The sequence below is a fragment of the Thermogemmatispora tikiterensis genome, from assembly GCF_003268475.1.
Lineage (GTDB): Bacteria > Chloroflexota > Ktedonobacteria > Ktedonobacterales > Ktedonobacteraceae > Thermogemmatispora > Thermogemmatispora tikiterensis.
In genome coordinates this window covers 5653829-5711499 of record NZ_MCIF01000002.1, presented here as the reverse complement: position 1 = coordinate 5711499, position 57671 = coordinate 5653829, and the positions used below count along the sequence as shown (strand labels likewise).

Below are 57671 nucleotides of genomic sequence, written 5' to 3'. Positions count from 1 at the left end.
TCAGGTAGCGCACGCCATTTTCGCGCCCTTCCACTTCCGGGGGCACCTCGCCGGCCAGCAAGCGCGGCTCCTCCAGCGCTAACCCCTCACGGCGCCGCGCCTGGCTATCGTTGCGCAACAGCAGACCACGTGCCCCCGTCTCTTCGAGCAGAGGCTCCACCAGCAGAGGCAGAAGACGCTCCATGCCGAGCGTGTGCACCTGAGCCACCAGCACCTCAGCGTAACGATCAACAATCAGGCCAGGTAGACCATCACCCTCTGAATGGATCAGCCGATAGATGTTGGTAAGGGCTGGATCAAAGACGCGGCGCAGCTCCTGAGCCCGGCGAATGCGTCGGCGTAGCAACGCAGCATCGATCGGCTCCTCGCGGCGCGTCAGTAGACGGATCGCGATATCGGTGTGAGGATGATAATAGCCGCGTCCGAGGAACTGACCCGAGGCCGAGCGCACCTCAACCAGCCCGCCCGGCTCGACCTCGCGCGGCACCTGCTGCAAGGCTCCCGAGAAGACCCAGAGATGACCGTTGAGCAGCGGCTCCTCGCGTTGCGGCTTCAAACGTACCTGTGGATAGACGGTAGACATTGACAATGGCCAGCCCCCTGGATAGCGGCAGCTCTGCCTCGCCTCGCCTCGTCTCGCCTCGCCTCGTCTCATCTCAGCCCAGCCAGGCAGACCACCGGCCCTACTCGTCGGCCATTATAGCATACGGATCATCGGCGGCAAGAGGAGCGGTCCCTTCGTCCTGGAACCAGGCCAGCACCTCGCGCAGGCGCACCACCTCACCGACCACGATGACCGCCGGCGCTCGTATGCCCGTCTCAGCAGCGCGCTCCGCAATCTCGGCCAGTCTGCCCGTAACCGCGCGCTGCTGGGGCAGCGTCCCCCACTCGATCACCAGCGCCGGAGTGTCGGCGCTCAGTCCGCCAGCCTGTAGCTCAGCCACAATCTGGGGCAGTGTCCTCACACCCATCAAGATCACCAGCGTTCCCCTCACGCGCGCCAACGTGCGCCAATCCACCGCGCTCGCCTCAGTGCCACGCTCCTTGTGACCGGTCACAATGGTCACCAGCGAGGCCAGGCCCCGGTGCGTCACTGGCACACCGGCGTAAGCTGGCACGGCTAGCGCCGCGCTCACTCCCGGCACCACCTCAAAGGGAATACCAGCCTGCGCCAGCGCCTCGGCCTCCTCACCACCACGTCCGAAGACAAAGGGGTCACCTCCCTTGAGACGTACCACCAGACGCCCACGGCGGGCCTGCTCGATCAACAGGCGATTGATTTCCGCCTGGGGTAGCTGATGGCAGCCTGGTCGCTTCCCCGCAAAGATCAGCTCGGCCCCAGGGCGGACCTCGGTCAGTAGCCCGGGGGCAACGAGGCGATCATAAATCACCACATCGGCGGCGCGCAGGCAGCGCAAGCCCTTCACGGTAATCAAATCGGGCGCCCCGGGACCAGCACCCACCAGGTAGACCTTGCCACGCTCCAGCGGTGCCCCTGGCTGTTCAAGCTTCTCGCTCATTCATCCATCTCCCCCCTCTATGAGGCCAGCGAGCGCTCATCAACGGCGCCGGCGCCACCTTCCTCGAACGAGCGAGGTACCTCCACGCCATACTGGCGCAACAGCTCCGCTGTCAGAGCACGGGCCTCGGCCTCAGCGCCCTCCTCCAGGCGGGCCAGCACCGGCGAGCGGTAGAACTCCTGAAAAAAGGCATCGCGCCGCTCATAGGTGACCCCCTGGGTACGCAGCAAAGCCCGCGCCTCCGCCGCCAGACGCAAGAAGGCCCCATAGGCCCGGGAAAAGTGCTGCTCCAGTTCCTGACGGATCAGCTTCGCCAGGCCCGGGCTGACCCCTTCCGTCGAGACCGCCACTGTCAGGGGATCGCGGCGCAGAATCGAAGGCGTAATGAAATTGCAGCGCTCGGGCAAATCGACAATGTTGAGCAACTGCCCGCGCTGCTGGGCTTCGCTCCAGACGGCTTCAACCAGCTCCGGCTTGCGCGTCGTGGCGATCACCACAAACGCCCCCTCCAGGTCGCCGGGTTGATAGGGGCGACGCCGCGTCTCTAGCTGTCCCCCCAACTCCTGAGCCACCTGCTCCAGCTCCACGCACCACGCAGGAGCAATCACACAGACCTGCGCCCCACAGGCGGCGAAAGCCTGGACCTTCTCCGCCGCAATGCGATCGCCTCCGATCACCACCACACGTCGACCGCGCACATCGAGCATAATCGGATAATAGTTCGGCATCTCGGTCGCCGTTCCTCTCTCAGCTCTCTCTCGTTCGCTCACACGCTCAAAGTGACACTGTCCTCTCCGTTGCCCGGTCCCCCATCCTCCACGCCGCGCGGTTCTGCATCCATACACAGCGCGCCTGCCTCTCCAGGAAGAGCAGCAGGCGCGCACGCTCAATGCAAGCCACTCAACTGGCGTTCGTCGAGGGTCTGCGCCCGCTGACGCAGATACTCCACACCGACGCGATGGCAGTAGTCGCCGAAAGTCTCACCGGGAGTGCGCTCATCGCGCCAGAGCAGCAACAGCGGGCGAATGGTAGCGGGTACCTCTCGCAAAGGTACCGAGGCGGCGTAGAGCGTCGTCAGGCGCGTATTCTCCCAATCGCCGCCGACATAGATATTGTAGAGGTCCTTCGAGCGGCCCACAAAGCCGATGTCGCCCATATAGGGACGGGCACAGCCATTGGGGCAGCCGCTCATACGCAGACTGAGCCGCTCACCGGCCAGGCCCAGCTCCTCCATCTGGCGCCCGATCTCGTCCACCACGCTGGGCAGAACACGCTCCGCCTCAGCCACTGCCAGACCACAGGTCGGCAAGGCCGGGCAGGCCATCGCATAGCGTTTCACCCCCAGCTTCGTAGGGTCCGTCTCAATGCCATGTGCACGCAGCAAGGCTTCCAGCGGCTCGCGCTGATCCGCAGTCAGATCGGTCAGCAGGATATTCTGCTGTCCGGTTAAACGGATACCAGGACGGAAGGTCTCGATCGCCTTTCGCAGGCCCGTGCGCAACTGGCAGGAGTCCGTATCGCGTACGCGCCCATTCTCCACATAGACCCCCAAAAACCAGCGTCCATCACCCTGCTCGTGCCAGCCCAGATGATCATCAACGCCCTCCCACTGCAGCGGATGGGGATCAGCCACGGCATGGCCCAGGCGCCGCTCCAACTCAGCGCGGAACCACGCGATACCCCGCTCCTCGACCACATATTTCATGCGCGCATGCTTGCGGTTCTGGCGATCGCCATAGTCACGCTGGATCGTTACGATGGTCTCCACGACCGAGAGGGCCTCAGCCGCCGGCACAAAGCAGAGCGGCGTTCCCAGGCGCGGATAGGTATCGGCCTTGCCGTGGGTCATGCCCATGCCGCCGCCCACCAGCACCGTAAAGCCCGCCAGCTCGCCGCCATCGTCCAGCTCAGCAACCAGCCCAATATCCTGGGTATAGACATCGATGCAGTTATCACCAGGGAAAGCCACGCCGATCTTGAACTTGCGCGGCAAATAGGTCGGCCCGTAGATCGGCTCTACCTCCTCATCGTCCGGCGTCCCCACCGTCTGGACATGCTGCCCATCGACCCAGATCTCATGATAGGCCCGGCTGCGCGGCGCCAGATGACGAGCGATCTGCCGCGCTACTTCCTGAACTTGCGCCTGGGCCCGACTGCGCGCCGGCGCCGGACAGGCCATCACGTTGCGGTTCACATCACCGCAGGCCGCCAGCGTTGAGAGCAGCGCCTCATTGATAGCGCGGATCGTCGCGCGCAGATCGTGCTTCAAGACGCCATGCAGCTGAATGCCCTGGCGCGTCGTGAAGCGCAAGGTTCCATTGGCATAGCGGCCCGCCAGATCATCTTCGACCAGATATTGCTCGGCGGTCAATGCGCCCCCCGGAATACGCGAGCGGACCATGAATTGATAAGCCTTTTCCTCACCCGCAGCCTTACGCGCCTGACGCAGGTCACGGTTCTCTTGCTGGTAAATCCCATGAAATTTGATGAGCTGGACCTGCGCCTCGCTGAAATGCGAGCTGTCCTGAGCCAGCTCCTCGGCGATGGCCCCACGCAGATAGCGGCTCTCAGCCTTGATGCGCTCTACCTTACTGCCGCCGCCGACTCCCAGGCCCAGGAGGTTGTTGCCAGCGGAAGAAGGGGTCTGATGCTCTTGCTCGGTCGCCATACCTCAGTCCTCAACAAAGTTGACATAATGGATCAACTATAGCAACTATTAATTAACATACGATACAGAGCACTGTTTGTCAATAGGCGCACCAGAGCGACGGCGCAGGGGGCCAGAGAAGAGCGCGGCCCGAGGAGAGCTGGCGGCGGTGGCAGCGAAGCCAGGTGGGACTGGATCGGACGAGACCAGGCGGGCGTCTCCCCCGAGGGCCGGGCTGGGCCTGGCACGGCCCGGCACAAACAACAAGCGGGTCACCGAGGGAGGTCCCCAGTGACCCGCGTACAGAGGAAGCCCATCTCCAGTACGGCGTCCTGCCGCAGCGGCAAGGAGGCAGCCTTGTCCTCCTTGCCAGCTGCTTGGCTGAGTACTGATACTGACGATGCGATCGCAGAGCGAGCAGGCTGGCGACGGAGCGGCAGCGAGCGGCTAAGCGAGCGAGGGAGCCACGAAGCCAACCGCACCGGCTGGAGACCGCTGTAGCTCCCTCCTCTGGCCCTCTCTCTCTACCTCAGGTGTCGAGCGCCTGCCTGCCCTGCCTGTGCGCTCACTCATCGGTTTTCTTCTGCAACTGGATGGCGGCGATCACCGGCTGCGTGCAGCGATCGCGCTCAGCCAGACGCTGTTCTGCCTTATAAAGATTATAAGCGCTATTGATAAGAGCGATATGAGTAAAGGCCTGGGGATAATTGCCCAAAGCCATGCGAGTGTGCGAATCGATCTCTTCGGAGAAGAGGCCGAGATTCCCGCCGTAGGTCAGCAGGCGTTCGAAGAGCGAGCGCGCCTCACCGAGGCGGCCCTGCATCGCCAGATTATCGATCAGCCAGCATGTACAGATCGTAAACGTGCCCTCATGGCCGGGCAGGCCATCTTCGGACAGGTAGCGGTAGACAAAGCCATGCTCATCCGTGAGCTGCTCCATGATGCGATCGACGGTCGAGCGCATCCGGGGGTCGTCGGCGGGGATAAAGCCGATCAGCGGCAGGAGCAGATTGGAAGCATCGAGGGCCGTGCTCGCGTATGATTGGGTGAACGCACCGATCTCGGTATTATAGCCGTGGGCCAGCACATCCGCCCGAATCTGATCGCGCACGCGATACCAGCGCAGGAGATCAGCCTCCAGATGGAGCTGCTCAGCGGCGCGGATGCCGCGGTCCAGCGCGACCCAACACATGACCTTGGAATAGACATAGTGGCGAGGCTCGCCGCGCATCTCCCAGATGCCGCGGTCCGGCTCATGCCAGTGGGCGCAGACGTAGTCGACCAGGGAGCGCAGCATCTCCCACAGGGGGCCTTCCAGCTTCTCGCCGTAGCGTTCGAAGCCACCGCGGCGGCGGTAGAGATGGATGCAATCCAGGATCTCGCCGAAGACATCCATCTGCTTCTGATCGGCAGCGGCGTTGCCAATGCGCACCGGGCGCGAGCCACAATAGCCCTCCAGGTGTGGTAGCTCCTGCTCCGGCAGTTCACGCTCGCCACGGATACCGTACATCACCTGCAGATCCTCGCCATTGGAATACGACAGACGCCGCAGCCAGTAGGTAAAGGCGCGGGCTTCATCGGTAAAGCCCAGGACCAGCAGGGCATAGAGCGTAAAGGAAGCGTCGCGCAGCCAGGTAAAGCGATAATCCCAGTTGCGCACCCCCCCGATCTCCTCTGGCAGCGACGTCGTGGGCGCGGCCACCAGGGCGCCGGTAGGCGCATAGGTCATCATCTTCAGGACCAGGGCGCTGCGCCGAACCCATTCTGCATATGGGCCATCGTAGTTGATCCCCGAGATCCAGCGCCGCCAACAATGCAGCGTATGGGCCAGCTCCGCGGTAAAATCGCGCTGGAGCAGCTCCTGCTCCACCAGCTTCCGTGCCGCGCGCAGGCTGCGCCCCATGCCGATAGCAAAGATCAGCCGCTCGCCCTCACGCAGCGTGACCTGCACCACCAGAGCGGGATGGAGCTTCTCCGGCTCCTCCCCCTCGTCTGGTACGATCTCCAGGGAGAAGCCCGGCAGCCGATAGGCCCCGATGATCGCCAGCCCAATGTGCTGCTGGCCATCCGAGATCACCGCCCCCGTGGCGTTGGGCAGCAGCTCGATCTGGCTCGTCGTCGCCGCATAGTTGGGCGTCGCCTTCAGGGTCACCGTAATCGGCAGCTCTCCATGCGTGCATTCCACAATGCGCACCAGGCTATGGCACGAGCCGTCCTCATACGACCAGGTGTTGTTGTTCAAGCCGCGGTAGGGCCAGGCCTCCAGCGACTCCACCGGCATGAAGTCAGTGAGCACGATCTCGCCGCCAATGCTTGTAAAGCGCGTCTGTAGCACATTGCTATCGCGAAGATAGCGCTGAACTCCAGGAATCGTGTTATCGGTCGGGGCAATCTGGAAAAAGCCGCCACGCCTCGCATCCAGCAACCGACAGAAAATGGCCGGGCTGTCAAAATCGGGCAGGCAGGCCCAGTCTACCGAACCATCCGGCGCTATCAGCACAGCTGAATGACAGTCTCCGATGACTCCATACGATCCGATGGGCTGATAAGAGCGATTTTTGGTGTTCAACCCAACCATAGCACGAATCTTCCCTTTAGTGAGCTAAACTCTTGCTTTTAACAGCTCCTTTTGAAAGAACCGGGCTTGCCGAGTCTCCTGCGGGGCTCCCAGGTTCCTTCCTGTGTGGGGCTCTTCCCCATCGAAGCCGGCTCCTTCTCCGGCCCCTTTTGTGAAGAGGACGGAGCAGAACCCTTTCTGGTAACAAGATATCAGAACAACCCTAAAAATGGGGGAAGAGCCGGTTTCCCCTCCTCTGCCTTGGCCGAGGAGAGATCGCCAGGAGAAAAAAAGATTCCCTTTCCCCTTTCTTTCTAAAGACCGCTGACCCCGCTCCTTTCTGACAGCCCCACACCTTATCTGCTCCTGCTCTCTTCCTTCCCTCGCCATCTGAATCCCCTCGCTCCTTCCGGCCTTTCTTCTCCATCCCTCCGGCGGCGGTCCGTTCTCTCCAGGTAACAATGCTGGCGTCGCCCGGCCTGGCCTCCCTTCTCCATCCCTCGGCGGACCGCCGCCCCGGCAGCGCTGGGGGCTATACCTACATGTGGTGAGAACGGAAGAAAAGCGCTGAGGTAACGGCTACAAACGATTGTGCGCCGCCTTCCTTCGCTGCTCTCACTCCCGCCTGCCACTGTCTCCCACGCCGCCTACTCATTAGAAAGGAAAAACCGGCCATTTTATTTCTTCACTCTACCCCTGCTTGCGGCTGCCCTCCTCAACAGCTATCCCCCAAGCCAGCCGCCTCGTCTCTCGCCATCGTGCCAAAATAAAGAAAGGAGGGATGGATGGGTTCTCATCCATCCCGCCATTGCTGATCGGTACAGGCATCATTCTAATCGCATCTGAGCTTGCTGTCAAATGGCCTGGGCCACCTTTCCCCCGGTCCCACCTATCGCCCAGCCCGCCCCCCGTCTTCAAGAGGCGCTCAGGAGCTGATCACAACAGCAATCGGAGAGAGATAGGATTTCCGGGGGAGGGTATTCATTCAAGGGCGTTCGCCGCTCCCGTAGGCTCTCCTTGCTGCCTCATCTAAAGTCCCGCCCTGTCTCGCCTGCCGGGCTTGCTCACCCCTCCCGCAGCCAGCGCGCTACATCGGGTGCAAAATAGGTGATGATGATGTCAGCGCCAGCTCGACGAATGCCCGTCAAGACCTCCATGACGATGCGACGCTCTTCCAGCCATCCCTGCTGGGCCGCCGCCTTGATCATGGCATACTCGCCGCTGACATTGTAGGCCGCCAGCGGCAAATCGTAATGCTCACGCACACGCCGGATGACGTCAAGATAGGCCAGAGCCGGCTTGACCATAATGATATCCGCCCCCTCGGCGATATCCAGCTCGACCTCACGCAGAGCCTCGCGCGCGTTGGCCGGGTCCATTTGATAAGAGCGACGGTCACCAAATTGAGGGGCTGACTCGGCAGCCTCGCGGAAAGGACCGTAGAAGCCAGAGGCATACTTGGCTGAGTAGGCCATGATCGGCGTCTGCGCAAAGCCCCGCTCGTCGAGTAGACGTCGGATGGCGCCAACGCGCCCATCCATCATATCCGAAGGAGCCACGATATCGGCGCCGGCCTCGACATGCGAGAGGGCCATGCGCGCTAACAGCTCTAGCGAGGGATCGTTCTGCACCTCGCCGCCGGCAATAACACCGCAGTGGCCGTGACTGGTATACTCACAGAGACAAACGTCGGTTACCACCAGCAGCTCCGGTACCGCCGCCTTGATGCGCTGGATGGCCCGCTGGATAATCCCTTCGGGATGATAAGCCTGCGAGCCTTGCTCATCCTTGGTGGCCGGAATGCCAAAGAGCAAGACAGCTGGAATGCCCAGGGCCGCCACCCGCTCGGCCTCGCCCGCCACCTGCTCTAACGGCCACTGCACCACCCCTGGCATGGAAGCAATCGGACGCGGCTCACTGATGCCCTCGGCGATAAAGAGTGGGTAGATCAACTGCTCAACTGCGAGATGGGTCTCGCGTACCAGCCCGCGTAAGCGCTCCGTTCGGCGTGTGCGCCGCAGGCGTGTGACAGGAAACTGACTCATGCCATCGCGCTCCTTTCCTTCCTGCCTTTCTTGCTTTCGTCTTTCCCTTCTTCTTGCCCTCTCCTGCGTTCGCCCGCTGGGCCTCCCTTCCTCCAGGTCAGCGTCAGCATGCCCTACGGCCCTGAACGAGGGCGGCAGGGCCGTAGGGCATGCTGGAGCCGGGATCACCCCCCGGCCACGACTCGCAGCGCCTGGGCAATGGCGTGCAAGGTCTCCTCCAGTATGGCATCGCTGTGCGCCAGCGAGAGGAAACAGGTCTCAAACTGCGAAGGTGGGAAGTAGACGCCACGCTCCAAAAGGGCCCAGAAGAAGCGCGCATAACGCTCGGTGTCGGCTTTCCTGGCCATTGCATAGTTGAGCACCGGCTCTGCGCTGAAGAAGAGGCAGAAGAGCGAGGCAAAGCGCACCACCTGCAGCGGCAGCCCGGAGGTCTCCACCGCAGCGCGCAGGCCCTCTTCTAGCAGCGCCCCCTTGCGCTCCAGCTCCTCGTAGCAGCCGGGCTTTTGCAGCTCTTTGAGGGTCGCGATGCCCGCGGCCATAGCAAGGGGATTGCCGGAAAGAGTACCTGCCTGGTAGACCGGTCCCAGGGGAGCGACCAGCTCCATGATGGCCCGCTTGCCACCGTAGGCTCCCACCGGCAAACCGCCGCCAATGATTTTGCCAAAGCAGGTCAGATCGGGCAGAACCCCAGTGCGCGCCTGCATACCACCCAGAGCGACACGGAAACCCGTAATTACTTCATCGAAGATCAAGACAGCCCCGTACCGGGTGGTCAGACGCCGCAGAGTCTCCAGAAAGCCAGGCTGAGGCAGCACCAGCCCCATATTGGCCGCCACCGGCTCAACGATCACCGCCGCAATCTCCTCGGGATAGCGCTGAAAGGCATCCTCAACGGCTGCGCTGTCATTGTAGGGCAGGCTGATCGTGTGAGCCGTCGCCTCCGCCGGCACCCCGGCGCTGCCGGGCAGCCCCAGCGTGGCCACGCCTGAGCCGGCCTGCACCAGCAGCAGGTCGGCATGACCATGATAGCAGCCATCAAACTTAATGACCTTGGAACGCCCCGTATAGGCGCGGGCCAGGCGCAGCGCGCTCATGGTGGCTTCCGTGCCCGAGTTAACGAAGCGCACCAGCTCAACTGATGGAACGCTCTCCACTACCAGGCGAGCCAGCTCATTCTCGGCCTCGGTCGGAGCCCCAAAGCTAAAGCCGCGCCGCGCCGCCCGAGTCACCGCCTCGACTACCGCCGGATGGGCATGACCCAAGATCAGCGGTCCCCAGGAGCCAACGTAATCCAGATAGTGGTTGCCATCCACATCATAGAGATGGGCCCCCTCACCACGCTCGACAAAGATCGGCTCGCCTCCTACTGCGCGGAAGGCCCGAACTGGACTGTTGACCCCCCCGGGCATAAGGCTCTGAGCCTCGCGATAGAGAGCCCGCGACCATTCTCGTCCCGCCTTTTTGCCTGACTGTTGCCGCTCCGTTTGCATCGCCAGCTCCTTCTTAGATCCATACTCACCCGTACTCATCTTGCCCCTATATCGCTCCATTCACGCTGCCTGCAAGCCAGGGGGCCTCATCACCGCACCACCACACCACCGCTCCCAACGCGCTGCGCCCAGGCCCTCAGTCAGTCAGTCAGCTCCCTGCGCTCAGGCCCCAATGTCGTCAAGGATCTCCGGCAAGGAACGCGCAACGCAGGTGAACATGGGCGTGTCGCGCAAGGTATACTGGCTGGCCTCGCTCTCGCGCATCTCCTGCACGAGATCAAGAAAATCAGCCACGCTGTCGGATTCAAAGGCGACAACAAATTCCTGATCGTCCAACCCAAACGAGTAGGTGGTATGGATCTTGATGTTGGGATAGGCCACCCCCATGCGAATATGCTCGTCCATCATGCGCTTGCGCTCCTGCAGCGGCAGAGCATACCAGGGGCGCGTCTTCACAAAAGGATAGACGAAGAGATAGGGCTTGTCTTCGAGCGTAATGACCAGCCGCGGGTCATGGGCCGCCCCACGTGGGCCTTTACCCACATAAACCGAACGCTTGGTCATCGAGAGGAAGGAGCGCACTTCCGGCAAATAAGGTCCGATGGCGCTGCGGCGAATCTTGCTGCTCAACCCCTGCAGATGTCCAAGATCGTAGGTCGCCTGCCAGAGCATAAAATCGCAGTCGGAGCGCAAGCCATAGAGAGCATAGCTGCGAATCAGTGAGCATTGGGCATATTCGTCGTAAATGGCCAGCAGCTCCTCGCGGCCCGCGCGCCGCTGCTCGGCAGGCAGGCGCAGCCACTGGGGATCAAGCTTGTAAAAAACGAAGCGGACAAGCTGACGAGGCTGCTTCGGTTTGGCCCGAGCTGGTTCCTGCTCAGGCAGAGTTGTGACTGTCTGCTCAACGGTTTCCATCTGACCTGACATGGCCTTTCTCTCTTCTTAGCTTCTCTTTATCTACTCTAACACACCTTGTTCGGTGTTGCCATTCACTTCCTGTCGATTCGCTTCCTGACCCGCTTTCAAGACAGAGCCGGGAGGCGCCGCCCATTCTCTTCTCACCGGGCGGAGTCCTGAACTGCCTGTCCTGGCGAAGCCTGGGTCTGCTGACGATAGTAGGCCACGATGGCCGCAACCAGCCCCTCGATAGTAAAGGGCTGGGCTTCGATGGCAACCTGCAGGCCCAGCGCACGCGCCGTAGCGGCGGTAATAGGGCCAATGCAGGCGATCACCACTCCTCGACGGGCTAAGAGGTCCCCAGGCGAGGCCCCAGTTCCTTGCTTTCCCATCGCTTGCCCCAGCCAGTGCACAAAAGAGCGCACCGTCGATGAGCTGGTAAAGGTAGCCAGCGAGAGGCGCCCCGCTGCAATCAAGGCCAGCACCTGCTGTCCGCGCGGATCATCGCCAGCCGCCGGCAGCGTACGATAGGCTGGCACCTCCTCAACCAGCATGCCGGCCTGCTGCAGAGCCTCGGCCAGCACACGCCGGGCCTCGGCAGCACGCGCCAGCAGCACGCGCTGCCCCGCAGGGGCCAGCCCCTGACGCTGGCACTCCGCCAGCAGGGCAGCGGCTACCTGCTCAGCTACATACTCCTCGGGGACCAGGACCCCCCGCACGCCATACCCGGCCAGCGCCTCCGCTGTGGCTGGTCCAATAGCCGCCACTCGCTCCGCCCCCGTGCCCAGCAGGGAAGGCTCCAACCCCAGGGTTCGCAGGCGCTCAACACAGAAACGCACCCCGTTAACACTGGTAAAGACCAGCCAGTCATAGGGAGCGCGCCCATTCTCGCGACCAGCAGCCAGACGCTGCAAGGCTCGATCAAGCGGCGCCCAATCGTCTGGCGGCACCAGGCGAATCACAGGGAAACACAGCGTTTCCGCCCCAAGAGCCTGCAGACGGCTGCTGAGCGCCTCAGCCTGCTCCTGAGCGCGCGTGACCAGGATCGTCCGCCCGCGCAGCGGCTGCCCCTGATCCTCAACGGCCACCATCAGCGCACCTCCTCCTTGCTTGTTGTAGCCTGAGCCTCTCCCAGCTCAAACCGTGCTGGCAGCGCGGATCTCGGCGATAATCTCCTCGGCCCCCTGTGCCAGGGCCTGCTCGGCCAGCATCACTCCCAGCTGAGCCGCCAGGCGCGGAGCCTGCCCAGCATGCCAGGCCACGCTTCCCTGGACCCGCACCGCCCGGCGTCCGTCCAGACTGATTACCAGGGCCCGCAGATGCAGGCGTCCGTCAGCCAGCCAGGCATAGGCCGCGACTGGCAGATAGCAGCCGGCTCCCAAATGGCGCATAAAAGCGCGTTCAGCGCTTGTAGCCGCCTGCACCTCCACATCATTGAGCGGGGTCAGCAGCGGCAGCAGCTCCGAATCTGCCCGCAGCTCCAGAGCTAAGGCTCCCTGGCCAGGAGCCGGGAGCAGCGTCTCTACCGGCAAGCACTCCAGGCGGTCCGCCAGCCCCTCAGAGAGACCGAGACGGCGCAGGCCCGCCGCCGCCAGCACAATCAGGTCGTAGTCGCCCGCCTCCAGCTTGCGCAGGCGCGTATCTACATTGCCCCGCAAGGGCAGGATCTGCGCCTGCGGATAGAGCGCACGCAATTGAGCCGTGCGGCGCAGACTGCAGGTCCCTATGCGCACCCCAGGCTCGGCAGGTGAGCCCAGAAAGTCGCGGCGACGCACCAGCACATCCCGCACGTCCTCGCGCGGCCCTGGCACCAGCACCAGCAGGCCCTCCGGTGGCGCCGTTGGCAGATCTTTCAGGCTATGGACCGCCAGATCGACCACCCCCGCACGCAGGGCACGCTCGATCTCCGTCACAAAGATCCCATCACCGCCAATCCGCGCCAGCGGGGTCTCCGTCACACGGTCCCCGTGTGTATGAATCGGTTCAATGACGATCTCCAACTCGCGATACAGCTGCTGCAGCCTGGCGATCACTGTCTGCGTCTGAGCCAGGGCCAGCTTGCTGGCGCGTGTCCCGATCACTAGTCTGTTCATCCGTCGCCACTTCCAGATCAAAGAGATAGCGCAGCGCCTCGGCGTAGACATGGCCACGCCCGGCAGCGGCGGCCTCCTTGAGGCGCGTCACCGGCTTATGGAGCACCTTATTCATCAGGCGGGTGGTCAGCTCCTGGATGGCCGCCAGCTCGCGCTCCGAGAGCGAGGGCGAGAGTTGGCGCAAGGTACGCGCCAGCTCCTGCTGACGGAGGGACTCCACGCGCTCGCGCAGCTCGACGATCGTCGCAGTCACGCTCAGCGAGCTGAGCCAGCGCGCAAAAGCCTCGACCTCCTCAGCGACGATGCGCTCAACCTGGGCCACTTCCTGCAGACGCAAACGAATGCCCTCATCGACCACCAGGCGCAGATCATCAATATTGTAGAGGTGCACCTCGGGCAGCGCTCCCACCGCCGGATCAACATCGCGCGGCAAGGCAATATCAATGATAAGCAGCGGGCGCCCCTGCCGCCGCGGCAGAACCGCCCGCATCATTTCCTCAGTGACCACCGTATGGGGGGCCGTGGTTGAAGTAATAACGACATCCGCCTCCACCAGCACCTCCGGCAGCTCGCTAAAAGGGCGGAAGGAGGCGCGCTCCCCAAGCTGCTCTACCAGCTGCCGGGCATGCTCTGCGGTGCGATTAACAATGATGAGGCGGCGCGCTCCGTTGTCACACAAATTACGTGCCGCCAGCTCGCTCATCTGACCCGAGCCGACGAGCAAGACCGAGGCCTCGTTGAGACGCGGGAAGAGCTGGCGCGCTAATTGGACCGCCGCATGGCTGATCGAGACCGCCCGTCGACTGATGCCTGTTTCGCGACGTGCCCGCTTGCCTGTGACCAGCGCCGCGCGGAAGAGGGCCGAGAGCACCGGCCCGGCAAAGCTCCCTCCCTGGGCTAACTCCAGGGCATCGGCCACCTGCCCCTGGATCTGCGGCTCCCCCGGGATCAGTGAATGTAAGCCGCAGGCCACGCCGAACAGGTGCCGCGCCGCCTCCAGGTCGGTATACGTGTAGCAGTGCTGCTCCAGCGACGCCCGCTCCACACCACGCTGTTCGCAGAGCACTCCGAGCAAAGCCTCGCGCCCACTGTGCTCCTCCTCCGAGCAGACCGCGTAGAGTTCGAAACGGTTGCAGGTCGATAGCAGCACCGCCTCCTGTGCCACCTGGCGCACCGCCCGTAAGAGCGCCGCCACCTGACGCGGCGCACAGGCTAGCTGCTCACGCAACTGAATCGGCGCCGAAGTGTGATCAACGCCTACCAGGACAATCTGCATGCTCTCCTCAACAGCTCACAGAAGAAATCTCTAAAATCTCAAATCATTGGCGGTCTATGGAGATTTTAGCGATTCTCTCTGAAGAGTCAAGGCCGAATCCCCGGATATCTCATCAGGTAATCACCGTATTTTGTCTCAGGTGGAATTTGCTAAAAAAAGAGAGCGACCGCGTGGGCCGCTCCGCACGCCGCAGAGATCGCCAGCCCACCAGCCGCCATGCTGCCCTCGCCCGGGCCACGCTCTTCCGCTGCTGTACTAATATAGTACCACTCGGGGGCCCTGGCCGCCAGTGAGCAAGAAGCCGCACACTGGCCAGGCACCGAGTGGCCCCGCGCAGAATAGAAGCTATGCCCCTTCTCCATAGACCTCACCACACTCGCTCACAGCTGCCTCTCAAAATCAGTACCTGAGCGGGATCAGGATCAGTCGAAGAAAAGAAACCAGGCGGGCAACTGAGACCTCCAACGCCAAAAATTCTGGGCCTCTCAGGTGCCTGCCTGGCAAAAAGTAGAAGTAAGGAGAGAAACGACGTACGCTTTAGGGTATTCTCTGGCTGGAAGACAACCTGGGACAGCGGCGAAGCGGCCAGAGCCTCCTAGGCAGCCAGCACCTTTTCCAGGTTCTTGAAGAAGGTGCTGAGAGAATTCTTGGCCACACCCTGCCCCACAGGATTGTTCGCAACAGCGATCGGGCCACTCATCTCAGCATTGGCATCGTAGGAGAGCAGGGCGCCATCCGGCTCATCGGCTAACGTGATCTGGGCAGTGGCATCGATGGAGCCACCGCGCCCCTGACGCTGCAGCTGCAGTACGAGCAGATTGGGCGCCTGACGCTGGACAATGTTAAGCAGGGCCGTGTAGGTCCCCTTCAGCCCCGGGACTGGCAGCGACAGCGTCACCTTCAGATGGTTCTCGTCCGCGTATTCGACAGCCTCGCAACCAGGAATACACTGCTTCAGCACCGCCGGATTCAAAATAGCTTCAAAGACACGTTGGCTAGGTGCATGAAACTTATACGTACCGTTGAACTTCATCCAGATCCATCCTTTTGCATCAGCGAAATAACTGGTATGTACGGCGTTCCTCAGTCAGCCAGTCTGCTTGAGAAGCAGCTCCTGACCACTGGGCAACGTCGGGCTTTATTCTAGCCACTCGCCAGAGCACTTTCAAGCCCGCAAGATTGAGGATACCTTATATTCCTATGCATTGAGGCCTCCCCAGCCCTCTGGCCTAAATGTGCTATCTTCCCCTTGCCTCCGTCTCTCTTTATGTTATACTGCCTGAAAACGTGCTATCGAGTATCAGCGTATGTAGAGAGGCCAGATCTCTCCAGCGCCGCAATGTGTACGTGTTCGTCTGGAAGGGAAGCATCATGGTTCGGAGAGAAGAAGACATTAATATCGAGCAACAACAGCAACAAGAAGAGCTTCACTGGCGCAGGCGGGCCGAGCGAGGCCGCAAGCGGTTGTCGGCCTCCGTCGAGGATGTACTCGCTGAGCGTACGAGCAACGAACCCCTGGAGGAAGAGGAATCCGGAGAAGAAGAGCTGGTCCGCGCCCGCCAGGCTGATGCCCGGCCAGCCGGGCAGATTCCGCCGCGCCTGAGCCTGCAGTCGCGCGAGCTGGCGACTCCATCAGCAGCGGGGGGCGCTGCGACAGAGCGGGAGTCGCTCCGGCCCGCGGCTGCTCCGGCCACTGAGGGTAGCGCAGCCCGCGAGTCGGACAGGGAAGAAGAGGAGAAGCTGGTGGCGAATCGTGTACTGGCTGCTTTCGCGCGGCGCGTCACCGCCTCTCTTGCCGCTTTGGGCAAGGTGCGGCAGCCGGGCCAGCGCTCACCGGCGCCGGTCACGGCTGTGCTGCCAGCTTTGCCAGCTGAAAGCGAGGCAGGGGCATCGTCGACCAGCGCAAACGCCATTGTGACCACGCCGTCGGTCCCTGGACCCGCGCCCGAGCCCCCCACGGAGAAGCCGCTTATGGTCTCTTCTTCCAACGTGGCTATCCCGCCGGTCGGCAGCGGTCACGAGAGTGGGGTCAGGGAAGCCACTGGTGCAAGAGTGCCGGCGGCCTTGCCTCAGTCGCGAGAGACGACGCGCCCCTCTTCTCAACGCCTGGCCGGACGGACAACGCGTGTGCGCCTGGAGGCAGCTCCCAAGCTCGCCAGCCCCCCCTCTGCACTGGCTGGCCCGGGCCTGACAGCGCCTTCCCAGACTACACGTCCGCTCCCCACGCTAGGTAGCGGCTATCCTTCTCCTGCCGGCGCTGCTCCGCGCCCGAGTCCATCTGCTCTACCATCGCCGTCGGAGCGCTCTCTGCCGCCATCGCCATCTGGTCCCGCAGCGCGCCCAGGCCGCCAAGAGTGGCCAGCTCCTGCTGTGGCAAGCATACCCCTTCCCCCTTTCCGCTGGCAAATTGGGAAAAGCTGCTTTACACGTGGACAGGGCGAAATTGCTGTGAACTGCCCCGCGGTCAGCGAGACCAGTGTCGTGTTGGTGACCTTAACAGGGGACCCGGGGCCAGTGGTGGTGCAATACGTATCGCTCCAGCCAGGACGGGGGTTCACGGTTCACCTGAGCGCTCCCACCCAGCGCGAGACGCCTTTTCACTACGTCGTGCTCGAAAGCACACCGCTCAGTAGCGACGCCGAGCGCTCGCAGCCAGGCAATGGTTAGCGCTAGCACAGCACAGCACAGGACACAGCTCCCCGCTCCACGCCAGCGAAGCCGCTTCCGCTCTGACCGGCCCGGCCTGTCCTGGCTAGCACTCGCCACGCGCCTCCGCCTCCAGGCGCCGGAAGAACTCGCACATGAAGGCGTAGCGCTGCCGGGCCAACTGGCGTCCTGTGTCCGTGCAGAGCCGTTCAGGCAGATCTGTAAAGAGAAGGCGAAATTCGATTGAGGGGGAATAATCCGGGCGATCGCGTAGCTCGCGCACACGCAGCGGGGTAAGAGGCAATACCAGGTCCTCCGGTAGGGGGGCATAGACCCGTTGTCCGCGCCGACCAGTGATCATATATAAGCGTCCGATCCCAATGGCGCCCAGCGCATCCAGTTTATCGGCATCGTAGAGCACCTGGCCCTCCAGAGAGCGCGGTCGCCGGCCCGCGGTCAGGCGATGATCGGCGATGGCTTCCTGCACTGCCGGGATCGCCTCCTGGGGAAAGATCGTACCGCGCAGCAGCTCGGCGGCCATCTGGGCCCCAATCAGCGCGTGGTCGCCGCCCTGCCGACGCTCCCGCTCCTGGCCGATATCGTGCAGAGCCACCGCCGCCCAAATAACCGACAGCTCGCCTCCCTCACGCCGCTGAATCGTCTCGGCCAGGGTCATCACCCGCAGAATATGATCCATATCGTGCGCCACATCGCTGCCTCCCTCACGCAGCATGGTGGCACGCGCCAGCTCCAGCAACCAACCTCGCAGTTCAGCAGGCTCCGCCTGCTCTTCTTTTGCCTCTGACACCTGCTCACTCCTGCTCTACGCTTCAGTTCTGCAGGGCTGGGAGCGTCAAGATAAAGCGACTCCCCTCGCCAGGTACGCCACTGCTCTCTACGCGGATCGAACCGCCGTGCATGCGCAGGATCTCAGCGACAAAGTAGAGACCCAGGCCCAGGCCTCGCGCCTGGCCGGTACCAGTGTTGGGGGCGCGATAGAAGCGTTCAAAGAGATGTTCCCTGGCCTCTGGCGGGATGCCAATGCCGCGATCCTCTACCTCTACCTGGATCAGATTGCCGTCCGTTTGCGGACAGCGGCAGAGCGAGAGGAGCACTGGCCCACCCTGCGGGCTGTATTTTATCGCATTCTGAATGAGGTTGACAAGCACCTGGAGCAGGCGCTCGCGATCGCCGCTGACCAGATACGGGCGTCCGCTTTCATCAACGCGACAGATCAGATCATGGAGGGCTGTGGCCGTGCGATGCTGGGCTACTACCTGCTGGGCCAGCTCCTCCAGGTCAACCCGCTCGCGGGCAATGACAAGCTGCCCACGGTTGAGCTGGGTGGCCTCCAGGAAGGTGTTGACGATATTGGTCAGCAGGCGCGTCTGCTCTTCGATCATCCCCAATTGTTCGAGCAAGCGCTCGCGCTGGCGCGGGCCGCTGCCGCGGTTGAGGGTGCGCCTGGCATATTGGGCATTGGTCAGGATGACGGTGAGCGGTGAGCGGAACTCATGGGCAGTAATGGCCAGGAACTCATCTTTGAGGGCGTTGGCCTCGCGCATAGCGGCCTCGCTGGCGCGGGCGGCGATGGCTTCGTGCTGCCAGTGAGCCTGCTCGATGGCCAGCCCGGCTAGCTGCGCGACCCCCTCGATAACCGCCATCTCCCAGATTGTAAACTCGTACTGCGGCTCGCTCTCTTCATCAGCGCTCTCGCTTTCTCCAAACGGGAAGGTCGAGGGACGCATCAGGAGCATGACGCCGAGCAAGCGCCCGCTGTGGGTGATGGGCGCCACTAAGGTCAGCCAGCGGCTGGCGTTTGGGGGCAGAGCCGGCAACTGGCTGCCCCGACTATGGCCGTGGCCACGGCTAAGGCGGCGCAGGTGCAGAAACTGGCCGGGCGTGAGAATGAAGGCATGGCCTGCACTCAACTGGAGAAAATAATCTTCGTAGTCCAGCAAGGCTGTGAGCAACCAGTCAAGCTGCTGAGCTTCGACCTGGCCGAGGTCTCGGCGCTCACTCGCCCCTGGCAGGCTGGCCAGCAGACCATTATCGTACAGCTCCCGCTCCAGGTGGAGACGCTCACCAGGCCGGCCCTGTTCCGGGTCATAGAGCGCCACCAGCCCGCGCTGACAATCCAGGGCCTGCAGCGCCATGCTCAGCACGCTGCGCAGGATGGCCGTCACCTCGGTCAGCCCGGAGAGCGCTTCCGCCATGCGCAGCATGGTCTCCAGGGCTTGATGAATGTGCTGCTCGATCCGCGTCTGGGAGGTGATGTCGCGGAAGGCGCTGACGACCCCAAGCTGCTGGCCGGTCGGGGCCAGGAGAGGTGCGACGTTGATTTCAAGGATGCGTTCCCGCCCATCGGCGCGGCGCGTGATGAAACGCTCACCTCGCACCTGCTCGCCACGCAGGGCGCGGGCCAGGGGGAAATCTTCGCTGCGCAGCGGCTGCCCCTGCAACGTGTAGACGGGCTGACGACGCAGCAGCTCCTCCAGGGTGACCTCCCCCTCCAGACGCCCCCCGACGAACTCGCGCGCGGTGGCATTGGCCATCAAGAGCCGCCCTTGCATGTCGAGCACCGAGATGCCCTCGGTCATGGCATGAAAGACAGCGTTGAGCGTATTGGCCCTCTCGGTCGCCAGTAAGGCGGCGCGGCGCGCCTGCTCCAGCAACTGGGTCTTCTGGACCGCCAGAGCACACTGGGCAGCGATGTCCTGGGCAAAGGTATAGTGGTCCTTGGAGGGCCGAAAGTGGGGATCACTGAAGCTGACGAAGGCCAGGCCCACACAGCGCTGACCAGATTGGCTCTGCTCGTCCGTGGACAAGGGTGAGCGTACCCCCACCATCAGCGGCGTAATCAGCGTATGCCCTAGATTCTGCGTCTGAAACCAATGCAGCTCACTGATGCCCAGACGATCAAGCGAGACAAAGAGCGGCACGCCGCTCGTGGCCGCCTGGCGGCAGAAAGGTAGCTCGTCCAGCGAGGCGGCTATACGCCCCCGCGACGGCATAAAGGCTTTGAGCGGCTGCCCAACGATGCTTCTCTCACTTCCCCCTGTTGAGACCTCCTTTTGAGGCCGTCCCTGCGCTTCCGCCTGCCCCTCATCCGTCTCTTCGGTGGTGCAGGGCAGATAGAGCCGCCCTTCCTCCAGGAGAAGAATTTTGCCTGTGTCAGCCCCTAAGACCTGCCGCAGCTGCTGGGTGGCGATCTCCAGGATCGTCGGCAGATCTTCGTCGGAGTTGACGGCCATCGCTACCTGATAGATAGCCTGAGATCGCTCAATCAGCTGCTCAGCCCGCCGGCGCTCGCTCTCAGCCCGCTGGTAGAGGCGCGCGTTATCGATCGCCACCGCCGCCTGTTGGCCGATGGCTCGCGCAAGCTGCTGTTGCTCCGCCGAGAAGCTCCCATGTTCCCCCGGGTTGTCCAGCGACATCACGCCAACCGGTCGATCTTCACGGACAAGAGCGACCAGCAGGATGGAACGCACGAGGAATAGCTCGGCCAAAGCCCGCAGCGAGCGCTCATCACGCAGATCGTATACATACAGCATCGCACGCCCGCTGAGCAGGCGGCTCATAAGCGGGTTCGTTGTGGGAATGGTACTGCGATACCAGAGCTGATCTGCGATGCGCTGACGTTTGGCGTCAACAAGCTCGCGCGCCAGGTGGTAGACAACGGGGCGCAACAGCTGGCGCTCCTCGTCATGAAGCCAGACAGCGCAGCGCCCAACCTGGCAAACCTCGGTTGTCCGCTGCACCAGCACCTGCAGCACGCGGTCCAGATCCAAAGAGGAGGCCAGCAGGCCAGCCAGCTCGCGGAGAATCTCGCTCTCACGTAAAGCGCTTAGCAAGCGCTGGTGTTCACTGCTCTGGCTAGAGGCAGGCTGTTCCTGCGACGGCATGCATACGACCTCGCATTATTTCCAGACTGACTGACAGAACCTGGTCGTCTGTTGTCACGCTGAGAACGACCGCTCTGCTTCCTCGCAGACAGGGGCTGCAGGCTGGGAAGACGAGCAAGCAGAGGGGAAAGGCAGTTTCGCGGCGACCAGCCTTCGTGGAGCCGCGCGACGGACAGGCGCACGGGTACGAGCGCTGGCTGGGCCCCGGCACAGAGCGGCATCCGTCCACCTACTGCAGACCCTGACCTCAGCATCCTGCCACTGGTGGCACAAGCACTAGCCTCGCCAGCCTCCACAGGCTCAGGTACAAGCCAGCCGCTGGCTCACTTCTCTACCTTGCTCGGCTCGCCACCTGTGCCGGCAGGTAAGCGTCTGAGAAGGCGAGACGATGGTGGCCAGGGTCCAACAGCCCAAGCCAGGCCCTGACTCCGGCGGCCTGCCGGCTTCACGTTCATGGTGCTCGTCTGCTAGTATCTTATGCTCTTATTGTCCCATCACTAAGAATATCTGTCAAGGGGCTGAAGAGCACGGGCGAAAACTCCTGTCCCTCTCGGGAACCGCTTCCTGCCCGCGTTGACGCTTGCTTCCTCTGTTGGCTTTGGCCCACTGTGCCCCACTCTTGCCAGTGGCCCAGAGACGGACGGCCCGCAGAGGATGCACGAGGGCCTAGCGGCATGCTATAATTTCAGGCAAAGGCCAAACTGAGCCGTGGGTGGTGGAGCAGAAAGAGGGTCAAGCGAGGACAAATACGGAGTACGCCTGTCCATGCGCCGCTCTTTGGCGGAGTGGGACGTGGGAGTAGACTGACTATGAGCCTGAGCATTGGCATCGACTACGGTCGCAGAAGCTGGAAGCTCTGTTTGCTGGATGAGGCCCAGCCGCCGGAATACCACTGTTTCGCGTCGCCCGCCGAGCTGCTGGCCAGCCTGACTCGCCTCTGTGCCCTCTTCCCTGAACCGGTGATTACGCTGGCGGCGGGCAATGGTCTGCCCCTTGAGCGGCTCGATCGCCTGGTGTCTGAGCAGGTCAACGCTTTGACGGCAGGCTACGATGAGCCGCTCTTTCCCCCAAGCACGCCAGCAGCCAGCACCGTGAGCGAGGCTCTGCCGCCAGCGCAGGAGGGTCCCCCGCTGGTATTGACGAGCTTCGTGGAGACGCTGCGCAGCCTGAATCTCCATAGCTATGTGCTCCCCAGCCTGGCCCACCTGCCCACGGTACCAGCTTATCGCCTGCTGCTGGAGCGCCTGCCCAGTAGCCCAGCAGCGGTTTGTCACGTGGTCACGCTACTTTATCGCCTGCGCCAGCGTGAGGCCAGCTGGCCGGAGATGCGCTTTCTGGTGCTGGAGGCACACAGCGCTTCCTGGAAGATACTGGTGGTTGAGGATGGCTATCTGACTAATGGTGTCCACGGGACACCACAGGATCTTACCTTGCCTCTGCTGCCTCTGGCCACGGCGCCGACAGAGGGCCTCTTCGAGCAGGCATATTGGGAGGGACTGCTGCGCGATCTGGCCGGCTTGCTGGCCATCCATCACCTGGATGAGGTGGTGATCAGTGGCCGGCGCAGTGAGACGCTGGCCACCCGCCTTGGTGAGGTCTATCAGCTCTACTATTTCCCCTATGCTCCCCACGAACCCCACGGCTTCGAGGCCGCTCTGGGCGCCGCTTTGATCGCCTCCGGCCTCCAACATCCCCGCAGCCTGGCTGCAGAGGTTGTGCAGCATCTGCAACTTTGGAGATCCGTCCCTGTTTTTTAGTAGTTCAGTAAAAAATCGACGGTATCGTTTGATCCTTCCGCGCGGCATTCGTCATATTAGAGGCAGCCAGGAAGAACCACGGCCTGCCGTTCGCCCAGGTGCGGGACCTTGGGGTGGTCAATCTGCACAACTTCTGCCGAAAGGGTGGCACGCTGCTATGACTGACCAGTCAACGCCGCAGAAAATCCTCTGGATAGTGGAATACACGCTTGGCGATAGCCAGTATCACCATTTGGAACCCATCTACGCTTCTTCGCGCGCTGAGGCAGAAGAGCAGTGCCGACAACTGCTGACACGCTTCGGCCAAAAGGTGAACCTGATCGATCTCCGTCCCTATCCACACGGCTTCGTGGTCAAGCATGGACGAATGCCGGGCAACCTGACGGCGGGCCAGGAACAGGAAACGGAAGAGGAGCCACCTCATCCCCCTCCCTGAGACGCTCTATCGACGGTAAAAATGAGCAATCAACAAACAAGCTTTGTCTAGCGGATTGAAGCCAAGCAAGGAATGAGAGGCCAGGCCCAGGCATAGCTCAGTCATGGTTCTCCCCCGTGCTCTCGGCGTCTGCTTTGCCCCTTCTGGGGATCAACGCCTGACCTGCCTGGCGCTGTTGCTTCACGCGCTGCGGGAAGGCTCGCCGGGCTGGCCCAGGCTGTGGTGCCCCAGGCTGCGGTGCCTCCCTCTCGTGCTTTCCAACTCGTTTGGATGGACCGCCAGCCCTCTCCCCCCATAGCACCGTCTGATCTCCTCTTGACAGCACCAGGCCTCTGGCCTAGCATACGGTCAGCAGGCTGATCTGTCCGGCGCTTGCAGCTCTCATGCAGTGGCTCGACAGCCTGATCCGGCGCCTACGCTGCGGACCATCTGCCTGTGTTCGCCTGGTCTGAGCCGTCAGCCAGAGCCAGTGGCGAGCAGGTAGCGGGTGGATCACGAGCATAGGCGGGTATGGAATAGGTGTCTCTGGCAGTGGAATGCAACGACTTTGATGTGCTGGTAATCGGTAATCCGTGCGTAGATCTCATCTTCAGCGGCCTTCCTCACTGGCCGGCGCCCGGAAAGGAGATCTACGCGACACGCTTCGCGATCGGTGCAGGAGCGGTCTTTAACACGGCAGCGGCGTTGAGCCGTCTTGGCCTGCGGGTGGCCCTGCTCGGCGAGCTGGGAAACGACTGTTTGAGTCGCTACCTGCTCGAAGAGATCAGACGAGCCGGCATCTGCAGCGATCTGGTGCGGCAGCGCGAGCAGCGCATTGCCGCCTTGAGCGTGGCGCTGGTCCACGGCGACGAGCGTGGCTTCGTTTCCTACGTTGAGCGCCCTGCCCCTTCCAGCTCGGCGGCTGCCTCTCTCTCTCCAAGCGCCGCCTCAGCCGGGTCTGCCAGTCGAGAGGAGGCCCCAGCACTGGCAACGGAGCTGCTGCCCCCGCTCTCGCTCCCCGAGCTGCGCGCACTGCTTCAGCGCTATCGCTGGCGGGCCGTCTTTCTCCATCTGCATCCAGCCCTGGGGCCTGCCCTGGAGCTGTTTGCCGAGCAGCGGATCGAGGTTTTCCTTGACACCGGCTGGCATCCCAGGCTGCTAGGCGACCAGCGAGTGCCGGAGGTGCTTCGACGGTGCACGGTCTTTCTCCCCAATCGTCTGGAGGCGGAGGCTTTGACTGGGGCGCGCGATCCCGAGACCGCCGCCCGCCAGCTGGCTCAACTGGCCCCGCTGGTGGTGATCAAGTTAGGGGCCGAGGGCGCACTCGCTTGCCGGGGAGAGCAGCTATGGCACTGCCCGGCCTGGCCAGTAAGCGAGGTGATTGATCCGACCGGGGCAGGGGATGCCTTTGATGCCGGCTTTATCTATGCTCTGCTCCACGGTTACTCGCTGCCCGAGGCCCTGCGCTGCGGCACCATCTGCGGCAGTCTGGCAACGACCGCCTTAACAGGAAGCGCCGCCGTCCCCGACGCCGCAGAGCTGGAACGCCTGCGACAGCGCACTCCATGAGCAACGCCTGACCCGGCCTCGGCGGCTTCGGAAGAGATGCAGCGCTGGCCGAAAAGAGCGGGAGGCCCGTGGAAATCGTCTAACAGTAGCCAGGCTCATTGGAGTCCTTCGTTCGGAGGTCAGGGGCAGAGGCTACAGAGATCTGAGGCGATCGATCGGGCATGACAGAAGGCCCTGGGCGTAGTAGTTGATCCCTCGTGGGAATCAGGCAGCGATGGAGGGGCGTGGCCCGTGCCGAAGCTGTCCCGCTGGTCCTTGCGCCAGCGCAGGGAGGAACCAGGCCATGAGAAGAGACGTCCTCTGCCGGGCCCGCCACCGACGTTCCAAACATTCCTTCCTCTACCGGCCACACTATCTGCGCTCATCTCCAGGCTCGCTCGCACCCACCAGGCCTGCTCTTGAGGAGAAGGGCAAGGGCGAGTGGCAAGGTCAGTCAGTCAGTCAGTCAGTCAGGCTGGCGAACAAGAGATGAGAAGCCCGATAGATGGCCCTGGGGTCTCTTGCTCAGCGCTCTGCCGCTGGCGCTGGCGCCGAGGCAGGGGCCGAGAGAGGGGCCGGGGCACTGGCACGGCCTCGCATGGCGAGGCGGGCATAGTAGCTGTGATTAGCCAGGGTCCACAGAGCCTGGAAAAAGGCCGGATCACGTTGCTCCAGCTGCCAGAGAATCGTTTGCTGAAGCTCGGGGCTGGCTTTGCAGAAGTTGCCGTCGGCGGCGAGATTGAGGTCGCGCAACACAGCGCGCAAACGGGGCAGACTCAGAGAGAGCGATGGGTAACGGAATGCCTCAGCACGGAGGTAACGCAGGAACTCATCAATCAAATGGAGACTGGAGGGCGGGGGAAAGTCACCATCTGCCGGAATGAGGAGATCAAGGATGGTGATCAAGGTCGCGCGCTCTTCGGCGCTTAGCTCTACGACAGGTCCCTGCCGCCGGGGGAGCATAGCAGAGAGAATCAGCTCACTCATGACAGCTCCTTAGACTAAACTCAACAACCCCTGGAGGAACAACCTCTATATCCACTATAACCACGCCAGAAATGGCACCCCTGGTTCCCTCGCGTGTCGTGCTCGATCGATGGCCTGGGCCGAGCCGAGCGAGCGGCATGCCTGGCGGCATCCTTCCACGCTTGCTCTGACGTGGTCCCCGCCGGGAATGCCATGACGCAATCCCCGGACAGGCACAAGAAGGGGAGAGTCCTTTCTCTGCCAGAGAGAATGGTACCATAAACCGCTCCCTTGTTTCAACCAGCAAAGCGATGGCCATTTTCTCCTATCTCATGAAGAAGGTAGGGCCTTGGGTTTACCATTTTGACAGGATAAGCCTGAGCACGATATCCTCTGGAGACAGAGCAAGACAGACAAGAGCAGAAGCGTAGCCAGACCAGGCGTACATAAGACAAGCGGCCAGTCCCGCCCAAGGGGTGGGCAGGACCACCAGGGTGTTTAGCCTCGTTCTGCCTACCTGGCAGTCGAGTGAGCCAGCAAGCAGGGCACAAGCGCAGCACCTGAAGAGGGTGGTATTGCTAGTGACTGCTCCGTCTACCTGCGGCATGAGAGAAAAGAGATGTCTGTTCAGGCATAGGCAGGCAAGCCAGAGAGAAGCGAGCGAAGGACAGGGTGCCAGCTCCGTCCGCTTGTCTTGTGTATGCAATGCAGTCCATTCCCAAGCGCACACGAAGGAACAACTGTGCGTCTGTCAACAGACCTTAGTTGGAAGGAAGACCTATGCGCTGTCCTCAATGCCACTTTGAAGGGGAACCGCTGAATGGGGGGTGTCCACGCTGTGGTTATGGCCGCCTGCCCGACAGAGGGAGCCGCCCGCTATCGTTAGGTCAGGAAAGCCGCGAGCTGGTCACCACGGTGTCGAGGCCGCTCAGTCTGGTTGCCACGCGCCCGGTGCTACGCGGCGATGTTCTACGCGAGGGGCGCTATCGTATTGTCGAGGAGCTGCCCCTCCCGCGTAGCCAGTATGATCAGGGAAAGGCATGGCTGGCCAGGGATGCGCAGTCGGTGAGCCGACTGGTGCTGATTCGCGAGGTGATCCCCACCGCCGAGAAGGCTGCCCGGCTGGAGCAAGAGTTACGCATGACCGCGCAGCGTCTGGCTGAGCTGGGCCAGCACCGCGGCTTCCCTCACCTGATTGACATGTTCAGCGAGCGCGGCTGCTACTACATTGTGCTTCAGCATCCTGATGGACAGAGCCTGGCCCAGCTCGTCGAGCAGCAGGAGGAGCCATTGCCCGAACGTCTGGTTGCTGAGTACGGGCGACAGCTTTGCGAGTTGGTCCAGGTGCTGGCCTCGCAGGAACCGCCTTTGGTCCACGGAGCTATCAGCCCGGAGACGGTGATCATCAGCCCGGATGGCCATCAGGTCTCTTTGATTCTGATGCCACTCTTTCCTCCCCGTCTCCCCCCAGAGATGCAGGGCAAAGCCATCGCCGGCTTTTTCGCCCCCGAGCAGTTCCACGGTGTGACCGATACCCGCACCGATCTCTATGGGGTTGCGGCCACACTCTACTATGCCCTGACGACCTACGATCCGCGCCAGCACATGGCCTTTTTCTATCCGCCAATCCGCCGGCTGAACCCCCGGGTGTCAGCTCGCATGGAGGCTGTTCTGGCGCGTGGCCTGCGCGTGGCCGCTGCTCAGCGCTATCTGCGCCCGGCCCAGATGCTGCAGGAACTGGCAGCCATTGCAGCCGCTTCGCCACAACGAGGAGGCCAGGAGGCTCTACTCTCGCCTTCGACCGAGGCGCTACCACCAGGCCGCGCTCGGCCCCGACGTCGCTCTGGTACGCGTCGCTCTACCTTAACCTTCGCCGCGGTCATGCTCCTGGTCTTTGCTTTATTGGTGGGAGGCATTATCGTGGCCGCCCAGCGGGCTCCGCAGTCAGCAGGGGTCCCCAATCCCGCGGCGACCGCTACCTCCCTGGCTCAGCAGACCGCCACGGCTCAGCAGGCTCGCCAGGCCGCCGCTGCCTGGCAGCAGGAGCTGAACCATGAACAGCAGAGCTGGCAGACACGCGGCATCGCTGTCAGCGACGGACGCTTCGTGCTGGACTCCTACGCCGGGCGCAAGGATGTCGAACAAAAACAGGCCGCCGCTCGCGCCCTGCAGACGGGTGATCTAGATACGGCGGCCAGCGCCCTCAGCTCCGCCATCGCGCTCGATCCGACCGACGCGGAGGCGCTGATCTACAGCCAGAATCTGCTGATCGAGCAGAATGGCCAGCCGTTCGTGACTATCGTGGTGGGCCTGAGCTTCAACCCCAACGATCCACAATCCCTGGCGGCCACACGCTCTATGCTCCAGGGCATCTATGTGGCTCAATACGAGATCAATGAGTTCGCCTGGCTGCCTCATAATTATCAGCTGCGTATCCTGATCGCTGGCTCACCTCCCGATAAGGCCAGTGTGACCGAAGTGGCACGCGATATCGTCAATCGCGTGACGCAGGCGGATAACCTGGATCATATCATCGGGGTGGTCGGCTGGCCCTCCAGCAGCCAGACTCAGGCCGTGCGCGATCTGATCGCTTCGGCCCATCTGCCGCTGGTCTCCCAATTGGCGCCCGACGTGAATCTGGTGGGCAATCCGTATTTCTTCCGCATCAGTCCTCCCTACAATGTCCAGGGCGACGCCCTCGCCGAGTTTGCGCTGCAGCAGTTGCACGCCAACGCGATCCTGGTGATGCGCTCGCCAACAGATGCAGCCAGTACGGCGCTGGCTAATGCTTTCGAGGCTCGGGTCCAGGTACTGAATGGTCATGTGATCGATAGCGCGCGAGACACCTTCGTCACTCAGACGACGCCGGTGGAGGGCTATAGCACGGCAATCGCCGATGCGCTGGCCCACCAGGCCGACGTGATCTTCCTGGCCGGCACCGACGTCGATGCGGTACGTCTGGCCCATGAGATCGGTCTCCTGTCACGCGCCCAGCCCGCTAATACAGCGCTGGCCAACTTGAAGGTCCTGGCCGGTCCGGCGGTCGCTACTCGCTTGCTCCTGGGCGAAGGGGACAGCGAGGACGCCTTGCTGGCACGCTCTTTCCCCGAAGATATGCAGCGGATTTATGTACTGGCCTATGCCGATCCAAGCGAGTGGAATACTGTGCCCTCCCTGGAGCAGCCGACGCTCTTTACTGACTGGGCTGGAATCTTCCAGAACCAGAAGGAGAGCGCCAATAACGCACCGCCCCCCGATCAGAACGCGATCATGACCTACGACGCGGTGCGTGTGATTGCTCGTGCGGCCTCCTATGTCAAGGATTCGCTCACTGGCGCCAATGTGCGCGCCATGCTCGATGCCCTTGGGAACGGTCCCCTGCCAGCCTTCGATGGCGCCAGCGGGCGCATCAGTTTCGATTCGCTAGGGAACCCAAGTGATAAGGCCCTGGTGATGCTACAGGTCCGCCAGGATGAAACCACTGGCGCCTCTACCTTCGCTATGATCCGCCTCTTCGGGGCCTTACATTGAGCAACACCTATCCAGAACGCAGATAGCACAGGCCATTCCGCCTGGTTCTTACCAGAGGCTCCATGCCGATCGGCAGAGTACGGTCCGCATGGAGCCTCTGACTTGTATTGCCGGGTTGCCGGGCGATTGTCTGCACCATTGTGGCCTGTGCGGTATACTGAAAGAGCATGCTCCTGCCCAGCCTCTGCTGGTAGCAGAGAGAACAGGAAAGAAGGAGAGCACAGAGTACGATGGTAATTGACCTGCGCAGCGATACCGTGACTCAGCCGACGCCGGCCATGCGGGAGGCGATGTATCATGCTGAGGTAGGCGATGATGTCTACGGCGAAGATCCAACGGTGAACCGCTTGCAGGAGCTGGCGGCGCAGCGCCTTGGTAAGGAGGCGGCGCTCTTTGTGACCAGCGGGACGATGGGCAATACCACGGCCATGTTGACGCACGTGCCACGCGGCGCGGCGGCCATTGTTGGCGATCAGGCCCATATCTATCGCTACGAGGGCGGGGGAGCGGCCCGCCTGGGCGGTATCCAGCTCTGGGTCGTGCCGAACCAGCCAGATGGAGGCTTCGACCAGGAACAGCTGGCGGCGGCCATTACCGACGAGAGCGATGAGCATACGCCCCCGACAGCTCTGCTGTGCCTGGAGAATACGCATAACCGCTGCGGTGGTCGCGCGCTCTCGCTGGAGCAGATGACGGCCCTCTGTGGTCTGGCCCATGCTCGCGGGCTGAAAGTGCACGTCGATGGAGCACGGATCTTTAACGCAGCGGTGGCCCTCGGTGTGCCTGTCAGTCAGCTTGTGGCTGAGGCTGACTCGGTAATGTTTTGTCCCTCGAAGGGGCTGAGTGCCCCTGTCGGTTCGCTGCTGGTAGGCAGTCGCGACTTTATTGAGCGTGCGCGCTGGGTGCGCAAAGTTCTTGGCGGGGGACTGCGTCAGGCCGGAATACTGGCGGCTGCTGGCATTGTGGCCCTGGAGCAGATGGTGGAGCGTCTGGCGGAGGATCACGCCCACGCCCGTCTTCTGGCCGAGGGTCTGGCTGATTTGCCCCAGGTCAAGCTGGACGCCCAGCGCGTCCAGACCAATATTGTAATTTTCCGCCTGCAGGATGGCGAGCGCGTTCTACCCGAGGAGCGCTGCGCCGAGTTTCTGGTTCGCCTGAAAGACGAAGGTGTGCTCCTGAGCAGCATGGGTAATGGCCTGTTGCGCGCCGTGAGCCACTATGGCATCGAGCGCCCTCACATTGAGATGGCCCTGCTGGCCATCAAGCGCACTCTCGAGGCAATGCTGCCACGGACGCGCGTGGGGCGCCTCTCTTAAGGAATGGCAGCCTCAGCTTGCGGAAGAAGATAGGGGCATTGGAGCAGGGGTTTGTTGCCGCGTCTATCACAGAGGAGGGCATCCTCTCCCTTTACGTCCCCCTCGCCTGGGGCAAGGGAGAGCTAGTGAAGCGAGGAACAGGGTCATGATGGGCAATTCTCCAGACTGGCGTCAGCAGATGAAAGCCGCTCGCCGGCAGGCTCGCCTGCAAGCCCGGCTCTATCGACAACAGATGCGTCAGCAGGCGCGCGCCTATCGCTGGCAGCAGCGCCTCTATGCCGGTCCTTTGGCCGGTCTGGGCACAGTAGTAATGCTCATAACTTTTGCCGGAGTCGCCTATGCGCTCTTTAGCGGTCGCTGGGGCCTGCTCTTTCCCCTTTTCTTCGCCGGTTTAGCTGTGAGCTGTCTTTTCCAGTCTCTGGCCCGGGGACGGTTGATCGCTGGCCTGAACGGCTTTGTCTGGCTGTTAGCTATTGCATTGCTGATGGTAAACGGCTCCTGGAGCTGGCTCCTGCTGGCCTTGCTCTTCTCCATCATCATCAGCAGCCTGGGATCGAGTCTCACGGGCCTGTTTGGGGTGCAAGGGCCTACGCCTACGCCAGTCTCGCCACCCTTGGTCAATCCACCAGCAACAGCGCCAGAGGCGCCCACGAGCGGAGTCGACGAGCCACCCTACACGCCTTACCATCAGGGTTACCCGGCGCAGACGCAGGCCGCCAGGGGTATGTCGTCCGATATCTCCACGCCCGCCCCAGAGGAAAAGGCCTCCGCTGCCAGGCGCTACACCCAGCCGCTGGTCTCTTACCCCGAAGAAAGCCCCCCAAGTCCCGAGGTCCTGCCACCGCAGTCGCGCTGAGCAGCAGGCCGCAGCGCAGGCCCGCCCCCGCGTGACCTTGCAGCTCCCTCGCGGACGCGGTAGAATCCGCACAGGAGCCTTGTTCTGCCCCGTAGAGAGGCAGAACAAGGCCAGAGAGCGCACAGCTTGAAGAGAGCAGAGCGAAAGCGAGAGGAGCTGCGAGCAATGACAGTGACAGCGATTGCGAACGCCGTGGCCGTCGTCACAGGGGCAGCCAGCGGCATCGGCCTGGCAACGGCCCGCGTCCTCCACGAGCGAGGCGCACATGTCGTGCTTGCCGATATTAACCAGGGCGGCTTGATGGAGGCCGCGCAGCGCTTACAGCAGGAGAGCAGCGGCCCGAGGCAGGAGCGGGGCAAGGTCCTGACTGTTGTCACCGACGTCACCGTTGAAGCCCAGGTCGAGGAGCTGATGCGCCAGGCGGTGGCCCTTGACGGCGGTCATCTCGACCTGGTGGTAACCAGCGCTGGCATCGGACGCGGTGGGCCGATCGACAGCTTCACCGCCCGCGACATGGAGGCGCTGCTGGCCATCAACTTCATGGGCACCTTCCACTGTGTCAAGGCAGCTTTACCTGCCATGCGCCGCCAGGGCCGAGGCCACTTCATCTTCCTCTCGTCGGTCGCAGGCAAGCTGCCAGTGCCCGCCCTCAGTGGCTACTGCGCGAGCAAGTGGGCCGTGCGCGGCTTCGCCGCCGCGCTGCGGGCGGAACTCTATGGCAGCGGCATCGGCATCACAACAGTCTATCCCTCTTGGGTAGACACCCCCATGGTGCAACAGGCCGAGGCCGACTCGCAGCTCCTCAACATTCAGGCCCTGCTCACACCCGAGCAGGTTGCCGACGAAATGATCCAGGCGGCCCTGCACGACCAGCACGATCTGACGCTGGCGCCGGATCGCGACACGGCTCTGATTCTGCAAGTCATGGAGCAAGATCCTGAGAAGGCCGAGGAGCTGATGGGACGCGCCTTTCAGCAGCGCCTGGCGCAGCTCCAGAGGACCCATCAGGAGCAGGAGCCAGCATAATAGGCAGGCATAGCTCTAGAACATCACGAGGGTGAGAGAGGAGGGAGCCAGAGGCAGGGCCCAGCCAGGAACAAACGAGGAGAACACACATGAGAGAGGCCAGACAAGTGGAGCCAGGACGAGCAGAGGCTGGCCTTTACGGCTACTACGGCCCCGAGAGTGTGACCTGGAAAGTTACACGCGAGGCCGCCATTCTGCTGGGAGGTGCGCGCGCGGTTCTGCTGCAGATCGCCCACCCGCTGGTGGCCGAGGGCGTCTATACCCACAGCAGCTATCTTACTGATCCGGCGGCACGTACCCTACATACGTTCATGCTCGGCCAGATTCTGACTTTCGGGGATAGACCCGAAGCCCATGAGGCGGCCCGCACCATTAACCGGCTCCACGCCGGTGTCTTCGGCCATTTGCCCCAGGACGCCGGCGCCTATCGCCGTGGCACTTTCTACCGCGCCCGTGACCAGGAGCTGCTCCTCTGGGTGCACGCCACCCTGGTAGACACGGCGCTGCTACTCTATACCAGCCTGATCGGACCGCTGACAGCCGACGAGCAGGAGCGTTACTATCAGGAGAGTAAGGCCCAGGCGCGCTTGCTTGGACTGCAGCCCAGATCTATGCCAGCGACGCTGGCTGAGCTGCAGCGCTACGTCGAGGAGATGGTCCAGAGCGATCAGCTGGCGGCTACACCCCAGGCACGCCGTCTGGCCCATACTGTGCTGTTTCCGCCCCTACCGACCGTCTTTCGTCCTGTGCTGCACTTCCATTTCTTGATCACCTGCGGTCTGCTGCCGGAACGGGTGCGTAGCCTCTACGGCTATCCCTGGGGACCCCGGCATCAGCAAGCGTTTGACCTGGTCATGCAGGGGCTGCGCAGCACACTCCCGCATCTGCCGCTCAGGCTGCGCACCCTGCCGGTGACGCAACACATCATCGAACGCCGCCTCTCATCGGCCCGCTTGCGAGCCTACGCCCGTTCGATACGCGAGGCACGCGCCTCAGCCTCAGCCTGAGATCCCAGGCGGACAGGGGCGCAAGCGTGCCTGAGTAGGGGAGATGGGAGGATTGACCAACCAGCCAGAGTCGGCGCTGAAGAGATGCGGCGGTCGGCGCTCCTGAATGGGGAGAGATAGGAGGTAGGAGGGCTGGCACCGAGTCGCCAGGTCTGATGGCAGGCAACAACGCAAGCAGCAAGCGGCGACCTGTCCAGGCCGGGAAGGAGCCAGCTTCCTGGCCGGTCAGATCCCGCTGGCTGCCAGCCGGGCGCGGGGATCAACAGAGGGAGCCAGAAGCGCAGGCGACCACCAGCCACCGGGCCAACCAAGAGGCACCTGCGCGGCAGACCTCTATTCCATGCTAGTGTGAGACAGCTCCACTTGCAAAGAACGCCAGCAGCAGCAGCCAGCTTATCACAAAAGCAACCAGCAGGCGAACCGTCCAGCCTGAGAGCAGGCGCCCTGGATGGCGGCGCGCTGAGGCGCTCTCGTGCACAGGTGAGCTTCCTCCGCTCATGGAGAACCTCCTTTCACAAAGACGGCGCTCACTCTTCTGCAGCGAGATATGCATGTCTGCCATTGTCTAGATGCACTACATTTACTACTATGGCTCAGAGCGCCGCCTTTGTTAAGAGGGACAGGACTTCTGGATTGCTCTTGTCCTACCTGCCGCTGGGACGACACTGCGGGCATTCACAAAGCTGGCGCAGCTTTTCAAAGGTAAAGATGCCCGTTCGATGGCCATCCTCCCAGATAGGAGTCAGACCATAGCGTCCCACCGGCTCCAGATTGACCAGCGTTGTCTCTTCTCTATTCAACTGCTGCCGGCGCTGTAACATGCCCGGCGACCCGCCTTCGCCAGCACAGAAGGCACAGGGGCAGGCCCGGCGCAGCTTCTCCCAGGAGTGGACGCTCTCATGCCCGTCACTCCAGCTCAAGATCAGGCGCCGCTGCTGGTCATCCAACAGAAAGGACGTGGGGAAAACATCGCGCTCTTCTTGCATCGATCCGCTCCTTGCAGCATGCGCGTTGGCGAGGAGGCCAGCCACGGGCCACGGCGGCGGTTCTCTCCGCTCACTGCCACGCGCTCCTCTTTTTTTATGCTCCATCCAGCCCAAATTATATCCTACTGCCAATCTTCCAGCGCTGGCCAGTTCACTGGAGTAGAGGACCCGGGTCGCCAATCAGCTGATAGGCCGCCCAGAAATAGGGATGGGCATAGCAAGCATGTGCCGAAGAGCGCGTCCGGGCCAGAAAGGCGCGCTGAGCCTCGGCCAGGGCCACGACCTTGGAGCGACCGGCCAGTAACCCTTCGTAGAAGAGCGTCATCAGTCCGGCACTACTGGCGTCATCTACCTTCCACAGCGTTGGCAGCAGCGAAGCAGCTCCCGCATAGAGAAAGCCCCGCCCCAGGCCCATGACCTCATCCACCCCACCCAGAGCCACCCGCCCCGTCTCACAGGCACTCAAGGTCACCAGCGAGCAAGAGGCCAGGTCGAGATTAAAGACCTCAATGGTGCTCAGTTGGCGATCAGCGAGCTGGATAAAGGAGAAATTGGGAGCATCAAGACGGAAGAGGCCGTGGGCCGCAATATGCAACAGCGGCGCCAGCGGACCTTCCTCTAGCAAGCGCGTACTGGTGGCTTCCGCATCAAGATAGCAGGGAGCACCCAACAAGCGGGCCACGGCCCGCGCCTCGCTCACCGCCCACGGCAGGCGCCCGCGATCGGAGAGGCCCAGCACCAGTGCCTGGCGCAGCGCCTGACGGGTTGTCCGCCGGCGCCGACCGCGACGTCGGCAGACCTCCAGCAGGCCCAGAGAGGGCAGATACGCAACTGCCAGACGCTCCACCAGAAACTGCACCCCGTCGAAGAGGCAGTGGAATGGTAGATAGTGCAGCAGGCCATAGGGGACCACCAGCAGCTGCTCGCAGGAGTAGAGGACGGGCAGTACTGGATCTAGCAGGAGGTGATAGAGCCTCTGCAACAGACCCAGGCAGTTCTCTTGTAGCTCCGCCAGCTCACGGGTCGCCTGCCCAGTCGGGGCCGCCGCCGCCTGGCCTGCCAGATCGAGATTCAGGCGCCAGAGGGCATAGAGGCGCTCCAGCTCAGGCACAGCTCCCCGCAGACGGCGCCAGCGCAGGTGACCCGCTGCCAGCGAAAAGACATACAGGTCCTCTCCAGCCAGATAGTACTCCAGCACCACTGTCCGCGGCTCCAGCGAGCCTTGCAGGTTCGCCAGGCGCTCCAGCCAGCCTGTTTCCACTTTTTTCGCGGCCCGCGAGGGATAGGTGCCGTCTATAGCTGGCAGGCCCAGCTGCTCCAGCAAGCGCTCAATCTGTCGCTCGCGCCGTCGCATCTCCTGACGGGCACAGGCTGGATCAAGCGCAGGCAGGCGCCTGAAGGCCGTATCGCTCAGCTCAACCGCCTGCTCCGTGCCATAGACGAGCGAGCTGAACCAGGCTTGTTCCTCACGCAGGCGCGCCAGCTCTTCCAGCAGCGCCTCAACTTCTGGCTGCCCCGCCCGCTCGACATGGACCCGAATCTCAACAGTATTGCGCAGATAGTCGCCGAGCACCCGCGACTTGGCCTGCTCAACATACCCCAAAGCCTGAGCCCCATCTCCACGGAGCAAGGCCAGGCGTACCGCCCTTTCATAGAGCGTTCGCTTATCTTCGAGAAAGCTGGCGCGCGCATCAAAGACAAGGCGGGCCTGAATCTCCTCGATCCCCTGGACCGCCCGTGCATAGGCCCGAGCAGCCTCCTCCAACTCCCCACGGGCCTCTGCGAGCTGCCCGCGTAAATCCTCACAGCGATAGACCAGCTCCAGCAGGCCCTGCTCCTGCGCCATCTTCAGTGCCTGAGCACAGAGCGAATCGGCCAGCGCCTCGTCGCCGCGGCTCATAGCAATTTGAGCCTGCAACAAGAGGGCGCGCGCTAACTGGGGGAGGGCTGCCTGCCTGGAGAAAGCTGTAGCCGCCAGACGCACCGCCGCCAGGCTCTCCTCAAGTTGTCCACTGGCAAACAAGAGTTCTGCCTGCAACAGCGCCAGCGAGGCCGCCGGTACCTCCAGGCCGCCAGCCTCCAGAAGCGTGCGCGCCTCCGCCAACAGCGTTTCGGCGCGGCGCAGCTCCTTCATCGCCAGGGCTGCCTGTGCCTGCCACATCAAGGCCAGCGCCAGGTAGTGGCGCCCGCGACCACCAGGAACCGTGCGGAAAAAAGCCGCCGCCTCCTCCGCCAGCTCAGCCGCCTCACGAGCGCGATTCAAACGCAGCAGGCAATAACAGGTCTCGCAGGCCACTTCAGCGGCGGCCAGCGCCAGAGCGTGCCGCTGAAAAGTTGTCCGACTGCGTTCAAAGAGGGCGAGGGCACGGCTAAAATGACCCTGAGCTGCATAGATCTGGGCCATATTCAACTCCTGACGTGCGACCGCTAGTTCCTGACCGCGATAGGAGGCGAAGATGGCCCGCGCCCGCTCGTGCAGCGCCAGCGCCTCACGGAGGCGTCCCAGGGCGGCCAGGGTGACAGCCTTATTGGCCCAGGCGCGGGCCAGAGGCAGTTCAATCCCCTCGCCGTGGCGGCGATAAGCCTCGGTAGCCCGTTCAAAAAGAGTGAGGGCCTGGTCGTAGTGACCAAGCTCATAGTGGACGATGGCCGCATTGGCCTCCATCTGACCCACGCGCAGCCAATTGCCCTGCCGAAGGAAGATCGCGCGTGCCGCCGCAGCGTCCTGCAACGCCTCCTGGAAACGGCCCAGCTGGAGACAAACCGCAATCCGTCCGCTGCGCGTGCGAGCCCAGCCGAGGTGGTCATCGCAGGCCAGAAACGCGGCCCCAGCCGCATCGAAGTCCCGCAACGCCTCCTCATCGCGCTCCAGGCGCCGCAGAGCCTCGGCCCGGGTCAGCAAGCCAAGCCCACAATAGTCGCGCCTGCCTGTCCATTCGCCGATCAATAGCAAGTGAGCAGCCAGGCGCAAAGAAAGCTGCGGCTCATCGTGCCAGCGCCGATCGGCCTCTCGCTTCAGCCACATGACCAGGCGAGCCAGGGCCGACGGGTCCAGCAAGGGCAGCTGCTCCCTCAGCAAGCGCTGGCCCTCACTCTCGTCTGCATTCACAAGCAGCTCAGCCAGCAGTTCCCAGTGTGCCCCAGTGTTGCCCCTGTATGCCATACAGAACGTTCCATTCCTGGACCAGGCCGATCCCAATCACCAAGACCCACAATGATACAGACAACGCCAAAGAAGAAGCCAAAAAGAAACCCAGAAAGGATGGAGAGAAAAAACCTGACAGCGAGCCATTGTTGCCCCCTTCTTTCTCTCCCTCAGCCAGATTCCAAACGTTTGGATGGCCAAAAAATCACGCAATGCCAGCCGGGGGAGGCAGAGAGAGAGGTCGCTGAGCAAAGGCCGGTAGAAGCGAGCGGCGCAGAGAGAGCGTGAATGCGCTACTCTGGGAGAGCGAGCTGCAGCGACTCAATGACCACAGTGCCTTCAGGGAACTGCAATTCGAGGGTATAGGTTTCCGGGGCCAGAGCGGAGAAGAGGAAATTGCCCAGCTCATCGATGCGACCAGAGCGCACGGTCCCCGAGGCGGCAGTCAGGCGCACCGGCGTTCCCTGAAGGGCCTCCAGAGCTGTTCCCTTGCGCGTCACAAAGCCGATCAACTCCAGGCCATCCTGACGCGAGGAACCATGTTCTACATGGAGTGAAATGCTAAAATCCTCGGCGCTATAGCGACGTGGCCAGAGCGCCTCAGCCTGTTCTGATGGGGTCAGATCACGCTGGTAGGCCAGGCGTGGCTGGGGAGCGAGCAACGTGGCCACAATCCGGCGGGCGCTGGCAGCCATCTGCTCGCCCAGCGACGGACGGCCCGTCCGGGCCGACGCCAGGGGATGGGTCTGGGAAGGAGGGCCATCATCCAGGGGCCACGAAGAGGGCCAGGGCAGCATCTCGCCCATTTCGGCCTCTGCCGGAGCCTCTTCCTCCTGCTCAAGGGCCAGCGAGGCCGCCAGCTCCAACTCAGCAAGGTCCAACTCAGAGAGTGGGGAAGCTTCCGCCAGTCGCGTCTCCGAGGCGAGAAAGTGGGAGAGGACCGCCAACTCCGCCGCACAATGCTGGCAAGTGGCCAGATGGAAACGCACCGCCACAGCGACCTCCTTGTTGAGCAGACCGAGATAATACTCACCAAGCACCTGAGCCGGGGGGCAGTCCCAACGATAGAGGGATTGGAGCAAAGTTAACTCAAGGCGGCGATAGCTCTCCACCCGGGTTGCACAGGCGGGGCAAGTAGCCAGGTGCTCCAGCACAGCTGGTCGCACCTCCTCGCCGGCCAGATAGGCAAGCATCTCTTCGTCGCTGATAGCGCCCCGTTGACGACATTCCATGAGCGTTTCCTCTGACTGAACTGGATAAGAATGGCTGGCAGCGGCGTCATCTACAGCCTTACTCACCCACAGCTCCAGACCTCCACCCAGGCCCTCAGCTCACCGGACCAGCGAGACCGCAGCAGCTATCTGCCTTCTTTCTTCTTCCTTCTTGCGTCTGATTTGAGCAACCAGCGCAGACCCGACCAGCTTCAGGAGTCGGGTCGAGAGGTAAGCCGTCTGCCTACCTGTCTGCTTTCCTGACCTCACCACCAATAAACGGCCACTCCTGGGATTTTAACGCCTTTGACAGCCGCCTGCAAGAGCCAGGCGGGGAAGCATCTCACTACGTGAACATCTCTGCGCCCCCCGCCAGCCTTCACAGGCTGTGAATGAAACCCGCCTCTGACCGGCCAGAGGGGAGCGAAAGGGATCTGAGCGATAAGTGCTCACTCTAGCAGCCCTTCATGAGCGCCTGCAAACGGCGATTGCGTCGCAGGCGATCGAGCATATTGCGCTTCAGGCGATAGACATCGTTCACCGACGGGAAGAGATGCTGAAAGCGCAGGCAGATCTCTGAGGGCTTCAATCCCTGAACATAGGCCAGATAGATCAGCATGCGTTCCTCTTCGCTATGCAGCTCTTCCAGGATCGCCTGCCAGAGATCCTGAGCCGAGAGCTGAGCCACCACCTCCTCGGCGGGATCGGCGACCGCCGGCTCATGCTCCAGAGCCTCTAGCGTCTGCTCAAGCTGCTGAAGCTGCTGCACACGCCTCTCATCGGTTACCACGCTGTGCACGCACATCTTCAGATACTTCAAGAGCGCAGCCAGGGAATCGAACTGCTGGACCCGGCCCGGAGTGAGCGCCTGGGCAAACTTCGCGAAGACCAGGTTCACTACCGACTGGCCCCCATCATGTTCCAACACCGGGGAGGCCGCCGGATGCTGATGTACCCAACTCAAGACCAGGGGGGCATACTGCTGATAGAGGCAAGCCCAGGCCTCCTCATCGCGCAGCAGCAAAGCCCGCCGGAACAGCTCCAGACAGTAGCGCTCGTCCGCACGATCCTGCTTCAGAAAGCGGCTCGTCTCCTCGGCACAGGCCCGCGCCAGAGCGGAAACCGACCACTGCGCCAAGGGTAACAGGCGCTCATCCATCTCTGGCCGGGCCGTGGCGCCGCTTGCGACCTCCGGCTGCGGCCCGGTCTCGCCATGAGAAGATGAGCCGCGAGACTCCATAAGCAGACGCTCCTCTCTGGGTACAGGCCATAGTGAGCGCTTGCCAGCCTCAGCCAGCTACGGGACCTGACCGGCTGCGAGCAAACGCTCTTGCAGTATAGCATCAGCCGCGACGGCTGGCAAGCCCGAGGTGTCCACTCCTGCCCGCCTGTCCTGGCCTGGCGCAGGCAGGTACCTCTCCACACTTCCTGGCGGCCCGCTCCACCTGGAACCGGACGCTACTCCGCCCCCCTACGTTCCTTCTGCTTCCCTACAGCGATCCAGCATACTTAAGATCGACCAGGCCTCTCCCGAAATACCAACCATGCAGATTTTATCACAGCAGGCACCTGGAACAGAAACAGCCCCTGACGTGCTAAGAAAGATATCCCAGAAGATACGCTAGGGATGGTACATTTACCCCGTCTATGCTATCATAGATTGACGGTTGCTGCCGACATTCGTCTCAATGGGGAGCGGAGAGCGGACATCATCGGGCAGAGCGAGGCACCCATGCCACAGCAACGACAGACAGTCACTAATCGGCTCGCCGACGTGATCGAGGTCGTTCAGTTAGGACGCAAGACGGGCCTGCTGACGGTCGAGCGTGGGGAAGGTACAGCATTGGAAGAGGGTGCCATCACTTTTGTGAATGGACAGCCTGTGCAGGCACGGCTCGGGCCACATAGCGGCGCAGAAGCCCTCAGACGCTTGAAGCTCTGGGGTCCTTGCCGTTTTGCTTTCGTACCTTTCAGCCCTCCCTCATCCCCACTACCGCCTTTGCTCGATGGGCACGCTACTCCCGGCTCACTGCCGGCTCTCCCGCAGCGCCAGGGAACCGATCCGCGCTTGCGCCGGACGCCCGCACCCTCTCCCTCGGGCCCACTTGGCTCGCTCTCCTTTCCAGGGTCGGGCACAGGCCCAGATACGGGCCCACGGATCACCCCACCGCTGCCTCCGCGCCAGACTGGGCCTGGACCGGACAGGAGGGTGCCCCTGCCCGGCAGCGGGACTTTCTCCCGCACCCCAAGCCGTGTGCCGCTCTACGACGACGCTTTGCAGCGCCTGGAACAGCTCGGCTTCTCTCGCGCCCATCGCCGGCTCTATCTGCTGATCGATGGTACCCGCACACCAGCCGAGCTGGCCCGCCTGATGGGCCGCAGTGAGGAAGAAGTCCTGCGCCTGCTCTCCGATCTAGAGCACGCCGGCTTCGTGGCCCCTTCTTCGTAGTAATTCATTCAAGGATGACTACCTATTAATAAAAAATAGGTTTTTATCAGGCAATAGAGAGGATGTGGCGCTCGTCGAGCGCTAACCCTGGCCGCCCTCTGGCCCAGCCTGGCAGCTACCCAATACCCTGCCAGTAGCCAGGCCGGAGGTCTTGTGTAATACTCGCCCCCGCCAGGACCGGCGGTCGAGTCCGCAGCAGGCCAGGCCACTTCATCCAGTAGGACGGTGCCAGCATTAGTATGTCAGTGCCAGTAGACCGGGGCGCCGCTGGCCGCCCCCTGGATACCAAAGGACGGGTTTTCTCCCATGCGTGATCAAGCGATATCTTCATATCGCCGGCGGGGTCTCTCCCTGACCGCGCGCGTCTCTTTGCTCCTGGTTTTTGTCGCTATCGTTCCGCTGCTCATCACTATCGTCGTCAGCCAGTTCATCTCTCTCCCAGCGCTGACTACCCAGGCCCGCACCTCTCTGGATACCGACTCCAGCGAGCGCGTGCAGTTGATCAGTAACTACCTGAATGAACGCCTGCTTGACGCCGAGACCCTCGTCCAGGTCCCCTCAGTGATCCAGTTCCTACTCGCTCCCCCTGCTGAGCGCGAAGATCCAAACTTCAGCGTTCACTCACTTTACGCTCTACAGGCAGGAATAAACCGCGATAATCGCTATTCACTCTGGTGCCTCTTTAATGCTCAGGGGCACCTGGTACAGTACTGGCCGACGAACGTCCACCCCCAGAACCGGGGCCAGTCTCTCGTACCCCTCCCCTACCTGCGGCGCGTCGACGCCAACCAGCTCTTTATCTCCGGCGTCTACTACGACAGCGCCCACAATAAGGCTTCGGTCGATATTTATGCTCCCATCACCTATCAAAAACATGTGATCGGCTTCCTGCGTGCCTCGCTGAATATCGATTTCATCTGGGACACGGTCAACAGCGAGACCGGCGCCAATGGGCCGGGCAGCTATGCCTTCCTGCTTGACGAGCGTGGGGTGCGTATCGCCGACCCCAATCCCGCACGTCGCTTCAAGGCGGTGGCCCCTCTCTCGATTCAGGAAATGCAGGATGTTAAGACCGAGGGCCTCTATGGCCTGCAGGGCAATCAGGATAGCCTGCCACTGCTGGCCGACAACACGCTCGCTGACTCGCTGCATAGCAGCCAGACATCTTCGTCCTTCCAGGCCACCCCGGCCAGCGAGAATGAGCCGTACGAGATCTTGCGGCACAAGATGACAGTCGTTCCCTGGACTTACTACGTGCTCAGCCCGGTCAGCACAGTGACGGCGGTGGTGAATAACCAGATGGTGAGCACCATTGTCATCGCAGCAGCCATGCTCTTGCTGGCCTCCTTTGTCGGCCTCTGGCTCGGTCAGCGCATCACGCAGCCGATACTGCGTTCGGTTGACCACCTGCGCCGCAGCAGCGAGTCGCTGCAGACGCTGGCGGCCAAGCAGCAGAGCTCGTCTAGCGAACAGCAGTGGGTGATCGATTCCGCCCAGGTGGGTCTGCAGTCGGTACAGTATTATACCGATGCCAGTAATGTGGCCGCTCGCCAGCTGACCTCAATGGTGACGGAGCTGCTCCAGCGCTGGCCCCAGCTTGACGCACGCACGGCCCAGCGAGCTTTGCAGGAGATGGCCAATACGGCGCGCTACATCGAACAGGCCATCCAGTACCAGGAGACAAGTAATCAGAAACTGGCGACGGCCATTAAGGTGACCACCCAGGTGAGCGAGCAGCTCGCGGCAGGCGCGACTTCGGCGACGAACGCCGCCGAACAGCTGGAGCAGGTGGTACGCCAGCTCCGCCGCGTGGTTGGCCGCTAGCCTCAGTGTTACCTGGACCTTTTGCTCGCAGTGGAATAGCTCAACGAGAGAGCAGCGACAGGACGATACCCACGAGGACGCGGGATCGTCCTGTCGCTTTGTTAGCGTCAGACATTTAAGGAGGTGGGACCGATGTCCATCCAGTTCAGAGGAGAGAAGGCCGGCGCGCTGGTGCCGCTTGGCCCTATTGTGCGCCTCCAGGTACAGACGGCCCCACTGAAGGTGGCCGGGGATGAGGAAGGGCTGCGCTACGATCCGGCTCCGCTGCGCTCGGTGGCCCAGCTCTGGCTATCTGCGCACGGCGTTTTCGCTCTGCTGCCAGATGGTAGCCGCCTGCTCGACGTTCATCATCAGAACTATCCAGGCTCACGCAACCGTGGCGGTAAGAATGGCGTGTCGCTGGGCTTTACGGCCCACTACCAGGCGATGCGCGCCCGCTTCGGGGAGCATCTGACGGATGGCTGCGCAGGCGAGAATATTTTGATCGCTACTGAGCAAGCGCTGCGCCTGGAACAGCTAACGCATGGGCTGCTGATTATGGGGTCCACCGGAGCGCAGCCGGTCGGGCTGATCCGGCTCCGTGTGGCAACACCCTGCCTGGAGTTTACGCGCTTTGCCCTGGGTCCAGAGGCTCTCTTCGCCTCTCCTCTTGAGCTAAAGGCAGCTTTGCAGTTTCTGGATCGTGGTCAGCGCGGCTTTTATGCCACCTGCCCTGCAGAGGAGGCGGTGGCCATCGCCTGCGGCGACCAGGTCTTTGCTTTGCCTGCCCCCAGACCGGGGACGGACTGAGGCCGCCGCAGGTTGAGCGAGTCGGCAGATTGGTCGCTGGCTCAGCTCTGTTTAGACGACCGCCCGCTTGAAGGAGCGCAGGCACCAGACCAGAGCCAGCAGCGCGAGCAGGCTGGCGCAGAGAAAGCCCTGCCAGACGGCTACAGCCTCCAGTCTGCCCAGAAACAAGGCCCGCGCCCCTTCTACAACGTAGGCCAGGGGATTGCAGGCAGCCACGTCCCGCAAGAGAGGCGGAGCCAGAGTCAGGGGTAGTGTGATGCCCGAGAGCAGGATGAGCGGGACACTGACCATGTTGAGCAGGGATGAGAGGGTTTCCGCATTGCGCAACAGGTAGGCCAGGGCGTAGGAGCAAGCCGCCAGGCCCGCACCCACTAGGACCAGCAGCAGCAAGGTTAGCAGTAAACCCACCAGCGAGGGCCGCAGGCCCAGTGGCAGGGCAATGAGGCAGATCAGAAGCGCTTGCATAAGCAGGGTTACAATGTCCAGCAGGATACGGCTCAGCGGAAAGGCCGCCCGCGGGATGGGCGCCACAAGCAGGCGCTCAACAAAGCCCCTCTGGAGTTCGACAACGAGACCAAAGCCGACGTAGCCCGCTCCAAAGATAGCCATCATGACCAGAAGGCCAGGCGTGTAGACGGTCATGGCCCCTCCCGGCGGAAAAGCCGGGACGCGGCTGAGGCCTTGCAACAATGGGGCGAAGAGGAGCAGATAGCAGAGCGGCTGAAAGAGACCAAAGATCACCCAAACAGGGTTGCGCCAGGTCTGGCGGGCATGGCGCAGCCAGAGATGCCAGATGGCGGCGAAGAGAGACATAGCTCTCACCTTCCTTTCCTCCAGGCCATAGCAGGACCAGCAGGAGAGACAACTGCAGTGGCCGCGGCTTTTTTCAGGGAACGACCAGTATAGCGAAGAAAGACATCGTCCAATGAGGGCCGCTGCAAGATCAGGCTGCTGACGGTCAGACCCGCCGCTTCTAGCAGGTGCAGTACAGTGGGTAGGGCGCTCTCGCCCCGCTCCACGGAGAGATATAGCTCTTCTCCACCCTCTTCTTGGCGAATGGCCCGGACGAATGGGCAGCTACGCAGAATGGCGCTCGCTTGTTCTCTAGCACTGGCCAGCCCAGATGGCGCCAGGGTGAGGATGAGGGTCTCGCCAGCGCTCTCTTGCTTGAGCTGGGCCGGGCTGCCGTCGGCGATGATGCGCCCCTGATCAATGATGGCCAGGCGCGTGCAGAGTTGATCAGCTTCGTCAAGATAGTGGGTCGTCAGCAGGATGGTGGTGCCCTGCCCGCGCAGGCCGCTCAGGCAGTCCCAGAGCTGCCGCCGACTGACTGGGTCCAGGCCAAGGCTCGGCTCATCCAGCAGGAGTAAAAGAGGACGATGGACGAGGCCGAGCGCCAGGTCGAGACGCCGACGCTGACCGCCCGAGAGAGCGATCACCGGCCTGGAGGCCAGGTCGCTCAGCTCCAACTGCTCTAATAGCTCGCTGACGCGCCGCCGCGCTTCCTGACCCTTCAAGCCATAGAGATGGGCCTGCAGCAGGAGATCCTGAAAAACTGTCGTCAGGATATCAGTACCTCCCTGCTGCCCGACATAGCCCAGGATGCGACGGATGCGCTCCGGAGAGCGCCGCAGGTCGGCCCCAGCAATGGTAACGCTCCCACGGTCCGGTGGCAGCAAGGTGGCCAGAATACGCAGGAGGGTCGTCTTGCCCGCCCCATTTGGCCCAAGCAGACCAAAGCACTCCCCTTCCGCGACGTCCAGGGAGAGACCCCGCAGCGCTTCGATGCTGTGGCCCCGTGAGCGATAGCTCTTCCAGAGGCCGCTGACGCTGAGCAGTGACATAGTCAGCTGTTTCCTTTCTCTTTTATATACATACAGAATGTATGTATGTGGGTCCAAAAAAAACTCCGCTTAGGAGTGACGCAGGCCGCGAATGAAGATCTCCACGGCCTCGGTGGCATAGGCGCGTAGAGAAAAGGCTCTGGGATTGAGCAGCCAGAGACTGGTTAGACCAATAATCAGGCTATAGGCGGCGGTGGCCGCCCGTTCGGGGACAATATCAGAGCGAATCTCGCCGGCCTCACGCGCGCGACGCAGGAGCGCGGCAAAGTAGGTAATGCTGGCCTGAACAGCCTGCACCTTTTCATCGATGCCGCCCTGCAGCTCGGGCAGCATCCCTGTGCGCAGAGTTGTCAGTTCGAGCATAGCGCGAAAGTCGGCATCCTCTTCAGGATAGCTGAGCCAGGCCAGGAGAATCTGCCGCAGTGTCTCCAGCGGGGTTCCGTCACGCTGATACAGCGGCTGCAGCTTGCGGGCGGCGCGCTTATACTGCTCGCGCACCAGGGTATTGAAGAGATCAGCCTTGCTGCCAAAGTGCCACTGGATGGCGCCGCGCGTGGTCCCGGCTCGGCGCGCAATCTCCTCCAGGGTGGTGGCCGCATAGCCCTGCTCCAGAAAACAGCTCAGCGCGGCCTGGAGCAGCTGCTCACGCGTCTGGGCCGCCGCTTCCCGCGTTCTCCGCATCGCTTGCACCTCTCTGCTTACATACATACCACATGTATGTATCTTTGTCAAGGGGAGAGGGGGAGATCAGCAGCAGCAGCAAGCAAGCAGATATGCGAGAGGCTGACGCATCTCCGCAGCGCGGCGGCGCCCGTTATTCACCATAGGGCACCCAGATATTTTTGACCTGGGTCGCCTCGCGCAGGAACTCCTCCCCCTCACCCTGGACGGGATCAAGCCAGTCTCGCGGATGGCCATAGTTGACCCAGGTACGTTTCATATTGCTGGCCGCGGCCAGCTCAACGCGCTTGCTGCCCTCGGCGCTGCCGAAGTACCAGACGGCCTCGACATCCTCGTGCTCGGCCAGGACCTGAACGAGCGGCTCACGCTCGCCGGTCACAATGTTGACGGCCCCGGCGGGCACATCGGAGGTCTCGAAGACCTGGTAGCAGTCGGTGGCGCTCAGCGGGGCCTGCGGTGAGGGGATCACCACCAGGGTATTGCCCATGGCCAGGGCCGGGGCCACCAGCGAGAGGAAGCCCAGCAGCGGGAACTCATCAGGGCAGGCCATGCCGATCACCCCCACTGGCTCACGCACGGCCAGGACCAGACCACGCAACGGCGGGCGGTGAATGCTGCCCTCGAACTTGTCGCACCAGGCGGCGTAGCTGAAGAGACGCGCGATAGCCGCCTGGACCTCTGCCGCCGCATCGGTATAGGCGCGGCCTGTCTGCTGGACCAGGCGCAAGGCAAACTCTTGCTCGCGGGCTGCCAGGTTCTCGGCAATGTAGAAGAGGACCTGAGCCCGCTGGTGAGGAGAAGCTCCGCGCCAGGAGCGAGCGGCATGGGCCGCCTCGACAGCGTTGCGGATGTCCTTACGATTGCCCGCGCCGACCTGACCAATGACCATACCCTGGGGGTCGCGCACTGGCAGGCTGTAGCCGCTATCGGGACGGACCTGCCTGCCGCCGATGAAGAGCTTGGGGGTGCGATCGATCGGCGGCATGCGCCCAGCCAGATCGGCAAAGACCTCGCTGCCGGCCAGGGCCAGACCATTGCTACCATGCTCGGCATGACCGTTGCCGCTCTGGGCTTTATGCTCACCGCTTGCCGAGGCTTCCGCCAGTCCACGTCGTCGGCCCGCCCGTCCACCGGCACCTTCCCAGCGCGGACGTATATATTCGTAGAGGCCTTCCTTGCCGCCCTCGCGCCCGAAGCCACTCTCGCGATAGCCGCCGAAGCCACAGGAGGCGTCGAAGAGATTGGTGGCATTGATCCAGACGGTGCCTGCCTGCAAGCGCGCGGCCACATCCAGGGCCAGATTGATATTCTCGCTCCACACGCTGGCCGCCAGTCCGTAACGAGTGTTGTTAGCCAGCGTCACCGCCTCCTCCGGCGTACGGAAGGTCATGGTGACGAGCACGGGACCAAAGATCTCGACCTGGGCGATGGTCATGGCCGGGGCCACATTGGTGAAGAGGGTTGGCGGAAAGAAATAGCCTTCGCGCGGGCAAGCCGTTGACGGCTGCCAGAGCTGGGCCCCTTCTTCGACACCGCGCTCGACCAGGCGACGAATCTCGCGCAGCTGAGACTCCGAGACAATGGCCCCGATATCGATGGCCTTATCCAGCGGATCACCGACGCGCAGCTTCTCCATCCGCGCTCGCACCTTGGCAACCAGGCGCTCGGCAATGCTCTCCTGGACAAGCAGGCGTGAGCCAGCGCAGCAGACCTGGCCCTGGTTGAACCAGATGGCATCGACGACTCCTTCGACCACGCTGTCCAGGTCGGCATCTTCAAAGACCACAAAGGGCGATTTGCCGCCCAGCTCTAGCGAGAGGCGCTTGCCGGAGCCGGCGGTGGCCTGGCGAATGGCACGGCCCACCTCGGTGGAACCTGTGAAGGCGATCTTGTTGACGTCGGGATGGCGCACCAGAGCCTCGCCAACCTGCCCGGCCTCGCCGGTAACAATGTTGACGACTCCTGGGGGCAGGCCAATCTCTTCGACAATTTCGGCAAATTTCATGGCCGTCAGGGGAGTGTAGCGCGCCGGCTTGAGCACAACTGTGTTGCCCATGGCCAGGGCCGGGGCCACTTTCCAGGCCAGCATGAGCAAGGGGAAGTTCCAGGGAATGATCTGGCCCACAACTCCCAACGGTTCATAGCCCGCCAGCTCGCTCTCCATGAGCTGCGCCCAGCCAGCATGATAGTAGAAATGGCGCGCGACCAGCGGAATATCGATGTCACGGGTCTCGCGAATGGGCTTCCCGTTATCGAGGGTCTCCAGGACAGCGAGCAGACGCGCATGCTTCTGAATATGGCGGGCGATGGCATAGAGGTAGCGCGCCCGCACATGACCAGGGGTCTTGCTCCAGCCCGGAAAGGCCCGGCGCGCCGCAGCTACAGCGGCATCGACATCGGCAGCGTTGCCCGCGGCTACACGCGCCAGGACTTTCCCCGTGGCCGGATTGATCGTTTCCAGATATTGGCCACTGGCCGGCTTGACACGACGATTGTTGATGAACAGGTCAAACGGCTGACGCTGGGCCAGCCACTGCAGAGCAGACTCTGCCGCCTCGGGCGCCGGCCCATATTCCATTGACTCAAATAGCTCTAAGACACTCATAGCAATGATGCGCCCCTCCCTCAACGTCTCGCAAGAGAGCCAATGACAGGCTGTCGGTACGGGCTATTGTATCCCGCCTCACGCCCCGGCGGCAAGTCCCTGGCTCGTCAGCCTGCTCTCTCCTCTCGACCGTGGACGTCCAGAACAGCCAACAGCGGGCGATACAGCAGTCGAGCAGGATGCCAGCCTCAGCCAGGCCTCCTTCTCCTTCGCTGATAGACTATAAGACAGGCGTGACCATCGCGAGCCGCCAGAGGTGGAGAAGAGCAAGCAAGGGAGGCTTTCAGTTACTGGCTGGGAGGAAAGCCGGGCGAGAGCGACCACAGGCCGCTTTCGCCGGTAAAATGGTTGTTCTCATCATGAACCTCGAAGCTCCCGGCCATCTGACTGCCTACCTTGATCATTCCCTCGAAGACCAGGCTCGCCTTACCGCCGTAAATAGGAACCGTGAAATGGACTGCGCCCTGCCGCTCAAGCGTTCCTGAGAAAGGTCCGCTCTGCCCCAGGCCGCTGAAAAAGCCAGAGAAGTGCTCTTGATGCTGTTGCAGGTGGGAGAGCACCAGAGGAGTGCGCGTATTGGTCAGCAGATCCTGAGCGGTGCCTACATAGGCGGCAAAGAGAGCCGGATAGGGATAGGCCTCGCCCGCCAGCGGGACCGGCGACGAGGCGCTGGCCGTCGCGTGCGCCGGCGCTGTTGGCGTTAGCGGGGCAGCGGAGTGAACCAGTAGCGAGCGCAGGGGGCTGTTCAGTCCGATTGTGAATGCACCTGCCATCAGCGTCAGCACCAGCGCCAGAATGAGCGCACTCAGCACCAGACGGCGCCGCTGACGATGCGCCTGCCGGCGGCTCTCCTGGATCTTGCGTTCCGGGAATAGCTCGGTCGAAGCGGCCATCACCTCTAGCGAGGGCGTTGCTTCCTCGCGGGCCGCTGTCGCCTCTGAATCAATGCGAGCGTGGCTGACAACAGCACGCCAGAACTCGCGCACGCTGGCAAAACGCTCCTGACTGTTCAGCGCCAGGGCTCGCTGGAGATCCTCGCTCACAGCGCGCGGCAGCTCGGGGACCAGCTCGTGGGCGGGCCGCAGGGGATCACTCTCTGCTCCGTTTTGGAGCAGGAGCACGCGCTCAAAGGCATCGCAGGGGAACTGGCCCGTCAGCAGAGTATAGAGCGTTGCCCCCAGCCCATAGACATCGGTGCGTATATCGGTGCGTCCTCGTCCCCCATACTGCTCCGGCGCCGCGTAACCAGGGGTACCCTGGCGAATCGTCGTCGTCATGCCATCAGGAATATAGAGCTTGGCCAGACCGAAATCGACCAGTACGGCACCGCGCCCCGCCGCAGGAACGATGATATTCGACGGCTTGATGTCGCGATGGATGACGGGCGGCTGCTGGCTATGCAAATAGTCAAGAGCATCAATGACCGGCTCCAGCGTCGTCAGCAGATGGGCTAAGGGAACGCGCCGGCCAGGGGTGAGGCGCCGCAGCTCCTCCAGGTTGGCGCCGCGGATATAATCCATCAATAAATAGCTGCGCTGATTGCGCACATCGTCGAAAAAGCGATAGACGCGCGGCAAGGCCGGATGCTGCAGCCGCATCAACAGACTGGCCTCCAGGGCCAGGCTGCGCCGCTCGCGCTCGGTGGTCGTCACAACTTCTTTGAGGGCGAAGAGCTTGCCGGAGCCACGCAGTTCCATCACCAGGTAGACCGAACCGAACCCTCCTGTGCCCAGGCAAGCTTCGACACGATAGCGGGTCTGAGTGGGATCTTTAATGATAGATCCCGTTCTCAGCCTGGCCTCTGTCCTCTGCATCGCTGACTCCAGCTTATCGCTACGCTTGTGGACAATATTTTCTCCATTATACGAGTTGATCGATAGATAAACAAGAGTTATGCAACTTTCTCTCTCGCCAGCGTTCATGTCCCGGGTAGGAGAATTACGGATACTTTTCTGAGGGCTACAGAGCTATAGCTACGGATAGTACGGTATTTCATTCTTTACTATCAAGAAGCCGATATCTGGCGTCTTCCAGCATTTTGCGCGGGTCACCCGGACGGCTTCTACCACACGGAGGCCAGGCCGATGAGTATTCCAGAGCATCTGGCAATGCTAAGGCGGGGCGTAGAAGCCTGGAATCACTGGCATCTGCACGAACGGCCATTGGTGTTCGCCAGGCCCAGTCCTATTTATGGCCAGGGGCCGGATCTCAGCGGGGCCGATCTGCAGCAGGCCATGCTCGCAGGGATCAATCTCTGCACTACGAACCTGCGTGGCGCTAATTTGCGCCAGGCTGATTTACATGGAGCTGATCTCGGGCTGGCCGATTTGCGGGAGGCCATTCTCCACGGGGCTAATCTCTGCCAATCCTGCCTTGCCGCAGATCTACGCGGCGCCGATCTGCGAGAGGCATGGCTGGCAGGTGCCGATCTGCGCGGCTCCTGGCTCAATGCACATACCAGACTGGAGGGCGTTCTCTTGCAAGACGCTGAGCACGGCAGCGCACGAGTCGCTGGCCTCGACTGGTCGCAGGTCAGGCTTGCCACCATCGCCTGGGAACGAGTCGATCTGCTGGGCGATGAAGAGATTCTCTCGGCGCCACACATCCACAAGGAAGAGCCAGGGGCCAGCTACGAGCTTCTGCAGGCATATGAACGCCTGTGGCAGTATGAAAGCGCAATTCAGGCTTACGAGACCCTTCAACAGGCGCTCAAGGAGCAGGGACTGCCAGCACAGGCTGCACGCTTCCGGGCACGAGCATGCTCGCTCCGGCAGAATCCAGAATATCGCTTTTTTTCTCGACGCCTCCGGCGACAGCAAGGCAGAGAACGCTTTTTCCCTCTGTAAGGGGAGCGCAGCCGCTGAGGCAAGCTGCTTCTCAAGGAGCGACGTCCGCTCTCTTCTCCCAGTCAGCGGGTATAGCCATCACGTCAGAGACGGCGATCAGCGAGCAGGGCAGACGAGCAAGGGCCAGGTGCTTCTCATCAACGCTACAGGAGGCCATCCTCCAAGAGATGGTTCGCCTGGCTTTCACCTTCACAGCCAGGCTTCGTGTCCTCTGAAGAGTGGATTGGCTTGTGTAAAAATTCTATTTTACTCATAACCATCTTCGTTCGTTCTACCACCAGAAAGCGCTTCTGTCTCGGACCTAACCACTCGGATCGAACCAAAGGCAGGGACAAGTCGATCTCAGGAGGAGAGCCTATGAGAAGCTGCATGTGTCGTCGCCCCAAGATGGGCACTCTTCTGCAGGTGTTCGTCATACTCTGTCTTATTTCGCTTGTCTGGGCACCAGGGCTAAGAGCCACCCCAAAGGCGGCGGCCTCCCCTGCGGCCTTTGTGCGCATCATGCATGCCTCGCCCGATATCGGCGTCGCCGACGTCTTTCTCGATGGGCAGCGCGCCCTGAGCAACTTCCAGTTCGGCACGGTGACCGACTATCTGGCCATTCCCCCGGGACCGCACAAGGTGCAGGTGGCATTGATCGGCAAGGGGCCAGACGCGGCGGTGATTTCACAGACCCTGTCGGTTGAGCCGGGCTTCGCCTATACGGTGGCGGCTATTGGCGTTCAAGCAACCGGCCTGTCTCTGGTGGTGTTCAAGGAGGATAACAGCCTGGTAACCGGCAAGGCCAAGCTGCGCTTCTACCACCTCTCGCCCGAGGGTGGGCCGGCTACGCTGACCGCTAATGGCAATCCGTTGATCAAGAACCTGCAGTATCTGCAGGCCAGCGACTATACCCTGCTGGCCCCAGGGCACTATACGTTCGATGTAGATCTGACACAGCAACACGTGTCTCAACAGACGACGCTGGAGGTGGCAGCCAACCAGATTACCAGCATTTTCAGCATCGGGCTAGCGCTGGGGACGCCAAAGCTGGAACTGGTAGCGCGTCAGGTTGCCGGGACACCCGGCCTGCCAGACACCGGCAGCGACCCCGCGGCCTCGACTACTCCGCCTGTTCAGGTAGGCGTGCCTTTAGCTTTGCCATTGATTCTGACGCTTCTCCTACTCTTAATTGGTGGATCTACAGCTATTCTGCTGCGCAGCCGACGCTAAGGACCGGCGAAGGCGAGCAAGGCAGTCGAGAGGCTCTCGTAGACGTTGGATTATGCCAGGGTTGAAGGCACTGTTGTGGGTCTGCTCTCTGCTGGCTCTCTTGCTCTCGCTAGACAGCTGCGGCTCGACCGGGGCGGCCACTACTCAAGTCCGTGACGGCCAGCCGCTGCTGATAGGGGAGGCCCGCCTTCCCGATCGCTCTCCGCGCTCGATGAGCGGCCAACCAGGAGTGCCGATGCGTCTGCGCATTCCGGCTATCGGCGTGGATGCCATCGTTGAGGCAGTGGGGGTCACGGCCAGCGGCGAGCTGGAGGTGCCAGTGCGCCAGCCCTGGGACGACGTGGGCTGGTACCGACTTGGCCCGCGCCCTGGCGAGCGCGGCAGCGCGGTGATCGATGGGCATCTCGACCGCCCTGGGGGAGCACCGGCTGTCTTCTGGCGCCTGCGTGAGCTGAAGCCAGGCGACGTCGTTCAGGTGCTCGATACTCAGGGAGAGTGGTGGTCTTTCCGGGTACATGCCCTGGCCTACTATCCGCCGACGCAGGCCCCATTGCAACAGATTTTTGCCGATACCAGTGGCCACTACCTCAATCTGATTACCTGTGCTGGTGACTGGATCGCCAGCGAGCATCAGACACAGCTCCGCCTTGTCGTCTACACGACGCTGATCACCTGACGCGGGGCAGCCGGCTGCCCCGCGTCAGATCGGCGAGCTGGGTGGCTCACTAGACCAGGGGGTTATAGTGGGCAGCGGCGTAATGGCCGGTGACGAAGTAAGAGAGCTGGCGCTCGATATCGGAGAGCAGACCACTGGCGCCTATACGGAAGAGGCGGCTGTTCAACCACTCGTCGCCTAGCTCCTCTTTCATGAGGATCAGCCAGTCGAGAGCCGTTTTGGCGCTGCGAATGCCGCCGGCAGGCTTCAGGCCAACCCGGTAGCCAGTGCGTTCGTAGTAGTCGCGAATGGCGCGCGTCATCACCAGGCCCACTGGCAGGGTTGCATTAACCGCCTCTTTACCGGTGGAGGTCTTAATGAAATCAGCCCCAGCCATCATACAGACCAGGCTGGCCATACCAACGTTGCGCAGAGTGGCTAGCTCGTGCGTTGCCAGGATGGTCTTCATGTGGGCTTCTCCACAGGCCATGCGAAAGGCTCGTACTTCATCGTAGAGAGCCTGCCAGTTGCCGGTTAGAACGTGGGCCCGCGAGATGACCACGTCGATCTCCCGCGCCCCGGCCCGCACCGAAGCCGCGATTTCGGCGAGCTTCTGCTCTAAAGCGATCTGACCGGCAGGGAAGCCAGTAGAGACCGCCGCCACCGGGATCTGGGTGCCGCGCAGAGCAGCTACGGCCACCGAGACCAGGTTGTGGTAGACGCAAACCGCCGCCACCTGGATGCGCTCCTCGGGAACCCCTAGCGCTTCCAGCAGCTCGCTGCGCACAGGATGGCGCGCTTTGGCACAAAGCCGGCGCACGGTGCCAGGCGTATCGTCCCCGGCCAGGGTGGTCAGATCCAGACAGGTGATGGCTCGCAGTAGCCAGGCAGCCTGCCATTCGCGCTTGACAGTGCGGCGCGCCGGCAAGGTGGCCGCCCGGCGTTCGACTGCGCTGCGATTGACGTGCACTTCGCGCAGCCAGCCCAGGTCGAGCGGCACACCTGGATTCCGCTCATCCCGCGGCTGCTCTTCTTGCCCCTGCGCCATCGTGGGCTGCTGCTCAGGGCGTGCACTCACGCTCTGCTCTTGCGCCTCCGGCACTCTTTTAATCGTAGTCACTGCTCTTCCCCCCATAACATTGGCGGGCGCCACTTGCAGGCCAGCGCTGGTCCAGATAGACTTTTACTGGACGCGCACGTGCCGACAGTTGCCCGGCCTTAGTCGAAGGCCCGCTTCACTTCAGCTCCCTTCGCTCCTTTGCCCTCTATCATCTTGCACGAGCCAGGCTTTGTCAAGGTACTGCTCACTTGCTCGTCCCTCGCGACGTCTCGGAGACAGGGAAAGGCGAGGGCGAGGCAGCCGAGGGAATGACCGGCAGGACCAGGGCCGAGGGATAAGCGCGGTCGTGATAAATGCGCTGTTCGGCGATAGCCATCTCGCTGGTCAGGCCCAGCGCCGCCCCAGTATTCAGATTGCGGTCGTACTTGGGGAAGGCACTAGAGCTGAGCTGCAGGCCAATACGATGGCCTGCTTTGAAGAGCTGAGCCGTATTCCAGCAATCGATCTCGTATCGATAGATGCGGCCCGGCTCGATCAGCCGCGGGCGATCCATCCCTTCGCGGAAGCGGGCGCGAACCATGCCGTCGCAGAGGCGCTGACGAAAGCCGTCTGGCCAGACGTCGAGGAGCATGGCCACGAAGTCAGTATCGGGCGCTGACGAGGAGGCATACAGCTCAAGGCGCACGGGGCCGGTCACCTCCAGGTCTTCTTTGAGCGGCTCGCTGACATAGACGAGAACGTCATCGCGGCGCTGAATGGCGGCATAATCATCGGGGCCGCCGATTTGCGCAGAGGTCGGTTCAGTGATGAAAGGCATGGGCCGGGCGGGATCGTAGCGGTAGCTGTCATACGGCTCATCAGACGCGGGAGGCTCTGGAGAGAGGTGCCCGTCGCCAAAACGGCTGTTAGCCGCCCCACCGCTGTGCAGGTAGAAGCGCGTCCAACGCGTACGCGCCAGGGGCCACTCCTGCCCATCGCGCCAGTAGTTGGCTCCCATGATGAAAAGGCGCACCGGTGCCGGTGGCGGCTCCTGGCGTCGCCCCTTGAGGAAGCGATCGAACCAGCGTCGTTCTTCGGCCTCGAGATCGATCAGGGCCTGGGGACCAAAGTCGATCTCTCCTAGCTTGCGGCTCGTATTCACCTGGTGCCCCCAGGGACCCATGAGCAGGCGCTGATTGGCCCGGGCTTGGGGCGTGGCGGCGCGCGTGGTCATGCCGATGTAGTTAAGAGGGGTACCAATTTGCTCGTCATCGTACCAGCCGGAGATATGCAGGACCGGCACAGCCAGCTCTTCAAAGCGGCGCTGGTAGCAGAGAGGTAGCCAGTAGTCATCAAGCGCGGCGTGAGCGATCTGCTCGCGCCAGTGGGGATTGAAGCGTCCAGCGCGCTCATCCATCGTGAGCAGGGGCAGATGCCAGTAGACCTGCTCCCAGTCGACCAGCTCCATTGGCTGAGTGACGCGCCCGCTGACGTAGTGTTCCCAGCAGAGGTGCATGGGACTGGGGAGGCCCGTCGGTATCTCAACGAAAGGATCGGAGGGCGCGACCAGCACAACCATCGCCTTGAGATGGGGCGGCTGCTCCAGAGCCGCGAGCCACTGAATGCGGCCCGCGTAGGAGGCACCCAGGGTACCTACATTGCCATCGCACCAGTCCTGGGCAGCACACCACTCGATGGCATCGTAGCCGTCAGGCCCCTCGTGGCGATAGGGAACGAACTCACCGTCAGAGTCGCCACGTCCTCGCACATCCATCACCACGAACGCATAGCCATAGCGCACAAAGGCCAAAGCTCGCTGAGCTATTTGGGCCTGGGCTTTCAAGTAGGGTGTGCGCAGGAGGATGGCCGGCCACGGTCCCTTTCCCTGGGTTGGCAGATAGATATCGGCGGACAGCGTGATACCATCGCGTAACGGGACGCGACGATTGAAGAGCACGCGCGCCTGATTCGACACCGAGAGAGGCATCGCTGCGTGTCCTTTCTGGCCTGCTGTACTGTGGTCGGATAGAGCTGCTGGCGCTCCGCAGCGGCAGACAGACTTGCCTCCAGCGGGAGCGCCAGTGAGAGAAGAGAAGAACAGAAACCGTGCTATTGTTGGTCCCCAGCGATCAAGCGGGGAAGCTCGCCTTCTGTTGGGCATGGAAGGGCGCCAGAGATTCATTGGCGGTCACGCTTCCCTCCAGACGCGCGACCAGCTCAGCGAAATGGCTCCCGGCGAGAGCCAGCACCATCTGTGACGGCTCCATGCCTACATAGGTGCGCGCGCCCACGCAGCCGAAGCTGAGCGAGGGCTGGCCTGTACGCAGCGTACGGGGAATGATACCACAGGTCGGGCGCCCAAAGGCGAGCTGGCCCCCTTCCAGCCAGTTGACTGCTCCTTGCGCCTCGGCGACTAGCATCGCCTGCTGGGCATTCAAGAGCGCCAGCACGATATCTGGCTCCAGCGGGAAGCGATCGAGACGTCCATAGACAATGGCCACGTGCTGCTTCTCCACGACCGGTAGGCCGCGCAGCTCTTCGGGCGAGAAGTAGCCGACGTTTGCCATTGTCTGCACGAGAGAGCGCCCCCGCTCGTCCAGAGCCTGGGGGGAGAGAAAGCCCATAGTGATCATGCCGATGGGACACTGCTGATGATCACTGGCAGTCGCATAAAAGACGCCCTGCTCGGCCAGGCGCCAGAAAGTGCAAGCCGAAGGAACACCTGTCGTCGTCCGCTCAACTCCCAGCGGGATCTCATCGACGAAGGCCAGCCCCACCGGGGGCCGGGCCAGCCCCAACAAGGACGAAAAACGCTCTACCACATTGCGATCAATCACACAAAACCGTCCTTCCTAGCAACAGGCAAGCAAGGCCAGAAACAGAAACG

General features: G+C 62.4%; 44 protein-coding genes (1 of these 44 cut by a window edge). 15 read left to right on the top strand and 29 right to left on the bottom strand.

The features are described 5' to 3' along the window. The 13 genes from A4R35_RS22760 to A4R35_RS22700 all read right to left on the bottom strand — a co-directional run. On the bottom strand, positions 1 to 583 hold the 5' end (the start) of the coding sequence (locus A4R35_RS22760) for a class I SAM-dependent rRNA methyltransferase (RefSeq protein ID WP_189362213.1). Its footprint begins 644 nt before the window's first position; 583 of the gene's 1227 nt are visible here — the first part of the coding sequence; it begins with the start codon at positions 581 to 583; the stop codon falls past the left edge of the window. Between the two features lie 100 nt (positions 584 to 683). Then, entirely contained in the window at positions 684 to 1520 is an 837-nt protein-coding gene (gene cobA / locus A4R35_RS22755; protein ID WP_112433565.1) for a uroporphyrinogen-III C-methyltransferase, read from the bottom strand. A 17-nt stretch (positions 1521 to 1537) separates the two neighbouring features. Further along, positions 1538 to 2248, bottom strand: coding sequence for a precorrin-2 dehydrogenase/sirohydrochlorin ferrochelatase family protein (locus A4R35_RS22750; protein ID WP_112433563.1), 711 nt, complete (start codon positions 2246 to 2248; stop codon positions 1538 to 1540). A 158-nt stretch (positions 2249 to 2406) separates the two neighbouring features. Further along, entirely contained in the window at positions 2407 to 4188 is a 1782-nt protein-coding gene (locus A4R35_RS22745) for an NADPH-dependent assimilatory sulfite reductase hemoprotein subunit (RefSeq protein WP_112433561.1), read from the bottom strand. Positions 4189 to 4732: 544 nt separating this feature from the next. Further along, complete coding sequence (locus tag A4R35_RS22740) at positions 4733 to 6745, bottom strand: glycoside hydrolase family 15 protein (RefSeq protein WP_112433558.1); 2013 nt, start codon at positions 6743 to 6745, stop codon at positions 4733 to 4735. Between the two features lie 1043 nt (positions 6746 to 7788). After that, positions 7789 to 8769 carry a porphobilinogen synthase gene (gene hemB / locus A4R35_RS22730; protein ID WP_112433554.1) on the bottom strand — a complete coding sequence of 327 codons (981 nt, stop codon included), beginning with the start codon at positions 8767 to 8769 and terminating at the stop codon, positions 7789 to 7791. Positions 8770 to 8933: 164 nt separating this feature from the next. Then, on the bottom strand, positions 8934 to 10259 hold the full coding sequence (hemL, locus tag A4R35_RS22725) for a glutamate-1-semialdehyde 2,1-aminomutase (RefSeq protein WP_112433552.1): 1326 nt from the start codon (positions 10257 to 10259) through the stop codon (positions 8934 to 8936). A 162-nt stretch (positions 10260 to 10421) separates the two neighbouring features. Then, a complete protein-coding gene (locus A4R35_RS22720; protein ID WP_112433550.1) occupies positions 10422 to 11186 on the bottom strand; it encodes a chlorite dismutase family protein in 765 nt (254 codons plus the stop codon). 131 nt (positions 11187 to 11317) lie between these two features. Beyond that, complete coding sequence (locus A4R35_RS22715; RefSeq protein ID WP_112433548.1) at positions 11318 to 12247, bottom strand: uroporphyrinogen-III synthase; 930 nt, start codon at positions 12245 to 12247, stop codon at positions 11318 to 11320. A 45-nt stretch (positions 12248 to 12292) separates the two neighbouring features. After that, a complete protein-coding gene (gene hemC / locus A4R35_RS22710; protein ID WP_112433546.1) occupies positions 12293 to 13249 on the bottom strand; it encodes a hydroxymethylbilane synthase in 957 nt (318 codons plus the stop codon). Further along, a complete protein-coding gene (hemA, locus tag A4R35_RS22705; protein ID WP_112433543.1) occupies positions 13140 to 14525 on the bottom strand; it encodes a glutamyl-tRNA reductase in 1386 nt (461 codons plus the stop codon). The genes hemC and hemA overlap by 110 nt, the downstream gene beginning before the upstream one ends. Before the next feature lie 149 nt (positions 14526 to 14674). Then, positions 14675 to 14887 carry a hypothetical protein gene (locus tag A4R35_RS23985; RefSeq protein ID WP_146747309.1) on the bottom strand — a complete coding sequence of 71 codons (213 nt, stop codon included), beginning with the start codon at positions 14885 to 14887 and terminating at the stop codon, positions 14675 to 14677. A 233-nt stretch (positions 14888 to 15120) separates the two neighbouring features. Continuing rightward, positions 15121 to 15558, bottom strand: a complete 438-nt coding sequence (locus A4R35_RS22700; protein ID WP_112433541.1) for a CoxG family protein — start codon at positions 15556 to 15558, stop codon at positions 15121 to 15123. Between the two features lie 338 nt (positions 15559 to 15896). Between A4R35_RS22700 and A4R35_RS22695 the strand changes: the two genes are divergently transcribed. After that, positions 15897 to 17192 (top strand): hypothetical protein, encoded by a 1296-nt coding sequence (locus A4R35_RS22695; protein WP_112433539.1) that lies wholly within the window; start codon positions 15897 to 15899, stop codon positions 17190 to 17192. Positions 17193 to 17277: 85 nt separating this feature from the next. Here A4R35_RS22695 and A4R35_RS22690 read toward each other — a convergent pair whose 3' ends face one another. Continuing rightward, positions 17278 to 17979 (bottom strand): HD domain-containing protein, encoded by a 702-nt coding sequence (locus A4R35_RS22690; protein WP_112433537.1) that lies wholly within the window; start codon positions 17977 to 17979, stop codon positions 17278 to 17280. Positions 17980 to 18001: 22 nt separating this feature from the next. After that, positions 18002 to 21076 carry a GAF domain-containing protein gene (locus A4R35_RS22685; protein WP_112433535.1) on the bottom strand — a complete coding sequence of 1025 codons (3075 nt, stop codon included), beginning with the start codon at positions 21074 to 21076 and terminating at the stop codon, positions 18002 to 18004. Positions 21077 to 21885: 809 nt separating this feature from the next. Here A4R35_RS22685 and A4R35_RS22680 point away from each other — a divergent pair. From A4R35_RS22680 to A4R35_RS22670, 3 genes are all read left to right on the top strand, one after another. Next, positions 21886 to 22833 carry a DUF1464 family protein gene (locus A4R35_RS22680; protein ID WP_112433533.1) on the top strand — a complete coding sequence of 316 codons (948 nt, stop codon included), beginning with the start codon at positions 21886 to 21888 and terminating at the stop codon, positions 22831 to 22833. Positions 22834 to 22990: 157 nt separating this feature from the next. Next, positions 22991 to 23269, top strand: a complete 279-nt coding sequence (locus A4R35_RS23980; RefSeq protein ID WP_146747308.1) for a hypothetical protein — start codon at positions 22991 to 22993, stop codon at positions 23267 to 23269. A 531-nt stretch (positions 23270 to 23800) separates the two neighbouring features. Continuing rightward, positions 23801 to 24817: a carbohydrate kinase family protein gene (locus tag A4R35_RS22670; RefSeq protein WP_189362211.1), complete on the top strand. Its 1017-nt coding sequence runs from the start codon at positions 23801 to 23803 to the stop codon at positions 24815 to 24817. A gap of 504 nt (positions 24818 to 25321) precedes the next feature. Here A4R35_RS22670 and A4R35_RS22665 read toward each other — a convergent pair. After that, positions 25322 to 25783 (bottom strand): hypothetical protein, encoded by a 462-nt coding sequence (locus A4R35_RS22665; RefSeq protein ID WP_112433527.1) that lies wholly within the window; start codon positions 25781 to 25783, stop codon positions 25322 to 25324. Between the two features lie 759 nt (positions 25784 to 26542). Between A4R35_RS22665 and A4R35_RS22660 the strand changes: the two genes are divergently transcribed. The 5 genes from A4R35_RS22660 to A4R35_RS22640 all read left to right on the top strand — a co-directional run bounded on the left by A4R35_RS22660 (position 26543) and on the right by A4R35_RS22640 (position 33498). Beyond that, a complete protein-coding gene (locus A4R35_RS22660; protein ID WP_112433525.1) occupies positions 26543 to 29293 on the top strand; it encodes a hypothetical protein in 2751 nt (916 codons plus the stop codon). A 230-nt stretch (positions 29294 to 29523) separates the two neighbouring features. Further along, complete coding sequence (gene ltaE / locus A4R35_RS22655) at positions 29524 to 30609, top strand: low-specificity L-threonine aldolase (protein ID WP_112433523.1); 1086 nt, start codon at positions 29524 to 29526, stop codon at positions 30607 to 30609. Positions 30610 to 30754: 145 nt separating this feature from the next. After that, positions 30755 to 31465, top strand: a complete 711-nt coding sequence (locus tag A4R35_RS22650) for a hypothetical protein (RefSeq protein WP_146747307.1) — start codon at positions 30755 to 30757, stop codon at positions 31463 to 31465. 165 nt (positions 31466 to 31630) lie between these two features. After that, positions 31631 to 32491 (top strand): SDR family NAD(P)-dependent oxidoreductase, encoded by an 861-nt coding sequence (locus A4R35_RS22645; protein WP_112433519.1) that lies wholly within the window; start codon positions 31631 to 31633, stop codon positions 32489 to 32491. 89 nt (positions 32492 to 32580) lie between these two features. Then, positions 32581 to 33498, top strand: coding sequence for an oxygenase MpaB family protein (locus A4R35_RS22640; protein ID WP_112433517.1), 918 nt, complete (start codon positions 32581 to 32583; stop codon positions 33496 to 33498). A 343-nt stretch (positions 33499 to 33841) separates the two neighbouring features. Here the strand turns inward: A4R35_RS22640 and A4R35_RS24450 are convergent, their stop codons facing one another. The 5 genes from A4R35_RS24450 to A4R35_RS22615 form a co-directional block, all read right to left on the bottom strand. Continuing rightward, positions 33842 to 33997 (bottom strand): hypothetical protein, encoded by a 156-nt coding sequence (locus tag A4R35_RS24450; protein ID WP_176728863.1) that lies wholly within the window; start codon positions 33995 to 33997, stop codon positions 33842 to 33844. A 145-nt stretch (positions 33998 to 34142) separates the two neighbouring features. Further along, the gene (locus A4R35_RS22635) at positions 34143 to 34484 is read right to left on the bottom strand and encodes a gamma-butyrobetaine hydroxylase-like domain-containing protein (protein WP_189362209.1); all 342 of its coding nucleotides are present in this window, start codon (positions 34482 to 34484) and stop codon (positions 34143 to 34145) included. 151 nt (positions 34485 to 34635) lie between these two features. After that, positions 34636 to 37647: a CHAT domain-containing tetratricopeptide repeat protein gene (locus A4R35_RS22630; protein WP_112433512.1), complete on the bottom strand. Its 3012-nt coding sequence runs from the start codon at positions 37645 to 37647 to the stop codon at positions 34636 to 34638. A gap of 275 nt (positions 37648 to 37922) precedes the next feature. Then, positions 37923 to 38861: an anti-sigma factor family protein gene (locus A4R35_RS22625; protein ID WP_112433510.1), complete on the bottom strand. Its 939-nt coding sequence runs from the start codon at positions 38859 to 38861 to the stop codon at positions 37923 to 37925. A 433-nt stretch (positions 38862 to 39294) separates the two neighbouring features. Then, a complete protein-coding gene (locus A4R35_RS22615; RefSeq protein ID WP_112433506.1) occupies positions 39295 to 40080 on the bottom strand; it encodes an RNA polymerase sigma factor in 786 nt (261 codons plus the stop codon). 387 nt (positions 40081 to 40467) lie between these two features. Between A4R35_RS22615 and A4R35_RS22610 the strand changes: the two genes are divergently transcribed. The 3 genes from A4R35_RS22610 to A4R35_RS22600 all read left to right on the top strand — a co-directional run bounded on the left by A4R35_RS22610 (position 40468) and on the right by A4R35_RS22600 (position 43902). Then, complete coding sequence (locus tag A4R35_RS22610; RefSeq protein WP_112433504.1) at positions 40468 to 41289, top strand: DUF4388 domain-containing protein; 822 nt, start codon at positions 40468 to 40470, stop codon at positions 41287 to 41289. Positions 41290 to 41595: 306 nt separating this feature from the next. Further along, positions 41596 to 43113, top strand: coding sequence for a cache domain-containing protein (locus tag A4R35_RS22605; protein WP_112433503.1), 1518 nt, complete (start codon positions 41596 to 41598; stop codon positions 43111 to 43113). 132 nt (positions 43114 to 43245) lie between these two features. Then, on the top strand, positions 43246 to 43902 hold the full coding sequence (locus A4R35_RS22600; RefSeq protein WP_112433501.1) for a hypothetical protein: 657 nt from the start codon (positions 43246 to 43248) through the stop codon (positions 43900 to 43902). Between the two features lie 51 nt (positions 43903 to 43953). On the opposite strand, the gene A4R35_RS22595 is transcribed toward A4R35_RS22600, so the two are convergent. The 5 genes from A4R35_RS22595 to A4R35_RS22575 all read right to left on the bottom strand — a co-directional run bounded on the left by A4R35_RS22595 (position 43954) and on the right by A4R35_RS22575 (position 50846). Then, positions 43954 to 44715, bottom strand: coding sequence for an ABC transporter permease (locus tag A4R35_RS22595; protein ID WP_112433499.1), 762 nt, complete (start codon positions 44713 to 44715; stop codon positions 43954 to 43956). 5 nt (positions 44716 to 44720) lie between these two features. Further along, positions 44721 to 45746: an ATP-binding cassette domain-containing protein gene (locus tag A4R35_RS22590; RefSeq protein ID WP_189362207.1), complete on the bottom strand. Its 1026-nt coding sequence runs from the start codon at positions 45744 to 45746 to the stop codon at positions 44721 to 44723. A gap of 69 nt (positions 45747 to 45815) precedes the next feature. After that, on the bottom strand, positions 45816 to 46427 hold the full coding sequence (locus A4R35_RS22585; protein ID WP_189362201.1) for a TetR family transcriptional regulator: 612 nt from the start codon (positions 46425 to 46427) through the stop codon (positions 45816 to 45818). Between the two features lie 133 nt (positions 46428 to 46560). Continuing rightward, positions 46561 to 49032 carry an aldehyde dehydrogenase family protein gene (locus A4R35_RS22580; RefSeq protein WP_112433495.1) on the bottom strand — a complete coding sequence of 824 codons (2472 nt, stop codon included), beginning with the start codon at positions 49030 to 49032 and terminating at the stop codon, positions 46561 to 46563. Positions 49033 to 49319: 287 nt separating this feature from the next. Continuing rightward, positions 49320 to 50846, bottom strand: coding sequence for a serine/threonine protein kinase (locus tag A4R35_RS22575; protein WP_189362199.1), 1527 nt, complete (start codon positions 50844 to 50846; stop codon positions 49320 to 49322). A 270-nt stretch (positions 50847 to 51116) separates the two neighbouring features. On the opposite strand from A4R35_RS22575, the gene A4R35_RS22570 reads away from it, so the two are divergent. The 3 genes from A4R35_RS22570 to A4R35_RS22555 all read left to right on the top strand — a co-directional run bounded on the left by A4R35_RS22570 (position 51117) and on the right by A4R35_RS22555 (position 53766). Continuing rightward, complete coding sequence (locus A4R35_RS22570; RefSeq protein WP_112433491.1) at positions 51117 to 51878, top strand: pentapeptide repeat-containing protein; 762 nt, start codon at positions 51117 to 51119, stop codon at positions 51876 to 51878. Positions 51879 to 52235: 357 nt separating this feature from the next. Further along, a complete protein-coding gene (locus A4R35_RS22560; protein ID WP_112433487.1) occupies positions 52236 to 53090 on the top strand; it encodes a DUF4397 domain-containing protein in 855 nt (284 codons plus the stop codon). Positions 53091 to 53142: 52 nt separating this feature from the next. After that, positions 53143 to 53766, top strand: a complete 624-nt coding sequence (locus A4R35_RS22555) for a class F sortase (protein WP_112433485.1) — start codon at positions 53143 to 53145, stop codon at positions 53764 to 53766. Between the two features lie 49 nt (positions 53767 to 53815). Here A4R35_RS22555 and deoC read toward each other — a convergent pair whose 3' ends face one another. The 3 genes from deoC to A4R35_RS22540 form a co-directional block, all read right to left on the bottom strand. Then, positions 53816 to 54793: a deoxyribose-phosphate aldolase gene (gene deoC, locus A4R35_RS22550; RefSeq protein WP_112434391.1), complete on the bottom strand. Its 978-nt coding sequence runs from the start codon at positions 54791 to 54793 to the stop codon at positions 53816 to 53818. 256 nt (positions 54794 to 55049) lie between these two features. Next, positions 55050 to 56771, bottom strand: coding sequence for a CocE/NonD family hydrolase (locus A4R35_RS22545; protein ID WP_112433482.1), 1722 nt, complete (start codon positions 56769 to 56771; stop codon positions 55050 to 55052). Between the two features lie 142 nt (positions 56772 to 56913). Continuing rightward, positions 56914 to 57621, bottom strand: coding sequence for a DUF169 domain-containing protein (locus tag A4R35_RS22540; RefSeq protein ID WP_112433480.1), 708 nt, complete (start codon positions 57619 to 57621; stop codon positions 56914 to 56916). Positions 57622 to 57671 lie beyond the last annotated feature (50 nt).

What these genes read in the sequence shown, in the direction of transcription:
- A4R35_RS22615 (WP_112433506.1), bottom strand. Translation starts at nt 40,080, where the DNA reads ATGGAGTCTCGCGGCTCATCTTCTCATGGCGAGACCGGGCCGCAGCCG.
- A4R35_RS22720 (WP_112433550.1), bottom strand. Translation starts at nt 11,186, where the DNA reads ATGTCAGGTCAGATGGAAACCGTTGAGCAGACAGTCACAACTCTGCCT.
- A4R35_RS22625 (WP_112433510.1), bottom strand. Translation starts at nt 38,861, where the DNA reads ATGGAATGTCGTCAACGGGGCGCTATCAGCGACGAAGAGATGCTTGCC.
- hemA (WP_112433543.1), bottom strand. Translation starts at nt 14,525, where the DNA reads ATGCAGATTGTCCTGGTAGGCGTTGATCACACTTCGGCGCCGATTCAG.
- A4R35_RS22715 (WP_112433548.1), bottom strand. Translation starts at nt 12,247, where the DNA reads ATGGTGGCCGTTGAGGATCAGGGGCAGCCGCTGCGCGGGCGGACGATC.
- A4R35_RS22700 (WP_112433541.1), bottom strand. Translation starts at nt 15,558, where the DNA reads ATGAAGTTCAACGGTACGTATAAGTTTCATGCACCTAGCCAACGTGTC.
- A4R35_RS22595 (WP_112433499.1), bottom strand. Translation starts at nt 44,715, where the DNA reads ATGTCTCTCTTCGCCGCCATCTGGCATCTCTGGCTGCGCCATGCCCGC.
- A4R35_RS22630 (WP_112433512.1), bottom strand. Translation starts at nt 37,647, where the DNA reads ATGGCATACAGGGGCAACACTGGGGCACACTGGGAACTGCTGGCTGAG.
- A4R35_RS22555 (WP_112433485.1), top strand. Translation starts at nt 53,143, where the DNA reads ATGCCAGGGTTGAAGGCACTGTTGTGGGTCTGCTCTCTGCTGGCTCTC.
- A4R35_RS22545 (WP_112433482.1), bottom strand. Translation starts at nt 56,771, where the DNA reads ATGCCTCTCTCGGTGTCGAATCAGGCGCGCGTGCTCTTCAATCGTCGC.
- A4R35_RS22680 (WP_112433533.1), top strand. Translation starts at nt 21,886, where the DNA reads ATGAGCCTGAGCATTGGCATCGACTACGGTCGCAGAAGCTGGAAGCTC.
- A4R35_RS23980 (WP_146747308.1), top strand. Translation starts at nt 22,991, where the DNA reads ATGACTGACCAGTCAACGCCGCAGAAAATCCTCTGGATAGTGGAATAC.
- A4R35_RS22580 (WP_112433495.1), bottom strand. Translation starts at nt 49,032, where the DNA reads ATGAGTGTCTTAGAGCTATTTGAGTCAATGGAATATGGGCCGGCGCCC.
- A4R35_RS23985 (WP_146747309.1), bottom strand. Translation starts at nt 14,887, where the DNA reads ATGGAGAAGGGGCATAGCTTCTATTCTGCGCGGGGCCACTCGGTGCCT.
- A4R35_RS22650 (WP_146747307.1), top strand. Translation starts at nt 30,755, where the DNA reads ATGATGGGCAATTCTCCAGACTGGCGTCAGCAGATGAAAGCCGCTCGC.
- ltaE (WP_112433523.1), top strand. Translation starts at nt 29,524, where the DNA reads ATGGTAATTGACCTGCGCAGCGATACCGTGACTCAGCCGACGCCGGCC.
- A4R35_RS22570 (WP_112433491.1), top strand. Translation starts at nt 51,117, where the DNA reads ATGAGTATTCCAGAGCATCTGGCAATGCTAAGGCGGGGCGTAGAAGCC.
- A4R35_RS22635 (WP_189362209.1), bottom strand. Translation starts at nt 34,484, where the DNA reads ATGCAAGAAGAGCGCGATGTTTTCCCCACGTCCTTTCTGTTGGATGAC.
- deoC (WP_112434391.1), bottom strand. Translation starts at nt 54,793, where the DNA reads ATGGCGCAGGGGCAAGAAGAGCAGCCGCGGGATGAGCGGAATCCAGGT.
- hemB (WP_112433554.1), bottom strand. Translation starts at nt 8,769, where the DNA reads ATGAGTCAGTTTCCTGTCACACGCCTGCGGCGCACACGCCGAACGGAG.
- A4R35_RS22640 (WP_112433517.1), top strand. Translation starts at nt 32,581, where the DNA reads ATGAGAGAGGCCAGACAAGTGGAGCCAGGACGAGCAGAGGCTGGCCTT.
- A4R35_RS22610 (WP_112433504.1), top strand. Translation starts at nt 40,468, where the DNA reads ATGGTACATTTACCCCGTCTATGCTATCATAGATTGACGGTTGCTGCC.
- A4R35_RS24450 (WP_176728863.1), bottom strand. Translation starts at nt 33,997, where the DNA reads ATGAGCGGAGGAAGCTCACCTGTGCACGAGAGCGCCTCAGCGCGCCGC.
- A4R35_RS22695 (WP_112433539.1), top strand. Translation starts at nt 15,897, where the DNA reads ATGGTTCGGAGAGAAGAAGACATTAATATCGAGCAACAACAGCAACAA.
- A4R35_RS22575 (WP_189362199.1), bottom strand. Translation starts at nt 50,846, where the DNA reads ATGCAGAGGACAGAGGCCAGGCTGAGAACGGGATCTATCATTAAAGAT.
- A4R35_RS22590 (WP_189362207.1), bottom strand. Translation starts at nt 45,746, where the DNA reads ATGTCACTGCTCAGCGTCAGCGGCCTCTGGAAGAGCTATCGCTCACGG.
- A4R35_RS22585 (WP_189362201.1), bottom strand. Translation starts at nt 46,427, where the DNA reads ATGCGGAGAACGCGGGAAGCGGCGGCCCAGACGCGTGAGCAGCTGCTC.
- A4R35_RS22685 (WP_112433535.1), bottom strand. Translation starts at nt 21,076, where the DNA reads ATGCCGTCGCAGGAACAGCCTGCCTCTAGCCAGAGCAGTGAACACCAG.
- A4R35_RS22605 (WP_112433503.1), top strand. Translation starts at nt 41,596, where the DNA reads ATGCGTGATCAAGCGATATCTTCATATCGCCGGCGGGGTCTCTCCCTG.
- hemC (WP_112433546.1), bottom strand. Translation starts at nt 13,249, where the DNA reads ATGAACAGACTAGTGATCGGGACACGCGCCAGCAAGCTGGCCCTGGCT.
- cobA (WP_112433565.1), bottom strand. Translation starts at nt 1,520, where the DNA reads ATGAGCGAGAAGCTTGAACAGCCAGGGGCACCGCTGGAGCGTGGCAAG.
- A4R35_RS22600 (WP_112433501.1), top strand. Translation starts at nt 43,246, where the DNA reads ATGTCCATCCAGTTCAGAGGAGAGAAGGCCGGCGCGCTGGTGCCGCTT.
- A4R35_RS22560 (WP_112433487.1), top strand. Translation starts at nt 52,236, where the DNA reads ATGAGAAGCTGCATGTGTCGTCGCCCCAAGATGGGCACTCTTCTGCAG.
- A4R35_RS22665 (WP_112433527.1), bottom strand. Translation starts at nt 25,783, where the DNA reads ATGAGTGAGCTGATTCTCTCTGCTATGCTCCCCCGGCGGCAGGGACCT.
- hemL (WP_112433552.1), bottom strand. Translation starts at nt 10,259, where the DNA reads ATGCAAACGGAGCGGCAACAGTCAGGCAAAAAGGCGGGACGAGAATGG.
- A4R35_RS22645 (WP_112433519.1), top strand. Translation starts at nt 31,631, where the DNA reads ATGACAGTGACAGCGATTGCGAACGCCGTGGCCGTCGTCACAGGGGCA.
- A4R35_RS22740 (WP_112433558.1), bottom strand. Translation starts at nt 6,745, where the DNA reads ATGGTTGGGTTGAACACCAAAAATCGCTCTTATCAGCCCATCGGATCG.
- A4R35_RS22660 (WP_112433525.1), top strand. Translation starts at nt 26,543, where the DNA reads ATGCGCTGTCCTCAATGCCACTTTGAAGGGGAACCGCTGAATGGGGGG.
- A4R35_RS22750 (WP_112433563.1), bottom strand. Translation starts at nt 2,248, where the DNA reads ATGCCGAACTATTATCCGATTATGCTCGATGTGCGCGGTCGACGTGTG.
- A4R35_RS22745 (WP_112433561.1), bottom strand. Translation starts at nt 4,188, where the DNA reads ATGGCGACCGAGCAAGAGCATCAGACCCCTTCTTCCGCTGGCAACAAC.